The following is a 48,532-nucleotide window of genomic DNA, read 5'->3' on the forward strand; positions in this document are numbered from 1 at the left end:
GGCTTGCGATCCGGGCGCGATCATTGGATCCTCGACAAGCGGGTTCAAGCCGTCCGAACTTCAGGACGGAGCGCTGCGCCCCGAGCAGATCGTGGTGACGCACCCCTTCAACCCGGTTTACCTGCTACCTTTGATCGAGCTTGTACCAACGGACAAGAACCCGCCCGAGATGATCAAACAGGCCCAGGACCTGTTGAAATCGCTTGGGTTCTTCCCGTTGCATGTCCGAAAAGAGATCGATGCGCATATCGCCGACCGGTTCCTGGAAGCTGTCTGGCGCGAGGCGCTTTGGCTGGTCAAGGATGGCATCGCGACAACCGAAGAAATTGACGAGGCCATCCGTATGGGTTTCGGCATCCGCTGGGCGCAGATGGGTCTGTTCGAAACCTACCGCGTGGCCGGGGGCGAGGCGGGGATGCGGCATTTCATGGCGCAGTTCGGGCCTGCCTTGAAATGGCCTTGGACCAAGTTGATGGATGTTCCCGAGTTCACTGACGAACTGGTCGATTTGATCGCCAATCAATCTGACGCACAATCCGGGATGCATTCGATCCGAGAGCTGGAGCGCATTCGCGATAACAACCTTGTCGGTATGATGCGGGCCCTCAAGGCGCAGAATTACGGCGCGGGTGCGGTGCTGAACCAACATGATGCACGGTTGAAACCCGGAGCGCTGCCGACGCTGGGTCAAGCGGACCTGAGCCAGCCCATCCTGACCCTGTCGCGGGCTGTTCCTCTGGACTGGACGGATTACAACGGCCACATGAACGAAGCGAAATATCTGGAAGCCTTTGCCGCCGCCACCGATCGGTTCATGGAAATCATTGGATGCGATGCGGATTACATCGCCTCGGGTGGCAGCTATTTCACGGCGGAGAACCATATCCGTTATGTGGATGAAGCTCATGCTGGTGCCAAAATCGACGTGCGCACGCAGATGCTGTTGGGGCAGGGGAGGAAGCTGCACGTGTTCCACAGCATGTACGAGGGCGACAAGCTGCTGGCCACGGGCGAAAGTTTTCTGCTGCATGTCAGTCTGGAAACCCGTCGCCCCAGCCCGCCATCTGCTGAAATTGAGGTAGCTATGACGCGGGTTGCCGAGGCTCAGGCCGGGTTGCCTTACCCCGAAGGCGCAGGCGCGGCGATCAGGAAGCCTTCATGACGCGCCGGGTTCTGGTGACGGCTGGCGCGTCAGGCGTCGGCCGGGCCATGGCCGAGGCGTTTGACGCTGTTGGCTATGACGTCCGGGTCACGGATATCGATCAGGCGGCGTTGGATTCTTTGCCCGAACATTGGACCAGGCACCGAGCGGATGTTGCGGACGAGGCTGACATGCGCGCGGTATTTAACGCCATCAGGTCGACGGGCGGGTTGGATGTGCTCTGCGCCAATGCCGGTATTGCCGGCCCGACAAATGCTATTGAGGAAATTGATCTGGACGCGTGGCGTGCTTGTGTCGCGGTCAATCTGGACGGTGCTTTTCTGGCGGCAAAATATGCAGCGCCGCTGATGAAATCGGCGCGGGCGGGCAGTATAATTCTGACCTCGTCGACAGCCGGGCAGTATGGCTACCCGTTCCGTGCGCCCTATGCGTCGGCAAAATGGGCCGTCATTGGGTTGATGAAGACGCTGGCCATGGAGTTGGGGCCCTATGGCATTCGTGCCAATGCCATTTGTCCGGGCGCAGTTGAAGGCCCTCGGATGGAAGGCGTCCTGACCCGTGAAGCCGCAGCCAAGGGCATGACCCGTGACGAGGTCTATCAGGGCTATGCCTCTGGCACCTCAATGGGGCGCTTCGTCGAAGCGCAGGATGTCGCCAATATGGCAGTATTCCTTGCCTCGGATGCGGCACGTCTGGTTTCAGGTCAGGTGATCGCGGTGGATGGTCACACGGTCAACCCGGACCCGAAACTGTAACTCAGCCTTGGTTTGGACCACGGATCTGGCGGATGGTCCGACGGACCGCTTGCCAGTCCTGGGCCTCTTGCCGATTCCCGGCAGCTTCGCAGTCGCGCATTTTTTTCGCGGCTTCGGCCTCGGCTTGGTCTCCATGGGCGGCAAAAAGTGCACGTGCGTATTGAGCGGTTTGAATTGCGTCCATTCCTGTGCTCCTCCGTCTGTGTTCGGAATGCCTTATGGTTCGCGCCATAGTAAAATAGCACAGGTTGAGCGCTGCTGCATCACCCGTCGCGGGAAACCGCCGTTCTGAGGCAACGCAGGTGGTTTGGAAAATCCCGGGCGACCACTTCGGCCTCACGTACCAGCGTGTCGAAATGGCGTGAGAATGTCTCGATCCGATCCCGGTCGCGGAAGGCCATATAGTGACTTCCCGCGTAGAATACACAGAGTAGCGGGCCGAAAATCGTTACCGGTGCCGAATAAAGCCGTTTTGCGTCAAACAGATAGATGCGCATCCGCGGATAGAGCTGTTCGCACAGCGCCAACAGGTGATCGATCTGTTCCAGCCGAACCTCTGGGCTGAGATCTTGATAATACCCGGTGCCGTTTGCAAAGCTTTCGATTTCGAATAACGGCATGGCGATCTCATAGTCCGACTGGGCGCTGCGCATCCAAGTCAGACGATCCGCCGACGCGCCGATGGCTTGATCAGCGGTCCGGCCCAGATGCGGGGCGTATTCCCATTCCAGTATCGCACGCGTCTTGAGCATGTCGGGCAAGGTGGCCGGGACATAGCGGATTTTGTACCCGGCGGCCTCCTGATGCCACTCGAAGATACGTTCATCGACAAGGGCGCGGGGGGCCTCGGTAAAGGTCAGCGAGCTTGCCAGAAGCTCAGCCGCGCTTTCCGGCCTGTCGGAAAGGCTCAGCAACCAGTCGGCCGATACACCAAGCGCCGCTGCGCATCCGCCAACAACATGTGCGTTGGGCAACCGAGCACCATTATCTGTCAGCAATTGGGAAACGGTCGAGCGGTCAACGCCAATATAGCGCGCAAGGGCACTTTGGCTGACATGGCGCTCTTCCATCGCGCGGGCTAGGCGGAGACGAAACTGGGAGGCGCGATCGCGCTTGTCGATATTTCCCTGCATGTCATGATTTTTATCACTGTTGTTGAATTTTGTTAATCATATTCAGAATTTCCAATACTGGGGTCCGGATGTAACGCTTTTGAGTAAGAAAAAGGAACGGGGTTCGGAATGGAAACGCGGCGAAGATCAGTCGTGAAAGCAATCGTTTGGAATGCGATGGGGTTGGCGATCATGACAATGGTGGGCTTGTTGGCAACAGGCTCGGCCGCTGTAGGAGGGGCGCTGGCGTTGGTGAACACGGCCATCGGCCTGACGATGTACGTGATTTACGAAAGAATCTGGGCGAACATTTCGTGGGGACGAAATGGCTGATCCCACTGCACCCAAATCACCCGAATGGGGCACGTTATTCCTGATTGTCTTGTGTTATGCGGCATGGCTTGCCGGTTTGTTTTGGTTGGCGCTTGCATCCTTGTGGTTGGCAGTCCCGGCTCTGGGTGTCGTTGCGGCTCTGCATTCGTCACTGACGCATGAAGCCCTGCATGGGCACCCCTTTCGTGCCAAATGGCTGAACGAGACGTTGATGGCACTGCCGTTGACATTGGCCATTCCGTATAGCCGCTTTCGGGACCTGCATCTGGCGCATCATCAGGATGCCACCCTGACGGACCCTTATGACGACCCGGAATCGAATTATCTGGACCCGCATATCTGGTCGGGATTGCCGCGGCTGGCGCAGATGATCTTGAGCCTGAACAACACGCTGTTGGGGCGGATGGTGTTGGGTCCTGCTCTTGGTCAGGTTCTGTTTATGCGGGACGAATGGCGTGGATTTATGCGCGGGGACAAGGCGATCCTGCTAGGATGGGCTTTGCATTTGCCCGGTGCGGCGGCGGTGCTGTGGGTGGTTGCGCAATCGGCCATGCCGGCCTGGGCCTATCTGATCGCAGCCTATCTGGGGTTGTCGCTTTTGAAGATCCGCACGTTTCTTGAACATCGTGCACATGAAAAATCCCGCGCCCGCACGGTAATCATCGAAGATCGCGGACCTTTGGCTTTTCTTTTTCTGAACAATAACCTGCACGTCGTTCATCATATGAATCCGGCCGCTCCTTGGTATCGCCTACCTGCATTGTACCGGGACGGAAAGGACAGGTACTTGGCTTGCAATGAGGCTTATGTTTACCGGTCCTATACACAGATCTTCCGGCAGTATTTCGTTCGCGCAAAAGACCCTGTGCCACATCCTCTCTGGCCAAAGCCTTGATTTATCGACACAACGGGTGGCATGAGTCTCTGGATTCCTGTCACCATAGCCGCCGCCAGTTTTCAGACTGTGCGTTTCATGCTGCAAAAGTCCCTGGCCAGCGTGAAGCTGTCTGCTGCAGGTGCAACTTTTGCGCGGTTTGCCTATTCTATGCCGTTGGCCGTTATCGGGCTATGTGTTGCGTTGCAGATAACTGGGGCGAGCATGCCTCGGCTCAGCAGTTTGTTCTGGCTTTACGCGGTCATCGGCGGGACAGCGCAAATCCTTGCTACGATCTGCGTGGTGGCGCTGTTCAAACAACGCAATTTTGCCGTTGGAATTACCTTCAAGAAAACCGAAGTGATCCAGACCGCGATTGTTGGCTTTTTGATCCTGGGGGACAGTGTATCGCGCGGCGCATTGTTCGCGATCCTGTTGGGGTTGATGGCTGTGCTTTTGTTGTCAAAAACACCCGGAGGGGACGGACCCTGGTGGCGCCATCTGACCAATCGGGCTTCGCAATTGGGGCTTGGATCAGGTGTTTTGTTTGCGTTTTCCGCCGTCAGCTATCGTGGGGCTTCACTGCAACTGGGCGATATCGATGCGTGGTTCCGGGCGCTGGTAACACTGGCAGCGGTGGTGACATTCCAGTTTACCAGCATGGGAATATGGCTGCTGTGGCGCGACCGCGCAGAACTGCACGCAGTCTGGCAGACGCGGAATACCGGAGTGTTCGTCGGCCTGACCAGCCTCGGTGGCTCGTTTTGCTGGTTCTGGGCCTTCACCTTGCAGAATGCGGCTTACGTCAAAGCTCTGGGGCAGGTAGAGTTGATCTTTAGCCTCATGGCTTCGATCCTATTCTTCCGAGAAACGATCACCCGGCGCGAGATCGCCGGGATGATGTTGCTTGGGTTCTCGATTTTAGCGCTTGTGCTGGCAATCTAGCTGGCGCGACGTTCGTCAAAGCTAAGCGCGATGAAGCTGGGCAGGTGATCTCCCATGCCCACGACGGCCTGGCCGGTGCCTTCCTTGCGCCCACGACTGTGCCCCTTCGGCTCACGATATTTTTTACCTTCTTTCATGCTTTCGGGGGCCTTGGCCTTCTTCTCGGGCTTCGGCTGTTCGGGCTTGGGCTCTTCCTGAACCGGGTTGTCTATGCGCGGGATGTCTTTCTGGATCAGCTTTTCGATCGCAACCAGTGCTTTTTCGTCGCGTCCCGAGCAGATTGTGATGGCCTTGCCTTCGCGCCCGGCGCGACCGGTGCGGCCAATGCGGTGCACATAATCCTCGGGGTGGCTGGGGACGTCGAAGTTGAACACATGGCTGACAGCCGGAACATCCAGACCGCGTGCCGCCACGTCTGAGGCGACCAGCAGGCGCAAGGACCCGTCACGGAATCCATCCAATGTTTTCATCCGCTGCGACTGGTCCAGATCGCCATGGATGGCGGCGGCGTCGTAACCGTATTTCTTCAGCGACTTGGCGCAGATATCCACATCTGTCTTGCGGTTGCAGAAGATGATCGCGTTGGTGCATTTGTCACCTTCGGCATCGATCAGCGCGCGCAGAAGGCCGCGCTTGTTGCTGGCCTCGCGGTCACGGCGCCCACCTTTGAACATGACGACGCTCTGTTCGATGGTTTCGGATGCGGTGGCCTGGCGGGCCACTTCGATCCGGGCAGGGGCCGACAGGAACGTATCGGTGATCCGCTCGATCTCGGATGCCATTGTCGCTGAGAAGAACAGGGTCTGCCGGGTGAATGGTGTCAGTGAGAAGATGCGCTCGATATCGGGGATGAACCCCATATCCAGCATCCGGTCCGCCTCATCCACCACCATGATCTGAACACCGGTCAGCAACAGTTTGCCGCGCTCGAAATGATCCAGAAGACGGCCCGGCGTGGCGATCAGTACGTCGACGCCCCGGTCGATCAGGGCATCCTGTTCCTTGAAGCTGACGCCGCCGATCAACAGTGCTTTGGTCAGTTTCAGGTGCTTGGTGTAGGTGTCGAAGTTCTCCGCTACCTGCGCTGCCAGCTCACGCGTGGGGCATAAAACCAACGAACGTGGCATACGTGCACGTGCGCGACCGCGGGCCAACAGTGTGATCATCGGCAGAACAAAGCTGGCGGTTTTGCCAGTACCAGTCTGGGCAATGCCCAAAACATCGCGCCCTTCCAATGCGGGTGGAATCGCACCTGCCTGGATCGGAGTTGGGGTTTCGTATCCGGCTTCCTCAATGGCTTTGAGGACCTTCGGGTTCAGGTTCAGTTCGTTAAATTTTGTCATGTAAGTCCGGTTTAATGCGGACACTTGACCTGGCCCGCGCGTATAAGATGTGCCGGGCCCGGATGGCCATGCCCGTGATGCGGCATATCGGCTTGGACGCGGACATAACAAATACGTGGGTCGGGGTCAAATGAAGACCGCAGCATCTTGGTTTGATTGAAACAGGTTCGAGTTTTGCGCAACAATTCAGCAGCTTCCGGGAAAGTGTTTCGCCAGTTTCCCGTCCAGATTCAATGCGCGGTGGCGGATCAGCCCATTCTGCTCCAGCCGGGCGCGGACTTCTGGGTCAGCGCCGCTCATCTCGTTGAAGAACGCGCGCAGCCCATCCTCGCCGTGTTCGCATTCAATCCAGCTGAGCAATTCATTCTTGTTCAGCCCCCCCATCTCGCGCGGGGCATTCGGGGCCATACCAGCCTGATACGAGCCGCGATCCATGCGGAACGGATAATGTGCGATCCAGTGATCCCAGTCCGGCGCGTGGCGGTGGCATAGATCGACCTGAGCAAGCTCGTATTTGCACGGTAGCAATTTCCCGTTCTGAAACAGGTTGTGGATACGAAAACTCAGACGTTTCAATCCCGTGCGCACAAACAACTTGCCCTGTACATGGCTTAGGAACCCGCCAAGGACGAAAGCCCCATAGTTGGGATAAAGCATCTCAATCAACTCTGTACGGGCCGGGCTTTGTGGCACATGAGCCTTGTACAGGTCTTCACCGCCTGCCAGCGCCTCGATTGGGCGGACACGGGCGGCGTGAACCTTGTCCGGAATATCGCGCAACACATCCGAGATTGGGGTCGGCGACCACAGAAACTCGTCAACATCGATATGGACCAGCCAATCCAGGTGCGTGTCGCGATAGGTGTATGTCGCGTTGACCGATTGGCGAACTTGGTGCTTTTCCGGTCGCGTGCGTTTTAGCTTTTGCCAATAGGCGTCATCGCAAACCATTACGCAAACACCGGGATGTGCCTTCAGCGCCTCGAACGTGCGCTGGTTCGGTTCATCCAGATAGATATAGATGGTCTCGGCGCCCAGATCGAGGTGATGGGCCACGAACCGAAGGACATCTTCGGTCGGGCCCCTGACCATCGACACGACACCCCATGTGGTCATGTGCGCTGCGCGCGCACTTCGCGCATGCGTTTCAGGCGCCGAAAGATACCGCCGGGATCTCTGTTGAGCTCGGTCATCAAGTGATCGACCAGCGGCGCGATGGTGGTATCGCTTAGGGCCTTGGTCCAGACCGGAGCAATCAGATTGACATCCAGTCCGCCACTTCCAAGGGAAAACCCTTTCATCTGAAAGGGCAGCGGGACACTTCTCAAATTCTGGTGTTGAAACGGTGTTTCCGGGGTCAGCCCCGAAAAGCGCCTTTCGAACTCATATAGCTTCATCATGCCGAACAACATGCGCAAAGCGTGACCAACCTCGCGCTGAGTTGCAGTTTGACCGTGGTCCGCAAAGGTCTGAACCGACGAGACCAGCCATCGCAAATCAAGCGTGGACAGAAGGTGGTCCGACTGTTCGTCCCAAAGGCGACAAAACAGAAGCGGGGCGTGACGCGGGAAGGACCGCTTTCGCAAGTTCGAGATCAGCTGGGCATTCAGGAAGGCAAGTTCCGAGTTTCCGACAAATTCCCGCGCAATCTGAGCACGCTTGCGATCCCAACTTGTACTGGGCTTCGGCGGGGGCACAGTCGCACTTTCGGGCAATGTTCGACCGGCCAGTTCAATAAGGTCAATGTCAAGGTCAGGCAAAGAGGTGGTGCCGAACTGAAACGGGCTGCGCCGGTTCTCATACCTGTCCAGCATGTCTGGAAGACCGCCGAGGAAAGTCAGTTCATCCTTGTTCATGCGCGCAGAATTGCACAGGCTGACTCGGCTGTGCAATCAGTCAGTTGGATCACACCATCATCTCTTTGGTGGCGGTCAGATTCAGGGCGGGATAGTCCCGAACCACCCGGTCGATGTCCCATTGCAGCCGGGTCAGATAGACAATGTCGCCGTCATGGTCGTGCGCGATGTGCTGCTTGTTTGCATTCACAAACTTTTCGACCTCAGCCTTGTCACCGCTGACCCAGCGGGCCGAGGTGAACTGAGACGCCTCGAAACGCACAGGCAAGCCGTATTCCATCTCGATCCGGCTGGCGAGCACCTCGAATTGCAGCGCGCCGACGACACCCACGATAAAGCCTGACCCAATTGAAGGTTTGAACACCTTTGCCGCGCCTTCTTCGGCAAACTGCATTAGGGCCTTTTCCAGATGCTTGGCCTTCATCGGATCACCCGCACGGACGCCTTGCAGCAGTTCCGGCGCGAAAGAGGGGATGCCGGTGACGCGCAGCGCCTCACCTTCGGTCAGCGTGTCACCGATGCGCAGCTGGCCGTGGTTGGGAATGCCAATGATGTCTCCGGCCCAGGCCTCTTCAGCCAGTTCCCGGTCAGATGCCAGAAACAGCACTGGGTTTGAAATCGCCATCGGTTTCTTCGACCGCACATGGGTCAGTTTCATGCCGCGTTTGAAATGGCCTGATGCCATGCGGACAAATGCCACCCGGTCGCGATGCTTGGGGTCCATATTGGCCTGCACTTTGAAAACAAAGCCTGCGACCTTCTTTTCATCCGGCGAGATCTGGCGGGGTTCGGCTGATTGCACCTGCGGCTGTGGGCCATATGCGCCGATGCCTTCCATCAGTTCCTTGACGCCGAACGAGTTGATGGCCGAGCCGAACCAGATCGGGGTCATATGCCCTTCAAGCACCGCCTGCGGGTTCAGCGCGGGCAGCAACTCGCGCGCCATCTCAACCTCTTCCAGCAGCTTTTCCAGCAGATGCGCAGGAACATGTTCCGACAGTTTCGGGTCATCAAGCCCGTTAATTTCGATGCTCTCGGCCACCTTGTTGCGGTCGGCGCGGTCCATCAGCTCCAGCCGGTCACGCAGCATGTCGTAACAGCCGATAAAATCGCGACCCACGCCAATCGGCCACGCGGCGGGGGAGACGTCGATGGCCAGCATCTCTTGAATTTCGTCGATGATCTCGAACGTATCGCGGCTTTCTCGGTCCATCTTGTTACAAAATGTCAGGATCGGCAGATCGCGCAGGCGGCAGACCTCGAACAGCTTTTGCGTCTGGCTTTCGACACCCTTCGCGCCGTCGATCACCATCACGGCCGCATCCACGGCCGTCAGCGTGCGGTAGGTATCTTCCGAGAAATCGCTGTGGCCGGGCGTGTCCACCAGATTGAACCGGAAATTCCCGTAATCGAAAGACATTGCCGAGGCCGAGACCGAGATGCCGCGATCCTTCTCCATCTGCATGAAGTCCGAGCGTGTCCGCCGTGCCTCGCCCTTGGCGCGCACCTGACCAGCCATCTGAATGGCTCCCCCGTAAAGCAGGAACTTTTCCGTCAGCGTCGTCTTGCCCGCATCCGGGTGCGAGATGATGGCGAATGTCCGGCGACGGGCAATCTCGGGCGGCAGGGTAGGTTGGTTCGAGGTATCAAGCATGACCGCGCGTATAGGCGGGGAATCCTGCCGAAGCAAGACAAAGGGGCTGGTTCGAATCATAGGCTTGTGGCAATAAGAACATATAGTGAACAAATTGTGGAGAAGACCAATGGATTTGAAAGAGATTGCCAACGAGTTGGTGGCCGGCTGCCGCGAGGACCGCGCCAAGGAAAATCTTGAGAAATTGTATGCGTCAGACGCAGTTTCTGTTGAAGCGGTCGATTACTCAGGCATGGGGCGCGAAATACAGGGGCGTGATGCGATCCGAGGCAAACATGAATGGTGGGAAGGCGCCCACGAGGTTTCGGGCGCTTCGGTCAGCGATCCGTTTGTACACGGCGAAGACCGTTTTGCGGTGATTTTCGAAGTGCAGGGCAAGGTAAAGGAAACCGGCGAAGCCTTCGATATGCGTGAAGTGGGTGTCTATCACGTCGCAGATGGCAAGATCGTGCGGGAAGAGTTCTTCTACTGATCCCAAGCCATTTCTGGTCTTCCCTGTCTGGCCGATGCTAGACATGCGGCAATGACTGACAGGGAGGATCCGATGGATCTTGGCATAAAAGGAAAGCGCGCGCTGGTCTGTGCCAGCAGCAAAGGGCTGGGTTTGGGCTGTGCCGAGGCTTTGGCTGAGGCTGGCGTAAATCTTGTGATGAATGCGCGTGGTTCGGACGCTTTGGAGAGCGAGGCGGCACGCCTCAGGTCAGAGCATGGCGTCGAGGTACAAACAGTCGCTTGTGACGTGACGACTGCGGAAGGGCAGGCGAAGGTGATCGAAGCGGCGCAGGGCGTTGATATTCTTGTGACAAATGCCGGTGGACCGCCGCCGGGGTTATGGTCGGATTGGGAGCGTGATGATTTCATCAAGGCGCTGGATGCCAATATGTTGACCCCCATTGCGTTCATGAAAGCGCTGCTTCCCGGAATGATGGACAAAGGTTGGGGGCGGGTGGTGAACGTCACCTCACAATCCGTGCGCGCGCCAATTGCGGTGCTGGGGCTTTCGAATGCAGCCCGCACGGGTTTGACCGGATATGTCGCAGGAACTTCACGCCAGGTTGCACCGCATGGCGTGACCATCAACAACCTGCTGCCCGGCATTCACGCTACGGATCGTGCGGATGCGCTGGACAGCGGCGTGGCTTCCCAGCAAGGCATCTCGATCGAAGACGCACGCGCAAACCGTTCGGCAACCATTCCCGCGCGACGCTATGGAACACGGCAGGAATTCGGGGCTGCCTGCGCGTTCCTGTGCTCTCATCATGCGGGGTTCATCGTTGGTCAGAACATTCTACTGGATGGTGGCGCAACCAATTTGACGATGTGACCATGGCACAAGGGTTTTCGTTGAAAGATCAGATGTTCAACGCTGAGAAAGTAAATTATCTCAGCGGTTTGTTTTCCGATTCTCATGCAGAATTTGATGCCCCGGCATTCCGATCTGCGGTCATGTCGCGATTGCTGGAGTTAGAGCTGAAGGATCGGATCATCTGGATCGCCACATGCCTGCAACAGGCGGTACCCGGTGATTTGCCTGCTGTTGCCCCGACGATCCTGCGTGCCTTGCCTGCACCTTTGGACCCGACGAAGACGGATGACGACTTTGGCGATTTCATCTTTGCGCCGGTCGGTGAGTGGGTGGCGACCATAGGACTTGAGCATACCGATCTGGCATTGGACGTGATGGAGGAACTGACACAGAGGTTTTCCATGGAATGGGCAATCCGACCGTTCCTTAACCACGACCCGGACCGGGTATTGAGGCGGATGCAGGACTGGTGCTCTCATGACAGTTACCATGTGCGCAGGTTGGTCAGCGAAGGCACGCGCCCCCGATTGCCATGGGGGCAGGCGGTTGGATTGGGTTTGCAGGACCCGCTGCCGTTGCTGGACAATTTGCACATAGATGCGACGCGATATGTCACCCGGTCCGTATCCAATCACCTGAATGACATCACCAAGAAAGACCCGGATCTGGTATTGGATCGTCTGAAGGCGTGGCGCAACCAGGGTCATCAGACTCAGGACGAACTGGACTGGATGACGTCACACACCCTGCGCGGGCTTGTGAAAGCGGGGCATCCCGAAGCAATGAAGATGTTAGGCTATGACCCGGACGCGGACATCGAGGTCGCGGTCAACCTTAATTCGGAAGCTCAGATTGGTGACGCTCTGGCCTTTTCCGTCGCTTTGAAAGGGGTCGGAGAGCTGCAAGTTCTGGTTGACTATATCATTCATTTTCAAAGACCTGGCGGGAAAATCTCAGCCAAGGTGCACAAGTTGAAGCAGGCGGCTTTGAAGAACGGGAAACTGACGCTGGAAAAACGCCACAAGTTGAAGGGTGATGCCACAACGTTCAAGTTGGTTCCCGGCGCGCACCGGCTGGAGGTTCAGGTAAATGGCAAAATTCGTGCAGGCGTGGACTTCGACCTGCTTGGGTAAAACCGCGCGGGACCGCTCACGCTTTCGTCAAAAACGCCTTCCCCGGATTGCGAACCCCCGGCGGCTGCATTAGCTCGTACATGACCATTTGCGAGGGAAAAGCGCGATGAAACATGAATCGGTGCAGAACTATTATGGTGAAGTCCTGCAAAGCAGTGCTGACTTGCAGACCAATGCGTGCTGCACGCCTGACGACATGCCCGACCATGTCAAAAAGATCCTTTCAAAGATTCATGACGACGTTCTGTCTCGCTACTATGGCTGCGGTCTGATTGCCCCACTTGACCTTGAAGGCATGTCGATCCTAGATCTGGGGTGTGGGGCCGGGCGGGATGTATATGCCTTGTCCGTCATGGTCGGTAAGACGGGCCGGGTAGTGGGTGTCGACATGACGCCCGAACAACTGGACGTCGCCCGCGCGCATCAGGATTATCACGCCGAGGCATTTGGATATGCCCGCAGCAATGTGGAATTCCATCACGGCTATATAGAAAAACTGGATGAGCTTGATCTGGAACCCGGATCGTTCGATATCATCGTCTCGAACTGTGTCATCAACCTGGCCACGGATAAGAATGCGGTTCTGCGCGGCGCACATAGGTTGTTGAAAGAGGGCGGCGAGATGTATTTCTCGGATGTCTATGCAGACCGCCGTATTCCGCAGGCGATGGCCGAAGACGAAGTTCTTTATGGCGAGTGCCTGTCCGGCGCGCTTTATTGGAATGATTTCCTGTCAATGGCTCGAACGGCCGGTTTCGGCGACCCGCGCCGCGTGACACATCGTCCGCTGACGATCGAAAATCCCGTACTGGAAGAGCGTGTTGCGCCGTTGAAGTTCCTGTCCGCGACATACCGTCTGTTCAAACTACCTGCATTGGAACCGGCTTGTGAAGATTATGGGCAAGCCGTGATCTATAAGGGAACCGTGCCAAACGCACCGCATGAATTTGGTCTGGATGACCACCACGTTATAGAAGCCGGCAAGGTGTTTCCGGTTTGCGGCAATACCTGGATGATGCTGAAAGAAACGCGATTTGCCCGTCATTTTGACTTTATCGGCGATTTTTCGACCCATTATGGTATTTTCGAAGGCTGTGGTGGCGAAAGCCCGTTTGAAGCCATGGGTGCATCTGTCGCTTCTGGCGGGTGTTGCTGATCCCTTGCACCTGAGGGGCGGGGTTGCTATCCCCGCTCAAGCCCGATGGATTTGATCGGGAAAGGTAACGGGGTCCATCGGTGACAGGTAACGCAATTCCACCGCGTCTGGAAATTCGCAACATTATCCGTCGGTTTGAAGGCCGGGTTGTTGTGGATGATGTTTCACTGACCGTTCAGGCAGGCAAGGTGACCTGTCTGCTGGGGCCGTCGGGCTGCGGGAAATCCACTACGTTGCGCATGATCGCCGGGGTCGAAATGCAGGACTCGGGTGAGATTTATGTTGATGGCAAGCTGATCTGCGACACCGTCTTCCGGGTGCCTCCGGAACGGCGCGAGATCGGTCTGATGTTTCAGGACTTTGCGCTGTTCCCGCATCTGAGTGTGGCTAAAAATGTGGCCTTTGGTCTGAAGGGCAGTAAGGACGAAAAACGCGCCCGGGTCGAGGAGTTGTTGCAGAAGGTCGACCTGATGCGATTCATCGATGGTTTTCCGCATCAACTATCGGGTGGCGAGCAACAACGCGTGGCGTTGGCGCGTGCCCTGGCGCCGCGCCCGCGCATCATGCTGATGGACGAGCCCTTTTCGGGCCTCGATAACCGTTTACGTGATGGTATCCGTGACGAAACGCTGGCCATTCTCAAGGAAGAAGATGCCGCTGTACTGCTGGTCACGCACGAGCCGGAAGAAGCGATGCGCATGGCCGACGAGATCGCCCTGATGCGGCGTGGCAAGATCGTGCAACAGGGCGCGCCCTATAACGTCTATACGCGTCCCGCGGATAAGGCGGCGGTGGCATTTTTCAGTGATGTCAACGTTTTGCGGGCGCAAGTGAATGGCGCATTGGCGGATACGCCCTTTGGTCAGTTCCTGGCACCGGGCATACCGAATGGTACGGATGTCGAGATCGTCTTTCGCCCTCAGCACATCAAGCTGGACTTTGACCGCAACGGCAAGGGGCCATTGCCGACACCAACAGACGGTGTTGCGGCCCGTGGTGTCGTCGAACGCGCGCGATTTCTGGGAAATGAAAGCCTGGTAGAGTTTCGCATGGACTATGATGGCTCGATCCTCAGGGCTACGGTTCCAAACGTGTTTGTGCCCAGTCAGGGCCGGGTGATGTGGCTGACCATCCGCCGCGACAAGTGCTTCGTTTTCCCCGAAACAAGGCGCTGATCCATCGATTTCCACCCGAGTGGTGCGCGAAAACCTCAGATTGCGGGGCCGCGTCGCTTGCCGCAACGCAGGCCCGGGTCTATCAAGAGCCAAACGCGGGGGTAAATCGGGCACATGCGAATTCTTCTGACCAATGACGACGGGATCAATGCCCCGGGCTTGATCACGCTTGAGGCGATTGCAGCTGAACTGGCCGGACCGGATGGAGAGGTCTGGGTGGTCGCACCCGCGTTTGAACAGTCCGGGGTCGGACATTGCATCAGCTATACCCACCCGATGATGGTCGCCAAGCTGGGCGAGCGGCGCTTTGCAGCCGAAGGTTCACCTGCGGATTGTGTTTTGGCAGGGCTTCACGACGTTATGTTGGATACCCCTCCCGATCTGGTTCTATCGGGCGTGAACAGGGGCAATAACTCGGCTGAAAACACGTTGTATTCCGGTACGATCGGCGGCGCGATGGAAGCGGCATTGCAGGGCGTCCCAGCGATTGCCCTGTCGCAATATTTTGGCCCCCGCAACCTGGGCCTTGACGACCCGTTTGAGGCAGCCGCCCGGTATGGTGCAGATCTGGTGCGCCGGATTCTGGACGCAACTCCGGCAGAACAAGATGATTACCGGCTGTTCTACAACGTGAATTTCCCACCGGTTCCGGCAGACGATGTTCTGGGCACGCGGATTGCGGCGCAGGGGTTTCGGCGCGACACGCGTTTTTCGGTCGAACCGCACAGTTCACCTTCGGGACGGCGGTTCCTGTGGATCAAGGGTGGCTATCAGCACAATCCGACCGCACCCGGAACGGATGCGGCCGTCAATCTGGAAGGCTATATCTCGGTCACGCCGATGCGCGCTGACCTGACTGCGCATGACATGCTGGAGGCATTGAAGGCGGTCGAATGAGCGGACTGGACCCTGAAACCGTAATGCAATTCCTGTTTGCCCTGCGCAAACGGGGGGTCACGGATGCGCGCGTGCTGGCTGCGATGGAGCAGGTGGACCGCGGTCGCTTTGTCACCGGCCTGTTCGCAGGGCGCGCTTACGAGGACATGCCGTTGCCGATTTCCTGCGGTCAGACGATCAGTCAACCGTCGGTTGTAGGTCTGATGACGCAGGCCCTGAACGTTGGACCACGGGACACGGTGCTCGAGATTGGGACAGGTTCAGGTTATCAAGCGGCGATCCTGTCCAAACTGGCCCGCCGGGTCTATACAGTGGAACGCCACAGGCGGTTGGTGAGCGAAACAAGCAAGCTGTTTGCCGATCTGGGCCTGACGAATATCACTTCTATGTTGTCTGACGGGTCATTTGGCCTGCCGGAACAAGCCCCTTTTGACCGGATCATTGTCACAGCCGCAGCCGAGGATCCTCCGGGCCCGCTCTTGGCGCAGCTGAAAATCGGGGGTATTATGGTTCTACCCGTGGGCCAGTCGGACGCGGTGCAGCAGTTGATCAAAGTGACGCGCACCGAAAATGGTCTGGATTATGACGAATTAACGTCGGTCCGTTTCGTTCCCCTTCTGGAGGGGCTTGGAAAGGATGAGGCGTAATAGGCTTAAAGAATTGGTCGCCGGAACTCCGGGCAACAGGGGCAGGCGTTGAGGACAGAATTATGAGAGCAGTATCCAAATCAGCAATGCGCCGCTGTGCGACCGGGGTGGCCGCTCTGGCCATTTTGGCCGGGTGCGAGGGACCTCTGGATTATGACCTTCGTGGGCAGATCGGTGGATTTTCGACCACCAATGCAGCGCAATCCGCGACGGCATCCCGCCCGACACCGGACAGCCGGGGCGTCATTACCTATCCGAATTATCAGGTGGTCGTGGCGCGCCGCGGCGATACGGTGCGGGACGTGGCCGCGCGGGTTGGCCTGCCCGAGGGCGAGCTTTCGCGCTTCAACGGCCTTCAGACAACGGACACGCTGAGAGAGGGTGAGGTTCTTGCCCTGCCACGCACTGTCGGTGCTGGAAGCAGCGTGGACATCGCGTCGGTCGCCGGGTCTGCAATTGACCAAGTGCCGGCGTCGGGTTCGGTTCAGACCACAACCCTGGAACCCGCGAAACCGGCATCAACGCCTGCGCCGATTTCAACTGGGCCGGAGCCGGTCAGGCACAAGGTCAAGCGGGGTGAGACGGCCTATACAATCTCGCGCCTCTACCAGGTGCCGGTTGAATCTCTGGCGGAATGGAACGGGTTGGGATCAGATTTTACCGTGCGTGAAGGTCAATACTTGTTGATTCCGGTCAAGAACCAGCCCGCGCCCCGGCAAAATGCGGCTAGTGCCGCGCCCGTTTCCGCCACGGAGGTGACGGAACCGGGACAGGGATCACCGACGCCGACGCCACCCAGCGCCACGCAGCCCTTGCCGGACGAGAAAGTTGAGCCGTTGGCCGAGGCCCCCGACGTGACCGCCGAAGCGCCAACCAATACGCGCACATCCGCGCTGTCCCTGCCGGTTGGCGGCACTATCATTCGCGGTTATGACAAGGGCAAGAATGAGGGCATCGACATCGCTGCCGCTCCGGGTACGTCGGTCACAGCTGCCGAAGCCGGTACGGTCGCGGCGATCACCGCGGACGCGGATCAGGTGCCGATCATTGTGGTCAAGCACAACAACGATCTTCTGACTGTCTACGCAAATGTCGACAAGATCACTGTCAAGAAAGGCGATAAGGTACGCCGTGGCCAGAAGCTGGCGCAATTGCGGGGCGGCGACGATGCCTATGTGCATTTCGAAGTCCGCAAAGGGTTCGAGTCCGTGGACCCGGAACCCTATCTGAAGTGAGGCTGGATGGCCCGTACCGGGCCTGCCTTCGGCGAGAGTATTTCTGAAAAGATGAAGCCTGTCAGGCGTATGGGTCATAGTCGCTCAGGCGTTTTCCGGGTTCGTCGGCGAAGATTTCCGGAAGGGGTGAAACTGCTTCGATCAGGTCGATGCGAAAGACACGAAATCCATTGCGCAGCTCGCACCAGGCGGTAAGGGTCCAGACCCGCCCCCAGTATTCCATATGGAGCGGGCGGATGGTGCGTTCGGTCAAAACGCCGTCAATGCGGCGATAGGACAGGTGAAGTTTCTGACGTGATTTGATGGCTGCACGGATCGGGGCCATATGGGCAAGGCCCCTTGCGGCATCGGCAAATGGGTAGACCGCGAATTTCCAGCTATCCGCCTCGGCCAGGACCTGCGTTGGTAAAACAGCGTCGATCTTGTCGGCAAGCGATTGTGCGGCAGCCTTCAGGTCAGTATCCGCGGCCTCGGCCACGATGGCCATGCCAAGATTCAGCGCCTCAAGCTCGGCTGTAGTCAGGTTCAACGGGGGCAGGGTGATCTGCTCGCGCACCATGTAGCCGACACCGCGCTCGCCCTCGACCGGAACGCCCGAGGCAACAAGCGTATCCATGTCGCGATAGATGGTGCGAACCGACACCTCAAGCCGGTCCGCAATGTCCTGCGCGCGGTGCAGTTTTCCGTCGCGCAGGATCTGGATGATATCGAACAGGCGGTCAGTGCGGCGCATGACACGCCGTTCTGACCGCGTTTAGGCAGTCATGTTCCATAGTACTTTCTCGTGTCGCATCTGGATGCTATCCGGATTGATGACCGCCATCATGCCTGCTGCACATTCCTGTTGAGGAAACTGTGCGGCTGCGTCCTGTGCCGCCTTCAAATCGGTCCAGACAACATAATCGGTCCAGCGACCATCTTCGCCCTGGCTAAGCTGCCGATGGGCAAATCCCGGCGCGCTGCGCACAAAGGCCTCAGAGGCCTGACTGAGTTTCACGAACTCTTCCGGCGTGGTGCCATTGGCCAGGGTGAAGGTGACGATTTCAGCAACGTGGGTCATTTAATTCTCCATTGACCTTGTTTCGATGCCAAATCCCTAACGGATAGCAACTGACATAAACCTGTCAGTTGAGAATTGCGACCCCTTAGATTTCACGCGATTGATACAATTTTCGCCGGCAAATCGGAGCAGATCCCTTTTGAGACCAGCGATCGAGGCGTAAAGACTGAGTCAGATCATGTTCCCGGCGCGCAAACGTGCCGACGAAAAAGGAGAAAAGACATGCTCAACAATATCGGCCTTCCTGGCCTGCTGCTTATCGCCGTTGTGGTTCTGGTTCTGTTCGGGCGCGGCAAGATCAGTTCGCTAATGGGCGAAGTTGGCAAAGGCATCACCGCGTTCAAGAAGGGCGTAAAGGACGGTTCGGAAGAGCTGGAAAAGGACGCTTCTGAGCTGGCCAAGGACGTCACACCTGAAACCGAGAAAGACAAGGCGTAAGCGCGGATGTTTGATCTGGGCTGGACCGAGCTTCTGGTCATCGGCATCGTTGCCCTGATCGTTGTGGGGCCAAAGGACCTGCCGGTGCTGTTCCGCAATGTCGGACGTTTTGTCGGCAAGGCGCGCGGAATGGCGCGCGAGTTCAGCAGCGCCATGAACGAGGCCGCCGATCAGGCTGGGGTGAACGAGATCAAGAAAGGTCTCAACGCTGCCGTGAACCCTGTGGGATCGGCCATGGACGGTGTCAAGCAAGCCGCGCAGGAGATGGCGAAAAGCATCGATCCCACAAAGTTCGACCCTGAAAGCGAAACGGGTAAACTGGCGGCCGAGCGGGCCGAGCAGGCCAAAAAGGTTCAGGCGTCAGCCGCCCGTGCCACCGCCGAGCGCAAAGCCAAGGATGCAGCCGATGCGCTGGCCAAGGCAGAAGAGGCCGAAGCCGCGCTGAATACTGAAAGCAAGACATGAGCAAAACCGACGAGATTGACGATTCTTCGGCCCCGTTGATCGAACATCTGGCCGAACTGCGCACACGGCTGATCCACAGCGTTGTGGCGTTTCTGATCGGTATGATCATCTGTTTTTCGGTGGCGACGCCGATCTTCAATTTCCTGACCAATCCCCTGTGTGACGTTCTGGCCGAGCGCGGGCAGGATTGTGGCCTGATCTTCATCTCGCCACAGGAAGGGTTTTTTGTTGCAATCAAGGTTTCCCTCTTGGGTGGGTTCATTCTGGCATTTCCCTATATCGGGATGCAGATGTGGCGCTTTGTGGCACCGGGCCTCTACAAGTCCGAGAAAAACGCGTTCCTGCCATTCATGCTTGCTTCGCCCTTTATGTTCCTTCTGGGCGCAAGCTTTGCCTTCTACGTTGTCACGCCTCTGGCCTATGACTTTTTCCTCGGGTTCCAGCAATTCGGGGCTGAGGGTGAAGCCGTGGCCGATGGGGTCAGCGCGGCACCGCTGAGTGTGGTGTTTCAAGGCTCAGCCCAGGAATATCTGAACCTGACGATCAAATTCATCGTTGCCTTTGGATTATGTTTCCAGTTGCCGGTTCTCCTGACCCTTATGGGGAAGGCAGGACTGGTCAGTGCCGAGGGGCTGGGCGCTGTTCGGAAATATGCGGTGGTCGGCATTCTGGTTCTGGCCGCAGTCGTCACACCACCGGATGTCATTACGCAGATCATTCTGTTTGTGGTGGTGTACGGTCTGTACGAGATTTCGATCTTCCTGGTCGCGCGAGTTGAAAAGAAACGCGAGGACCAGTTGCGCGCTGACGGTTACTACGATGATGAAGCGGAAGCGGATGATGACCTGATGCAGGAGTTCGAAGACGACAAGTAAGTCTGCCGACGAAACCAAAAGGGCGCGCCATCCAATGGCGCGCCTTTTTCATTGGAAACTCTTGTTGTGCCAATTGGAACGTGCTTTGAACCCCTCAAGACAAAACCGGAGGCCCACATGGACGACCAAGCCCTGAACCGTATCGCCGAGGCGTTGGAACGCATGGCACCGGCTCCTTTGGTGGCGCCTGATTTTGCTGTTGCTCAAGCATTTGTGTGGCATGTCGAACCGGAACGACTGGAACCTGTTACGCATGTCAACCGGGTCGATCTGGATCTTCTAGTCGGCATCAATCGCTCTCGCGACACGTTGATGGACAATACGCGCCGGTTTGCAGCAGGGTACAAGGCAAATAACGCGCTGCTCTGGGGCGCGCGGGGGATGGGCAAGTCGAGCCTTGTAAAGGCCGTGCACGGCTCACTGAGCGCTGATTACGCCGACCTTAAACTGGTCGAATTGCAGCGCGAGGATATGGGAACGGTGGCGCGGTTGCTGAACCATCTGCGCGCAGCGCCCTACAGGTTCATATTGTTTTGCGATGACCTGTCGTTCAGCCACGATGACCAGCATTATAAATCTCTCAAGGCTGTTCTGGATGGTGGTATTGAAGGCAGGCCAGAGAATGTGGTCTTCTATGCCACTTCAAACCGTCGCCATCTGATGCCGCGGGATATGATCGAAAACGAACGCTCCAGCGCCATCAATCCTTCCGAGGCGGTCGAAGAAAAAGTCTCGCTGTCGGATCGCTTCGGCCTGTGGCTTGGGTTCCATCCCTGTGATCAGGACGAGTATCTTGCGATGATCGACCGCTATTGCGCCGCCTATGGCGTTTCAGTTGATGCACAGACCCTGCGCGCCGAGGCAATTGAGTGGCAAGCCACGCGCGGTTCGCGCTCTGGCCGTGTCGCTTGGCAATTCTTCGTCGATCTGGCCGGGCGCAACGACGTGCATATCGTCTGATCCCGGCTTCACCTGGCTGCAAATATCCCCGCCAGAGGCATGGCCCGTCAGGGCCATTTCCTAAAGAAGTGCCAGAATCCGTGCAGCTTCATCCTTGGTGCTGTTCAGAACGCTCCGGTCTTCCCCGGGATGAAACCGCGCGCGGACGGCCGTAGGCATCGGCGCGGGTTCGACAACCGAAACCCGCGGACCGGTGCGTTCGGTCTCGACGGCCCAGCTGCGGGCCAGAGCCATCTGCGCGGCCTTGGTGGCACCGTAGATGCCATAAAACTTCTCGCCAGCCTTCGGATCGTCAAAAAACACCGCATGGCCATTCTCGCCCAGAAGGGGTGAGACATAGGGAATCAGAACCGAGGTCGCGTTTGCATTTGTGTTGATCGCCTTGGCCCATTCCTTGGGGTCAACAAAATGCACCGGTGTCAGTGCTGATGTGTGGATGGCTGTGTGCATCCACAGGTCGACCTTACCCCAACGGTCATGGATGCCACGACACAGGGTCGCCATGGCGTTTGGATCGGTGATGTCCATGGGGGCCAGAGTGGCTGACCCGCCCTTCGCCTTGATTCGGTCGTCCAGCTCTTCCAGCCCGCCGGTGGTTCGGGCGACGGCGACGATATGGTATTCAGGTGCCAACGCTTCGGCCAGCGCAGCGCCCAACCCGCGAGAGGCCCCGGTGATAAGGGCGATTTTTGTCTGATCGGTCATGGCTGCGGTTTGAACCCCTGCGCGAGGGGCGTCAAGTCGCGATTAGCTGCCGGGAATGGCGATCCGCTTGGTCTGGCCGCTTTGTCGCAGCATGATTCCCTGTTCATCAATTGCAACTACCATGCCCGAGGCGACACGGCTTCCGGGTTCAACCTCTTTCACGCGGCCCGATGACAGGCGTACCAAGGCGTGCAGATCGGTTTTGGGCCCGAACACACCCAGGACAGAAACAGAGTTCTTGTTTAACGCGCCCTGCTGCGTGGCCGCGCTTTTGACATTGGTGTTTGACATGGTCCGTGGCCCGGCGTGAGTTCCGAACCCCTTATTTGTGTGAGTGGTTGCCGTCCGATAACAAAACGATCAGGTAAGCAAAAGACCCTCACAGACACGACGCTTCACGACGTAGCGACCCTTTTGTTAGCCCTTGTGATCGTGCAAGATTCACCGCCGGGTTGTGGCAGATTTCCACTCATCGGCGGAACAGTTTAGATGCGAGCCATACTTAACAGGGCTGTCCTATCTGTATGTCGAACGGTTTGATTCGTTGTTTGAACAGAATCCAGGCGTGCCATAAATGGGTGGGGTCTTTCAGCCTGAGGCGAGTTTGGCCGCATTCCAGGACCCGCCCTGAACCTGCATATCCGCGCGTTTCTGGCTGACACGGCTGCTGTTTTCCAGACTGTCCAGGTAATCCGCGCTGACGCTGCCGGTAATGTAATTGCCGTCAAAGCAGGAGCAATCAAATCCTTGGATGTCCGGGTTGCCTTCCTGGGCGGCCCAGATCAGGTCCTCCAAATGCTGATAGAACAGCGCATCGGCGCCCAGCTCTTCACGGATCTCTTCGATCTCTTTGCCATTTGCGATCAGCTCGGCCTTGGTCGGCATGTCGATGCCATACACATTGGGGTATTTGACAGGCGGCGAGGCGCTGGCCACATAAACCTTCTTTGCCCCAGCGTCGCGGCACATCTGAACGATCTTTTTGATGGTGTTGCCCCGCACGATGGAATCGTCGATCAACAGAACGCTGTGACCTTCGAATTCCAGCGGAACGGCATTCAGCTTGCGGCGCACGGATTTCTGTCGCTCGGCCTGACCCGGCATGATGAAGGTACGCCCGACATAGCGGTTCTTCACCAACCCCTCGCGATAGGGGATGCCGGTGATTTTAGCCGCTTCCAGTGCCACGGGGCGGGCGCTGTCGGGTACGGGAATGATCCGGTCGATTTCCAGGCCCGAGTCCTGAATTTGTTTCGCCAGCGTCTGTCCCATGCGCATCTGGGTTTTATAAACCGAGACTCCGTCCAGCAGTGAATCCGGACGTGCCAGATACACATACTCGAAGATACAGGGCGTCAGCTTGCCTTCGACCGCCTGAAACTCGTGCATGTTGCCTTTCAGGTCGATCAGGATGGCCTCGCCCGGGCGCAGATCGCGCAGCTTCTCAAAACTGTTGATGCCAAAGGCCACGTCTTCCGAAGCAAAGGCATAATCGTCCCCCTGACCGTCGACATTGCGCTTTGCGACCGACAGGGGCCGAATGCCATATGGGTCGCGGAACGCCAGCATGCCAACACCAGCCACCAGACAGATTACCGAGTAGGCACCTTGAACCCGCTCCATCGTCATCTTCACACCGGCAAAGATGTTTCGGATCGGATCCGAATTGCCGTTCACCTTGATGGCGTCAGCCACTTTGTCGGCCAGCACGTTCAGCAGGATTTCCGAATCCGATGTGGTGCGCAGGTGGCGACTATATTTCCCGGTCACTTTCTCGCGCTGTTCCGCTGTGTTGGTGATGTTGCCGTTGTGAACAAGATAGATACCGTAGGGTGCGTTCACGAAGAAAGGTTGCGCTTCGGCCGCGCTGAGTGATCCGGCCGTGGGATAACGAACATGACCCATGCCGATATGACCCAGAAGGGTTTCAGCATCCTGGGCGTTGAACACGTCCTTGACCAACCCATTGGCTTTCTTTTCCCGGAAGAATTCGCCGTTGTAGGTCACGATCCCGGAGGCATCCTGACCCCGGTGCTGCAACATCAGCAACCCGTCATAGATCTCAGCAAAGACATCATGTGTCCGGCTTGCGATTCCTAAAATCCCACACATTTAAGGGGCTCCAACTTCTATGACGATTTCATTCGAGGATTGACCGCAGTTCGGCACCGGACTTTCTGCATCTTCAGCGCGGAAATGTTCGCTACGCAGGAACAAGACGCCGTTAGGGCGACCATCACTGCGATCAGCGCGCATTCATACAGAAAGTACAAGATCGGTGGCTCCGATTCCGTGGCGGGTTGGCCCCCACATAATGCCTATTGGCGTGGCTGTCATCAAAGGATCACAATAGCCAAATGCCGCAGGCCAAGTTTGCGCATGTCGATGTAGAAAAACGAAGATGGTGACATGCGCAAACATATGTGCTGTCATGCATTTGATTGCATACATAACTGCTAAATCTCGGCACCTCGGGGGGACCTGAATGTGGCAACATAAACCTCCTCACAAGAACCAGGAACGGATCAGGCAGCGGTGCCATCGGTGCAGGGGATTGGGGCGCGCGTCGTGCCAGATCTGTAACGGAGCAGGCGAGGTCGCCAAAAGCAGAGATATCTTTGGAAAACCGGTTTTCAGTCGATGTGACGGATGCTTTGGCTTGAAAACAATCCGCTGCACCGTGTGCGGTGGAGAGGGGTTTGTCTGATCTGCAACAAAAAAGCCCGGCAGCGCCGGGCTTTCATGAATTGGTGAACTGCCTATCAGCCGTTGGAAGGCGCAGTTGTTGCCGGTTCAGCGTTTCCTGCCGTGCAACTGGCGACCAGCTGTTCATACTGAGTCGTAACCCAGCCCAAAGCCGCCTCGGGGTTTTGTTCCTCAATCTGGCCGCTGAACTGTTCAAACACCTTGGCCGACCGGCTTTCATCAACAATTGTGTAAGACTGGCCGGTCATGACGGTGTCGTAAACGAAGAATGCAATCGCAACCAGAAGGATGCCACGAGCGATGCCGAAGAACAGCCCCAAAGCCTGATCCAGGCCGCCAAGGGCCGAACGCTGAACCAGCGATGAAAACAGCGGTGTGAAGATACTGACCACGATCAGCGCCACCGCAAAGACCGCTGCAAACCCGGTGATCACAGACAATTCACAACTGTCACGCAAGAAATCTCCGACGACCGGGATTTCCTTGACCAGAGGTACAGCCTGCGGGGCGAAGATGAACGCCAGAACGGCCGCCGCAACCCAACCCGCGATGGCCAGAACTTCGCGCATGAAACCACGCGAGTAGGCCAGCAAGCCTGACAGCACGATGATCAGGGCAACTACCCCGTCGATTATTGTAAAACCTTCCATGGCCCTCGCCTGTTCTTTTTCTGCCCCTCAAGGCGCGACTTTAACCTGCTCCGAAGGTTTCGCCAACAAACCCCACCAAATCAGAGGGTCGGGTGAGTGTCAGACCTGCCACAGTACCGGTTTTGCCACCTGCCGGAGCTATTGCCGCTGTGAAACCAAGTTTTTGTGCTTCTTTCAACCTGTTTTCTGTCTGCGGAGCCGGTCTAAGTGCCCCTGACAGCGAGATTTCCCCGAAAACGACGGTGTCTGCGGGCAGGGCTGTGTCTTCGCGTGCGCTCAGCAATGCAGCAGCCACGGCCAGATCGGCGGCGGGTTCACTGACTTTCAACCCACCGGCCACGTTCAGATAGACGTCGAGACCCGCAAAAGGAATGCCGCAACGCGCTTCAAGAACGGCAAGGATCATCGCCAACCGCCCGCTGTCCCATCCCACCACTGTCCGGCGCGGCTGTGAATGGGGGGACGGGGCGACAAGGGCCTGCAATTCGACCAGAACGGGCCGTGTGCCCTCAATCCCGGCAAAGACGGCAGAGCCTGGGCTGGGCGTACCGCGTTCCGACAGGAACAAGGCCGAGGGGTTGGTGACCTGCGCGAGCCCTTTGCCCGTCATCTCGAACACGCCAATTTCGTCGGCGGGACCAAAGCGGTTCTTGACCGCCCGCAAAATACGAAACTGATGGCCGCGCTCGCCCTCGAAATACAGAACCGTATCGACCATGTGTTCGACAACACGGGGGCCCGCAATCTGGCCATCCTTGGTCACGTGTCCGACCATGATGATCGACACGCCGTGCCGTTTCGCAAAGGCGGTCAACTCATGAGCAGCCGCCCGGACTTGCGACACGGACCCCGGCGCGCTGTCGACATTGTCGGCCCACATGGTCTGGATCGAGTCGATGATCGCCAGACCGGGTTTTTCGGCTTCAAGCGTGGTGAGAATGTCGCGTAGGTTGGTTTCGGCTGCAAGTTGCACCGGCGCGTTCTCCAGCCCAAGGCGGCGCGCCCGCATGCGAACCTGAGCACTGGCTTCTTCGCCCGAGATATAGATCGTCTTGACGCCGGCACGGGCAAATCGGGCAGCAGCTTGCAGCAACAGGGTGGATTTACCGATGCCGGGGTCGCCGCCCACCAACAGGGCAGATGCAGGAACAAGCCCGCCACCAAGCACTCGGTCCAGCTCTTCCACTCCGCAGAGCGTGCGGGGCGGCGGGGTTTCCTCGGTCGACAGGTCGGTGAGCGTCATCGACCGCCCGCGTTTCGAGCCCAGTGATTTCTTGGCTGGGCCTGCCGACAGCGGTACGTCCTGTATGATCGAGTTCCACTCGCCGCACCCGTCGCAGCGGCCCGACCAGCGGGAATGGGATGCGCCGCAGGCGGAGCAGGAGAAGGTTGGTTTTGCCATGACGTCTTGGTGCCCGAGGACGGGCGGTTCTTCAAGCCCTTGCAGGGCTTTCCTCGTCGTCAGCGCCCTATGTCTGGGCGATGGTTTTGCATTGGCGTTCGGTGAGAATGCCCAAAGCGATGGAGGCAAGGATGCAGGCGGTGAACAGGTAAAGACCCCATGCGGTCTCAACAGTGGCGTAAGAAATGCCTTTGGCCAGCGTGATGTATAGCGCGATCAGGAAGATATCCGCCATCGCCAGCTTGCCAAGGATGTTGAGCGCAGGCTGCACCCGGGCATCCAGCAGGTTCCATTGGATCAGGGCGGTGCCGATGGTTTTGATGTAGGGCGCGAAAAGGGCGAAGATGGTGACGATCAGCGCGAGGAAAACGTCAGATTTCCACAGGGACTGGAGGCCGGTGATGACGCTGATTTCGCTGAGACCAAAGATCGGCAGAAACCCTGCGCGCATCAGCGGGGCGAACCACGCGATGGGGTAGAGGATCAGGAGCGAGAGGGTGGCGAGGCGGAGGGGCAAATCTACATGCCAATTACAAACAGAAGAAGTGTGAACGCGAGGCTGCCGCAGTCATACTCAAGCATACTGCCGGTCCAGCGCTTTTGGAAGTTATGTCTGGTTTTGATAGCCAACACAAAAAACGAGATTCCGACGACTATATTCGCAACGGGATTCTGTAGCTTATTCATCAGATACCACAGCAAGAAAATCGTGGCGGCCAGGAATGCCCAGGTAAGAACACTTATTAGTAGAGAACCGTCCTTTGTCGCCTCGGCATGACGAGCTTCGGCGCCCCAGCCAAACTTCTGTCGTCTGAACGAAGCGACCGCGTCCGAGTACCTCTCGCGTGTGCCGGATGATGACATGAGACCGGGAAGGACACCGGAAGAAGCAAATCCAACTCCAGCACGATAATAGATGCCAAGTTCTTTGACAGGTAAAGACAATTCAGCGATTGAGACGACGCCGGTCACCGCACCGCCTCAATCGGCCCCTCAGCGCTCCCGCTGATAAACTGCTCCACATAGGGATCACCCGAGGCATCCATCTGGCTGACCGGGCCGGTCCACTGAATGACGCCTCCGTGCAGCATCGCCACGTTGTCGGCAATTGCGCGGACGGAACTCATGTCGTGGGTGATGGTCATCGCGGTGGCGCCCATCTCTGTCACGATTTCGCGGATCAGGTCGTTGATGACGCCGGACATAATCGGGTCGAGACCCGTGGTGGGTTCATCAAAAAAGATGATCTCGGGCTCGGCGGCGATGGCGCGGGCAAGGCCCACGCGTTTTTGCATGCCACCTGACAGTTCTGCCGGAAAGCGGTCCGCCACGTCCGATTTCAGGCCCACGCGGCGCAGTTTTTCGATTGCGATCTCGCGCGCTTCTTCGGTGGGGCGTTTCAGGGATCCACGCAGCAGGCGGAAGGCGACGTTCTGCCAGACGGTCAGCGAGTCGAACAGCGCACCGCCCTGAAACAGCATGCCAAACCGCGCCAGAAACGCGTCGCGGTCGCCTTTGGACGCGTCTTTGCCGTCGACATAGATCATGCCGTTGTCGGGTTTGATCAGACCCAGGATACATTTCAGGGCAACAGATTTCCCGGTGCCCGAGCCGCCGATGATGACCATCGAGGTTCCTTTGGGAATCTCAAGATTCATTCCACGCAATACGTGGTTGTCACCAAAGGCTTTTTCTACGTTCTCCATCCGGATCATAGTGAGAAAAACACCCCTGTGAGAACAAAGTTTGCGGCGAGGATCAACACGGCTGCGGCCTCGACCGACCCTTTGGTTGCGCGACCGACACCCTGTGCGCCGCGGCCCGAGTTCATGCCGTAATAGCAACCCATGATAGCCGCGATCACGCCAAAGGCCGCGCCTTTGACCAGAGACGATACAATGTCGCGCATCTCAAGGAAATCGACGGTGTTTTTCAGATACGCCGCCGGGTTGAAGCCCAGGTTCTGCGTGGCGACAGTGTACCCGCCCGCAATCCCGATAACGTCACCTACGGCGACCAGCGCAGGCACGGTGATCAGCGCGGCCAGCACACGCGGAGAAGTAAGGTATTTCATCGGATGAGTGGAGAGCGTGACCAGAGCGTCAATCTGTTCGGTCACTTTCATCGTGGCGATCTCGGCCGCGATGGACGAGGTCACGCGCGCGGCGATCATCAGGCCGACCAGCACCGGGCCAAGTTCTCGCACCATGCCGATGGCGACAATCTGGGGCACGACGGCTTCGGCGTTGAACCGCGCACCGCCCGCATAGATTTGCAAGGCCAGCGCGCCGCCGGTGAAAATGGCGGTCAGGCCGACGACGGGCAGGGACAACCAGCCGATATTCAGCAGGGCCATCCCGAATTCACGCGGATAGAAAGGCGGGCGCAAGATGTGCGACACTGCATCAAGCGCGAACAGGGCCACCCGGCCAAAGGCCGCAAGCAGGCCCAGCACGGTGCGGCCCAGCCCCCCCAGCGCGCTGATTGGGTTCATTCGACGTAGCCCCGCGAATAGCGATTGCCCATTGATGTCAGGATTTCATAGCCGATCGTACCAGCGGCCTCGGCCAGATCATCAACGGTTTGATGACCGTTGAGAATGCGCAGACGCTCCGGGTCTTTCGGCAGGTCTGTGACGTCCACGGTGATCAGGTCCATCGAGATACGTCCAACAACCGGGCAGGGTTGGTCGCCCGCAAATGTGTCGATGCCGCCGCCAATGGCGCGATGCAGGCCATCTGCATAGCCGGCAGCAACAGTGGCGATCCGGGATGGCCGTCGCGCCACCCAGGTGTTTCCGTAACCCACGGTCTCACCCACGGCCAACCTGCGCACCTGAATGACGGGAAGGTCAACGGTTACGACCGGTTTTGCACCGGCAAAGGGCATGCCACCGTAAAGGCCGATGCCTGGGCGACAGAAATCGAAATGAAACTCAGGCCCCAAAAGCATCCCGCCCGTCGCTGCCAGAGAGCGCGGCGCGGCGACCCCATCAGTCATCTCGCGGAAGGTTTTCAGTTGTTGCTGGTTCATCGGATGGTCCGGCTCGTCCGAGCAGGCCAGATGGGACATGATGAGCGCCGGGTTCAAGGCTTCGGCTTTGGAGCGCAACTCTGCCCAGTCGGCAGGTTCAAGACCAAGCCGGTTCATGCCGCTGTCCAGTTGGATACCAAATGGGTGGTCGGGCAGGGCTTCTGTGTGGCGTTGAAACTGTTCCGGCGAGTTGATCAGCGGTATCAGGTCGTTGCCGCGCAGCAGATCGGCATCGCCCTCCATATGTCCAGAAAAAACGAAAATCATCGGGCCGGGGCCAACTGCCTCGCGAACGGTTGTGCCTTCTTCTGCGGCAGCTACGAAAAACTTGCGAACGCCTTCTTCTGCCAACGTGTCGCTGACAGGTCCTGAGCCCAGCCCATAGGCATCCGCCTTGACAACGGCACCGGTTTCGACCCCGGTTTTCGCGTCGAGTGCCCGCCAGTTTCTGGCGAGTGCCTGAAGATTGATCGTCAAACGTGCAGTACTCATGGGACTGTTCATGACATTGCGCCGTCCAAGGTCAAGAGGGAAAGGGCTTTTTCCGCGACAGATTGCACCCATCAAACGACAGATACGGCGGAAAACACCCAAAAAAGCAGGCATTTTGGCGACTTACTGCTGTGTTAAGCGGTTTTCAGGATTGTCTTCACATAGGTGTTAAAGTGATCTTGTGAACAAGATCGTCCCATCGCGGCAATAAACGGTGCTGCGGCATATGCCGAGGAAATCATGGATTTTTATACCGATCAAACGCCAGACCAGTCCGAAACAGCCCGGTTTTTCGCAGAAGTTTTTTCGGCGTCGGAAAGCCCGGACGAGGGGGCTGTTATCGAAGCTTTCGTGCAAGAGTTGATCGATACCACCCCACCACAGGATCTGATGGTGTGCACCGCGCGACGCGATCAGGTGTTGCTCGGCTGTGCCATCTTTTCCCGAATGCTGTTTCCACAGGATGCGCGCCGGGTTTTTATCCTGTCGCCAATGGCTGTCAGAACAGACAAGCAAAAAGCCGGGATTGGACAGGCTTTGATCGCGTTTGGTCTGGATTGCCTGCGGACAACAGGCGTGAACGTGGCGCTCACCTACGGTGATCCCGCTTACTATCGAAAAACAGGTTTTGAACAGATTTCTGAGGCCACTGCACAACCGCCGCTGAAGCTGAGCCATCCGCATGGCTGGCTGGGGCAGTCGCTGGATGGTCAGGCGCTTGCGCCACTTAGCGGCCCGTCGCTATGCGTGTCTGCGTTGAACAATCCGACGCTTTGGTGAGTGCGGAGTTCAATCTGTCAGAAAACAGGCGGGCGGACCCATTCTCGGTTCGAGCGCTAGATCCTGAATGGCGCGAAAGGTTCAGAGAACCTTTTTTGCTTTGCCAGCAATCAAATGAAGGTCAGGAAAACCCAGGCAAGGCTGTCCTTTCGCGATCAATAACCTTCGATTTCACCACCCTGCTGCCAGGGTTTGACAAGATTGCCGAACCGGGTGAATTGCGCCTCGAATGACAACTCGACCGTGCCGATTGGACCGTGGCGCTGTTTGCCAACGATAATCTCGGCCTTGCCATGAAGCCGTTCCATGGCCTGCTTCCATTCTTCCATCTTCTCAAGCTCGTGATCGCCGGGTTTTTCACGTTCCTTGTAGTATTCTTCGCGGAACACGAACATCACGACATCGGCGTCCTGTTCGATCGAGCCTGATTCACGCAGGTCAGACAGCTGTGGACGTTTGTCGTCGCGGTTTTCGACCTGACGGGAAAGCTGCGACAGGGCAATCACCGGAATGTTCAGTTCTTTGGCGATTGCTTTCATGCCCATCGAAATCTCGGCAATCTCGTTAACCCGATTGTCGGACATGCCGCGACACAGTTGCAGATAGTCGATCACCAGCAGGTCCAGCCCATGCGTGCGTTTCAACCGGCGCGCGCGGGCGGCAAGCTGAGAAATCGGAAGGGCGGGCGTGTCGTCGATAAAAAGCGGGCAGGCTTCAAGTTCTTTGGCCGCATCCACGAAACGGCGGAATTCGGCCTCGGTCATGTCGCCCTGACGGATTTTGTGGCTGGAGATTTCGGACGCCTCAGCCAGAACGCGCCCGGCCAGCTGTTCGGCGCTCATCTCAAGTGAGAAAAAGCCGACGACCCCGCCGTCAATCGCGCCTTCGGAACCATCCGGTTTCAGACCGCGTTTGTACGCTTTAGCCACGTTGAAGGCCACGTTGGTCGCCAGCGAGGTTTTCCCCATCGACGGACGACCCGCGAGAATGATCAGGTCCGAGGGGTGAAGACCACCCAGTTGTTTGTCGAGATCGACCAGACCGGTCGAGATTCCAGCCATGCCGCCACCGCGCTGGTAGGCTTCGTTGGTAACATTGACGGCTTCTGTGACCGCCTTGAGGAAGGACTGGAACCCCTGTTCGGTCTGGCCCTGCTCGGAAAGCTGATAAAGCTGTTGCTCGGCCTCGACGATTTGTTCTTTTGGTTCGCTGGCTACATCAACCCGCGCGGCCTTGTCGGAGATGTCGCGGCCCAAGCGGATCAACTCGCGCCGGATGGCGAGGTCATAGATCATCTGGGCGTAATCATGTACCGCAAAGGCGCTGATCGAAGCGCCGGCCAGTTTGACAAGATAGGCGGGCCCGCCCAATTCCTTCAGGCCCTCATCCTCAGCCATGAAGGATTTCAACGTCACAGGCGAGGCCAGCGTGTTCTTTGCAATGCGTGCAGCGGCGACCTCATAAATGCGGGCATGAACCGGGTCATAGAAATGCTCGGACCCAATGATCGAAGCGACCCGGTCGTAAAGGTCGTTGTTCGTCAGAATGGCACCCAGAAGCTGCTGTTCAGCCTCAATGGAATGCGGCATGGTTTCAGCGTTCTGGATCTTTGCCGCTGCCTGCTCGATACTGCTGATCTCGTTCATTGCTGTTCTCTTGCCCCTTGGACAGAGGCCATAACGCAGCGCCCTGAGTCGGCGCAAATTGTATGTTTTCTGGGGATAGCCTGTGCATATCTTCCCGCCCCATCATATTGCAGGATGGGGCAGGGTCTCGTCAACATGTTGTGGATGGAGCGTTGGGCTTACTCGTAATGTTTCTGAATGAGAAACGGTTTGCGCAACGTCAGTCTTTGTTCGCGTCCTGCCAGCCACGCGGGTCGTTCAAAAACGCCTCGACCCCGTCAAGTGTTTCCTGATCAAAGGCTTTTTGCGCCTTAGCCTCGGCCAGAACATCCCACCACGTGCAAAGGTGATGCAGCTTCACACCATGGTCGCTCAGCGTCTTCTCGGTTTCGGGGAAGATACCGTAGTAAAAGATCACAGCCGTATGCCCGCAGGTGGCACCGGTCTCGCGGATTGCATCGACGAAGGACAGTTTCGAACCACCATCGGTGGTCAGGTCCTCGACCAGCAACACGCGTTCGCCTTCGCTCATTGCGCCTTCAATACGCGCGTTGCGCCCATAACCTTTGGGCTTCTTGCGCACATAGGTCATCGGCAGCGCCATACGTTCGGCCACCATCGCGGCAAAGGGGATGCCCGCAGTTTCGCCGCCCGCTATGTTGTCAAAGGCTTCAAAACCCGCGTCCCGCATTACCGTGACGGTCAGAAAATCCATCAGCGTGGAACGAATGCGCGGGTAGGAGATCAGCTTGCGGCAATCGATATAGGTCGGGCTGGGAAGGCCACTCGCCAGCGTGAACGGCTCGCGCGCGTTGAAGTGGACAGCCTTGATCTCCAGCAGCATCCGGGCCGTCAGGCGAGCGATTTCAGTGCTATCGGGAAAAGAACTGGGGATCATGGCAGGACCTCGGCGATGAAATGATGTTTCGGGCTGATAGCCCGACCCTTGGCCCGGAGTCGAGAGCTGTTGGAACAAAAGAAAAGCGGACCCCCCTAAGGTCCGCTGTTTCCCGGGCATTCAGCTATGCGAACACCATTGTCGCTGCGTTACCCTTGCCCGAACATGTTGACCCACCGGATCAGCATTGGCGCCAGACAAATCAGCAATAGGACAGGCATCATGCATATGGCCATCACGGCAGACATCTGCACAGGCAGACGGTTTGCCTTCTCCTGGGCGCGAAGCTCTCGGTCAAGCCGCATGTCAGTGGCGAACCGGCGTAATGACGCGGATATGCTGGTTCCGTACTGGTTGGATTGCAAAAAGGCGTTCGCGAACGAATTCATCTCGTCGATACCGACCCGGTTCGCCATATCCAGAAAGGCGGCCTGACGTTCTTTGCCTGCCTGCAACTCCAGTTGAAGAACCGAAAACTCCTGCGAGATTTCCGGAGCTGCTTTGGCCAATTCATGCGAGACCCGGATCATCGCCGCGTCAAAGCCCAGCCCGGCCTCGATAGCGACTTGCAACAGGTCGAGCGCGTTTGGCAGGCTGTGTTCGATGGCCCGGCGGCGTTTCTTTATTCGACGTCGCAACCACAGTGCCGGGCCATAAAAGCCCATGACCATCAGTGCCGTCACGACCTGCATTGTGTTAACCCACGTAACACCCTGCAAAAGGTCGGCGATCCCTAACTGAACTTGCGTTTCGATTGGCAAAGCCATGGTTGCTACGAACGCGGCAGGCAACACAAACCCCAGGACGACCCGAAAGGTATAATATGTGCGAATGGCGTGCTTCTGCCGAATTCCGGCTTGTTTCAAAAGCTTGCCGATCTTGGAGCGTTCGCGTTTTGACGACGGGACAAAGGCCTTCAGCAACCCGTGCGGGTCGCTGTTGTCACCCTGGATAAGGTCAAAATCCTGCCCATGCCCTTGTGATACCGTCCCAACGCGCATGCGGCGTGCTGCCGTGTTTTCACTGGCCGTAAATCCGGAAAGGCCCATGACGACAAAAAAAACACTAAGGGCGATTCCGACCAACAGGATCAACTGCGGTGTGACGCGCGGATCGTTTAGAATGTCCTGAAGAATATCCATATCCCAATTCCCTTTAGAATCTGAATTTAACCAGTCGCTTCAGGATGAAACCCTGGGCAACTGTCAGGCCAATGATCACCTGGGCGAAATACGGAAACAGCGGATCGCTGCGTACGTCGCCGTAAAATGTTGGCGAGGAGACCTCGATCGAAAGATAAATGATGACCGGCAAAATTGTGAGGATAAGGCTGCTCAGGCGACCTTCGGCAGAGATTGCCTTGATCTTCTTTTGCATCGTGTGCCGGTCCCGGATGGTCTGGGACAGAATGCTTAGAACGCGAGACAGGTTGCCGCCGGTTCCATGCTGAATGCCGATACTTACGGCAAGGTATTTTGCATCCTCTGTTCCGACCCGTTGCGCAAAGTCGTGAAAGGCGGTCGCGACGTCATCACCATAGTTGATCTGGTCTTTGATGATGCCAAACTCTGACCCGATCGGATCCGGCAGATCCGAGGCAACGTTTCCAACCGTCACCGCGACGGGGTGGCCCACTTTCAGCCCCCGGGCCATCAGGTCTAACGCGTCAGGCAGTTGTTTCGTCAGTTTCTTCGCGCGGGCGTCTTTCACGGCGACCAGCAGGATGATCGGGCTGATGAGGCCGAAAACTGCGCTCAGAATTACCGCCATTTCCAGGGCAAGGAACCGGGAGGCCCCGAAAAAGATCATCAAAACCAGAAGGGAGACGGCGAGAACCACCCAAATCGGGTTGACCGCCAAACCAGCTTGCACAAGCAGACGGCGAAACCGCGTAATCAGCCCGGCTTTTTCACCAGCAGCCAGCATCGCCGGATCGCGGAGCAGCTGCAACACCTGATCCGTCGAAGCCCCGTTCTGGATCAGTTTCATACGGCGGTTTCTGGCCTCGCCATGCGTTTCCTTGCGCGCCAGAAGCTGGTGAACGCCTTCGTAGGCGAGCAGAATTCCCAGAAAAATCGAAATATAGATCAGGATGTTCAGTGTATTGGGCTGAAAGTCAATCATGATGCCGTTGCCCCGTGAATAAACATGTTGGTGTCCACATCAACACCAGCCGCTACCAGCTGGTCGAAGCATTTTGGCCGTATTCCGGTTGGCAGGAATTCTCCCAGAACGTCGCCATTCTCAGACTTGCCACAGCGTTTGAAGACAAAGATGTCCTGCATCGTGATCGTGTCGTCTTCCATGCCCGTGATTTCGGAAATACTGACGACCCTGCGTGTCCCGTCGCTCAGACGGCTGAGTTGCAGGACGATCTGAATGGCCGAGGCGATTTGAGACCGGATGGTTCTGACGGGCAAATCCGCCCCCAGCATCGTCACCATCTGTTCGACCCGGCTGAGTGCATCGCGGGCCGAGTTCGCATGTACGGTCGTCATGGAGCCGTCATGTCCTGTATTCATGGCCTGAAGCATGTCAAAGCATTCGGCACCACGGACTTCGCCGACAATAATTCGGTCAGGCCGCATCCTGAGTGCGTTGCGCACCAGATCCCGCTGCGTAATCACCCCTTGACCTTCCGAGTTGGGGGGACGGGTTTCCAAGCGAACGACATGGCTTTGCTGTAACTGAAGTTCGGCCGCATCTTCGATTGTCACGATACGCTGCTTGCCGTCGATAAAGGATGAAACGGCGTTCAGCATTGTTGTCTTGCCGGAACCGGTACCGCCCGAAATCAGAATGTTCAGCCTGGCTTCGACCAGTGCCGCCAGTAGCTTGGCTGCCTGTTCGTTCATGCTGTCCCGTTGGACCAGCTTGTCGATGGTCAGGGGATTGCGCGAGAATTTGCGGATCGACAACGCCGGTCCATCAACTGAACACGGGCGAATAATCGCGTTGACCCGGCTTCCGTCCTCCAGACGCGCATCGACCCATGGCTGGGATTCATCGATACGACGGCCGACCCGGCTGACGATTTTGTCAATGATCCGAAGCAGATGGCGTTCGTCGCGAAAGCGCACGGACGATTGCTCGAGCAGGCCAAAGCGTTCCACGTAGACCTGATCATAAGAGTTGACGAGAATGTCGTTGATGGTCGGGTCTTCCAGAAGAGGTTCCAGAGGGCCCAGACCCATCACTTCGTGAATGAGTTCATCAACAAGGGCTGTAAATGCCTCGGACCGTAAATGAAGGCGTTCGGCCTCGATCAGCCCGGTAACCAGTGCAGCGATCTGACGTTTCAGTTCGGATCGTTCGACCTTGTCGATCACGGACAGGTTCAGACGGTCGAGAAGCTCGCTGTGCAGGCGACTTTTAAGCTCCAGATGCGCTTGCAGGTCAACGTCCACCGGTTCTGGTGTTGCCTTGGATTTTGGTACCTCGATTGGCCGTTCCAGAACCAACACATTCGACTTGGACGCGGCCCGGCGTGATTTGTACTCGTTAAACACGGCGATCTCCCATTATACAGTTTTTTGTGCGGCTGGCCGGGTGCCTTCGGACATGGACGCAGCCAGTTTCGTCAGGGCCTTGCCAAGGTCCGAATGCGGCTTCATGTCTACAATCGGTCGTCCCAGATCGACCGCGTTTCGCGCAATCGTGGGATTGTCCGGCAGCCAGTGCTTCAGTTTCGTTTCCAGCACCTTTTCAGCCTCGCGAACATGTGCAGGTTTGATCAACGTCTTCCGCTCGCGGTTCACGACAACCTCGACCGGCAGGGCCATGTTCGCCTCGCGATAGAAATCGATCAGGCGCCGGGTCTGGCGAACGCATGGAACCGTGGTGTCAGTTACCAGCGCCAGTTGGTTCGCGCGTTTGAAAATGGGTTCGACCCATTCCACAACGGCACAGGGCAGGTCGATGACAACATAATCGTACCGGCGCTGAAGCAGGTCGAGCATCCCTTCGATCAAGCCCGGTCGTATGGACTGAAGCGGAACCAACGGCGCGGGCGCGCACAACACATCAATACCGAGCGCGTGGTTCTGAAGGATCGACGTCAGGAAATGATCATCCGGCTCTTCCTGATTTTCGATGAGTTGGAGGCATCCCCCGTTATCTTCAAGATCGAGAAACACGTTCGCGTTTCCGAATTGCAGATCAAAATCCAGAAGCGCGACGCGGTTTTTCACCTTTTTCCTCAGGAAGGATCCATTCCCGCCCACCAGCGAGCAGGCAAGGTTTACCGCGACCGTTGACGCTCCGATCCCACCGCGGGATTTTGCAACCGGAATGACGGTGCCAAGGGCAGAGGGACCATTTTGAATGAATCCCTGCGGAAGTGATCGGGAGGAGATTTTTTCTGCTACCGCAGCTTTCAGCCCATCCTCATCAATGGACAGGGGCAGAACTTCGTCGATGCCGATTTTCCGCAACTCGCGGGCGACCGAGATCGAAACGTCATTCTGCGTCAGCGCGACAAATAAGGTGTCATCTTGCCGATGGGTCAGGAGGTCTTTGACGGCCAGAACCTCGCCCGCGTCGCAGGGGTCGATTTCGAAAATAACCAGGTCATGCTTGAATGCCAGATTGCGCGCCGTACCGTTCAACGCTTTGAACGAACCCGCATTCTCGGAGATTTCGTTGTTTTGACCGGCGGGAAAGGCATTGGCGACCACCTGAGCGACGGTTTCGCTTTCAGATACAAGCATGACGGAATGTGAATTGAGACTAGAAACGTTCTTAACCATTAACCTGACTCTCCTGATGCTAGGTCTTCGGCAGGCAGCGAAACGCTGAAATTGGAAAACCCGGCTGTTGAAGGAATTGTGCTGCTGGTCGCGCCTGCGGCGTTTGCAAGCGCGGCCAGCGGCGACACGAACTGAAAATCATTCAGGTTCAGCTCAACCGTGACCATGGGTGTGTAAGGGCCACCCAGGAAGCCCAGATTAGAATTGAAATCATAGGAAAACTGCAAGGCGTCAATCGTCGTGCCGGGGGGCAGCAACGGGTTGATGCGCCCCCAGATTTCAGATGCTGTGGTGTTGGCGGCGTCACCCACACAAGGTGGCGTTACCGGGTCGGCACATACGCCAGCCGACGCACTGCATGGGGTGCCAAAGCGAGGGGACAACGCGGATGTTCCCCGCGTGTGGGTTTGTGGCACACCCGGACACGCCGCAGGGCGCACCACAGCGATGCGCGCCGCCAGCTGTGCCGCCTTCTGCGCGTTCACTCCGCTGTATGATAGCCGACCAAAGTCCAGCAATGCCAGGAACAGGAAGGAAAACAGGGACACCACCACGGCAAATTCAACAAGAACCCCACCATTTTGGTCGCGCAGCACCTTGTCCGCGACCTGGCGCCAGGTGGCGCGATTATTCCGCAACCATGTCATTGGCCAAATATCCGCGATGTGTCAGCGACGTCGGTGGTTATCGATGACGCACCGCTGCCGAAAAGCTTCAGAATGCCCCCTAGCGGAAACTGAACGGTGATATTGGCGCTTACCTGACCGACAGGCGCCGGGTTCATACGATACGTACCGGACACGCAGGTCAGGCTGGGCGTTACCGAGTTGACCGTTATGCTGGGCGGAAACAGGCTGTTGCCGTGAATGTCACGCTCGACAATCCCTTTCAGAGTTGTGCTGAGCCCCGCGACTGTTCCGCCAGACGAACAGATATCCGAGGGCGTGACGCGCGACATGTATCGGCTGGCATCCCGGACCCCGGCAATGACCGACTGGTACGACCACATAAGGCGTGCGGATTCCAGGGTTACTGCCAACAGCAGCAGCATAATCGGCATGACAAGGCCAAACTCGACAAGGATCGCACCATCTTCGTTTTTGGCGAAGCGTTTGAAAGGGGATCTGAGGCGAATACACATGAACACTCTGCCCCTATCGATACAACTGTACGACGTCGCGAAAGATGCCGCCGAACCCGTTGCCGCCGCTGCCAACACCGGTCACATCGGGGAAACCGACGACCTCTCCGTGGATGTCGAAACTGGGGGGCGAGCCGCCGTCATCACCCACCGGTTCAGTCAGGAACACGGCAACAAATTTTGTGACTGGAACTCCGGTAGTCGAACCGGAAACCGGGTTTTGCGCGCAATCAACACCAGCAGCCGTAACAACGCGCCGCGCCGGGTCTTCGGACATCTGGCTGGAACACATCGGGCGTCCGGTTTCAGCAAGCGAAGGGTCCAGAATGGAGTTTGCGTTCGGCGGCGCGTGAGGGTTTGTATTTCCGTAGGCTATTTCCCTCAAATACATTCCGTACCGCGTCCCGGCGAAAACGGTATCCGACCCGGACAGCGCGGGCAGATGCGAGTCGCTGCCTATGCCGTCGGCAATCCCATCTGCCAGATCGTGGTTTCGATTAAGGTATCCGGTTCGATCCCAGTTGCCGTCGCCGAAACGGTTGTTTCCGCCGCATGTGCCCGCAGTCATGCACAGGTCGCGCCCCAGACCAGTTGTATCAGGGGTCGTCTGTTCATTTCCCTGAATGCAAGCGCCGCCACCGTTGCTTTCAATCCCCTTGATCACATTTGGTGCGGGCGCGAAATCGATGTTGTTTTTCTCACCGTTGAGAACCGAGCGGTAGATGTCAAAGCGGACGTTGAATGCAGCATTGGTAATGCCGTTTTTCTGGCCGGGTTCGGTGTTCAGACCATTGGTCAGAACACATTGGGTGATCTGGCTTTGCGCCGCGATCAGACAGGCCAGTTTATTGCCCCCTTCGTCGGCACACACACCCGAGCTGTCTTGGAAATTCGCCAGATCAATAAAGCCGAAGTTACCCGGTCCCCAGGCCGTTCCGTTGCCGCCGCTGCGCAACAGGATCTGGTCGCCCACAGTCAAAGTGGATTCCCAATTCGGGGGCAGGCAGAACATCAGGGGTGAGATATCGCACGCCGCTTTCGAGTATCCGGCCACTGCCTCGGCTGAAACGCTGGCAGCAGAAAACCCAGCCCCACCAAGCATTTTGTCCAGCGCCGAAGCCAGGCTCATCGTCAGGGATTTGGGTGTCAACACGACTTGCGCGAACCTGGCCTTCCGTGGATCAGTTGTAATATCTGCGCCAAGCGGGGTCAGATCCGATGCCGGAAGCGCCGAGTGAAACAAGAGGGTATAATCCGACGATCCTGAAAGCGTGGTTGCCCCGTTCGCGAAGGTCTGGCTGTCGCTGACAAGATTTGCTGCTGCATTTGTGGCGCGTGTAATCGCGTCTGGTTGGCCGTCCAACTCTCCCGCTGCGGCCAAAGCCACGTTGTCGGCAAATGACTGCAGCTCTGCATGTGTCGAATTCAACCGGCCAACGTCCAGCGTGATCGCAAAGAACCCGAGGAATGCGACCAAAGCTGTGCCCCACAGGATCGCGACGGTGCCGTTCTCCTCTTGGGCGAATGCGGATATGATTGCATGTGCTCGCATGGCTGAACTTATTGACCAGGTGTCTGACTGACTGTGATTGGGCGAATGCGGGGTTTGACGCGCGGCATCGCGGACGCCGGCGCAAGGTGCGCATCTTTTGGGGTATCAGGTTGCAATTTGGCGGCGGGCGCGGCTTCTGTTTCCTGTTCCGCTTCTTCCTGTTGCCGCTGGATGGTCACAACCTCGGTCTCGGTTCCCCGGCGCAGCTTTACAGTGGGTTGAATATCAACCTTTTCTGCAGGTCCTTCCTCCTGCAGCAGATCGCGCAGGCGAACCATCTCCATGGGCTCATCCTCGACGCTGTCCAGGGTGCGCAGTGTAAGGCTCAGGGTTCCGGCCTTTTGAGCCAGGGCCAGACGTTGACCTTGCTGCGGGGTCACTTCCACTGTGATCGTGCGGGCGACCTCAGGCTGATCGCTTAATTCTTCCGACTGCTGGTCTACGCCAATGACGCGAATATTCTGCAAGATGGTGACCGCGCGCAGGTCCTGCTTGGCACCTTGGGTCAAGACGATATCAACGTGATCGCCCGGGGTAACAAAACCGCCCACGGCCGTTACAGCATCGACCTCGATTGCCATGGCGCGTGTGTTTTCCCCCAACTTTTGAACTAGGGTGACTTTTTCACCAAAGTTCGAAACCTTGGAAAGAAGCATTACTTCGCCGGGATAGAACCGGCCCTTGGCGCGCCGCAGCTGACGGCGATTGTTTGGAACAAGTACATCAATATCCGTGAAAACTCCGGCCGGGAGCGCCTCGCGCGGCCAGGGATGAATTGTGACGTCGTGCGCTTCGATCGTTTGACCAAAAGCGATTTCTGATCGGGCCACATAGATCTCAACCAGATCGGCATCTGGCGAGACACCGGCAGTGCTTGTCTTAAACTGAATGTGATCTTTCGCCAGGTAAACGGAACCGGACGCTATCGCAATTCCAAACAGTGTAGAAATGATTGGCCTGATACGCATCACTCTCTCCAACAATTACGTTCTGAAATATGGAACTTCGGTCGTCTTGCTTTCGCGAAATTCCTGGCGGTGAACTCTGCGCCGCAACAGTGGCACGGCGGCGCAGAGTTCAGTATTTTGGTAAGTGTGTTTGGGTCAGCAGGTCGCGCTACCCAGAGCAGCGCATGCACCAGTCACGTTTGTGTTGGTGGTGGTGCCCAGGTACGAGAATGCGCCAACTGCAATCGACGCCACGACCAAAAGAGCCAGGCCATATTCGACAATTGCTGCACCGCTTTCATTCTTAACAAACTTCTTCATGAATTTAGTCATTATTTCCCCCAAATAGGTTAGACGTTTTCAGCGCTCCATATTCTTGAGCGCAAGCCAGGCGAAAATGCATTAGCTCGGGAATCAGAATAGAATCGCAGGAGATGCGTGACCTCCTTCAAAGGTAACTGAAATACAATCAAAGATTGAAAGATTTTAAAGTAATAACTTCTATGGGAGATTACTTTTAACCCTGCATTAACAACCTATTAACATACGGCGAATCGCCTTTTTTCGAAACAATGAATTGAGTCGGGTCGCAATTGTGAGCAGGATGGTTGTTGATTTTTACTGAACGGTCAGGCAATCGCGGATTGGTCCCGTGCCGATTGTTGGTGATATGGTTCATAAAAACACATTAAAAACAGATAGATAAAGTTTTGTAGTAGTATTTGTTTGAAAACTTTCCGCGCAGACAAGCCAGATAATTCCGGTTGCTGTGGCTGCGTAAGGGGCACAAGTTAGTTGTTGTAATCCGAACCTGTTTGTTTGGTCGGTCTGTTTGGTTGAATGGTTAATTGTTATGAGTGTTAGTTTTTTAAAGAGCGCTCAGGCGAGGGAGAGTCTGGACTTTGTAGTGGAGTGGACTCAGGCCCTGTGCGGTAATGGCTCCTTGTCTCGATCCGTAAATTGTTTAATGCGCCTGGTAAATGCTGATGCGGTTCTAATAGTCAGAACGCAGAAAAAAGGTTGGAAGGCAAAGCACATTGCGCGCTGTTGTGTTCAGCTGGGAAAAATCTGGCCTTCACAGCCGCAAACGCAGGCCGAACTGGTTATTGGGGAGTGTATATCAACTGCAAGAGCGGGTTCAGTCTGGAAACTATCAGACCTGGTGTTTTCCGACGCATCACCAATGTCCCATTATCGGCCTCAAAAGCCTGAAGGGCTGGTGGAGGTTATCCTGATTCCGCTGGACGTAGCCGGGGCGCAGGTCGATTACATCGAGCTTCATTACAGTATTCGCCCGCAGACCTTTGAACTTGATCTGATAAGTGCGCTGGCTCCAACACTTTCATCTGGCTGGAGTAAACGCTTACCCGGAACGGTTGCTGCCAATTCCGAAGTTCTTCGGGGTCACCGGTCCAGATACGACAGCAACAATCGCTTCGTTCCAATCCTTGATCCAAATAACCCAGCCGAACTCAGCAGATGCGAGTTTCGGGTATGTGCGATGATGAAAGAGGGAATGACAGTGAAGACAATCTCGGAGACTTTGTCCATTGGCCCGACGACGGTTCGTTCGCACTTAAGTTCCATATTTTCCAAGACAGGGGCAACGAGCCAGATCGAGCTTTTGCATCTGTTAAACCGAAGCGTTGATGCTGACAGGGGTTTTGCTCAGATTGCGGGTTAGCGAACCGAATGGATTGCTACCAGGACGGTCTGAAGACCTTTCCTTGATCTTTTTTGGATCTATCCGCCGTCATGGTCTCGCCTTTTGTCGTGCCACGCCGGTCGAATAACTGCTGAACTGTGTCGTAATTTCGTCGGCTGTTTTGTAAGTTTCTTTTTTTCGGCCGCAATTTTGCCCTCTATTGCGGTGTAGGGAATCTGACTCGTTCGCTTTGACGATCTGCCACTTTCGTGCGGGGAAACAACCCTACGGAGTAGGGGGAGTTCGCCTGATTTTTCTGTTCGTCCCACTTGATCGCAGATACAATAGAAGGAATTATTCTTTTTTGTTAACGGCTTAGTCTTTGTTCATGATTTCGCGACAACATTAACATAATGTGAACAATGTATTCTCTGAGTGTTCAACTGGTTCGGGGCATACTAATCGCACAGGCCGGGCAAACCACGTCCGGTTGAATGGAAGGGGAACAGCATGATCAAGACTGCTATTGAGGTTGCGCCGTATGCATGTGCGACAATGCAACCCCATAATCCCGTCATGAATGGCGAAGTTTCAAGCAATACAAATTCGAGCAGCAGTCGCTTCCCTCCTATCGAAAATGCACTGACAGAAATCGTAAATAACAAGCGACTTGAAGAGGCGAACCGGGACTTCTGAAGATCAGAACGTCCGATAGATTTCCAGATCAACATGATCAGGGAACGATAAAGCCCGCTCCGAATTGGAGCGGGCTATATTTTTTCTCAGTAACCTTTGCCAACTTGCGTAGGGCATGCGCGCAATACAACCTGGCGGTCAGGATCTTTACGAGAAAGTCGGGCCAGCCAAACGGCTGGTAATCACTTAGCTGGCCCGGTCTTTTGCCCACTTCATAAGAATGAAGGCAAAAGCTGTTAGCTATCCAGTCCGAGCATTGCCTTTACAGCAGCCTCGACCTCGTCGGTGACGGGTTTGTTCGCAGCGTCTTCCAATGCCGCGCGCTCATCGAGTGACTGCTGCTCAACGGCGTCAGTCAGGTCTTCGACGTCTTGCACGGCTTCCTCATATTCCAAGGCTGCCTGTTTTTCGGCATTCAGGCTGTCAGCGGTATCTTTGGAAGCCTGCAGATCATCGTTTGCGTCCTGAAGAGCGTCCTCGATATCAGGATCGGTGCCTCCCGCGTCTGCCAGCTGCTGTTCGAGATCATCGACGATGTCCTGCTTTTCCTGAACATCGGCCAGCGCTTCCTCAAGGTCGTCATTGATTTCGGCGCTGGAGCGATCCGGCGGGGTCATATCATCCAGAAGGTCTTGTTTTTCGGCAAGTTCAGCTCGGATGCTGTCGCCAGCCAGAACCGTATCGCGATAGGTTGCAATGCGACCGACGCGCGAATTCGGTGCAGCGTTCTGAAGGGCCTTCTCACTTGCGTTGGCTGCGTTCAGTGCACCCAGTTCTGAAGGGTGGACACCCAGTGCGGCAGCCAGTTTATTCCCCTTCTTATGGGAATCGGTCAGGTCCGTTTCCTCGACCTGAACCTTGGATTTTGTCGCGTGCGCGGCCGGTGCGGTCTTGGTCTGAGTTTTCTTGGACTTCTTACCGGTAAACAGCTCTTTCAAAGAGAACGATTTTCCCTTCGAGGATTTTGACTTCGAACCCTTTGCGCCAGAGGTTGTGCGCCCCGACTTACCGGCGGATTTTGAACCACCACTTTTGGTCGCCCCATTACCACCGCCGTTGCCTTTGCCATTTCCGGCGTTGTCGCTGTTTCCATTACCGCCGCCGTTTCCTTTACCGCCACCATTGCCTCCACCGTTGCCATTGCCGTCTTTGGCGTAGGCCACATCTGGAAGGGCAACTGCCGCCACGATAGCAGTGGAGCCCAACATTGCGATTGCGAGAGCGGAGGCCTTCAGCACGCCGGTCAAATTGGTTATCATAGCGATCCTCGTAGGTCGAACGCGAGTTTCATTTGGGCCGGCAGAGTATTTCGCGGTCAGCACACACGAAAAACCGCTAGCCGGAATCAATATCTGACAGGTGCTATCTAAACCGATCATCATTGAACCCACGCCAAACTGGTCGTTCATCGCCAGTTCATGTTGAAATCGGTAGATTGTTAAGGTGGTTGCGCAGTAAAGAGTGCCGAAGATGAAGAAGCTCTTGACCATCTTGTTTCTTGTTGCCGTTCTCCAGCCCGGAGAAGGCGATGCAGCCGTTCGTGAGCTGAAGCAGGCGGAGCTGCGCAAAGCGACAACCACTGGCAACGCTATCCGTCTTCAGGACGTCATCAAAGGCGTCGAGCAGGTCTTTGGCGGAACGCCCATTGATGCGCGTGCTTTTCAGGCCGACAAAGTTTACTACCGCGTGCTGGTCAAAAAACCGAACGGGAAGATTGTTAGTGTTATTGTAAACGCAAAAACCGGCGTCGTCGTTTCCAACAGGTCCACGATCGGCAAACAAATCACAGAAGCGGCGAAATCTGCGCCCGGAAACTCGGCCAATGCGAAATCTCAAGGCAAGTCTTCTGCCAACGCAAACGGGGGTCAAAGCGGCAACCGTGGGAACAGCGGTGGCGGTCACGGCAATTCTGGCGGCAATGGTGGAGGCAATTCCGGAGGTAACGGTGGCGGCAATTCCGGAGGCAACGGTGGTGGCAACTCTGGTGGAAATGGCGGCGGCAATTCTGGCGGAAACGGTGGTGGTAAAAAGTAATGGTTAAACTGCCATACGCACGCCTATAATTCCTAAGTATGAGAGTCTTACTGGCAGAAGACGAACCGCACCTTTGCGAGCAGATCAAGAAACTGTTGAACGCTGAAGGTCGGGTCGTAGACATTGTGAACAGCGGCCTGGAAGCTTTGCATCTGGGCGCAACAGAACCTTATGACATGATCATCCTCGATATTGGATTGCCGGAACGTGATGGCATTTCAGTTCTACGGGAATGGCGCAGTGCGGGTATCAAGACACCTGTGCTGATCCTCACGGCCCGCGATGGCTGGAGCGAAAGGGTCGACGGGTTGGACGCAGGCGCGGACGACTACATGACCAAGCCGTTCCATATGCCCGAACTGGCAGCGCGGGTCCGTGCCATCCTGCGGCGGCAGAGCGGCCAGTTGAATCCCGTCGTTGAAATGGGAAATGTTGTGCTGGATACCCGCAACGGGCGTGTGACGGCGGATGGCGTGCCCATCGACCTGACCGCCCAGGAGCTGGCTGTTCTCACGTATCTGGCCCATAATATTGGGCGTATGATCTCAAGGACCGAACTGTCAGAGCATATCTACGAATACGATGGAGACAGGGACTCGAACACCATCGCCGTCTTCATAACCCGTCTGCGCAAAAAACTTGGCCCTGATCTGATCACAACGATTAGGGGCCGCGGATATATGATCGACTCTGCCTGATGTTATCCCTGCGTCAACGGGCTCTACTGGGGGGGATCACGTCGGGTGCCCTTTCAGTGGGTGTCGGTACGCTGGCCGTGTTCTCGTTCATTAATGCTCGCGTTTCAGACAGGTTTGATACCGCACTACTTGATCGTCACACGCAACTGGTCGTTGGGTTGAGCGTTACGACCCATGATCCGGATGCGCTGCGGGATCTGATGTTCGATCCAGCCTATGGCACACCGTATTCCGGCAGATACTGGCAAGTCAGCAACAGCGAAGGCGAGATCTTTACGTCGGCTTCCCTGTTCGACGAAGTCATTGCCGAACCCCCCGGTAACCCTGATGTAACGACGCTTTGGAACACGCCCGGTCCGGAAAGCGAAGCTTTACGAGGAGCCTTTCAGAAAATTACTTATGAGGATGGTACGGTCTGGGGGGTAAGCGTTGCCGAAAGTCAGGCCCAGCTTGTCGCGGAACGTCGCGCTGCACAACAAAACCTGCTTCCGGTTTTTGCGCTGGTCGGTCTGATCGGTGTCGTTGGATCGCTACTGCTGACGTCAATCATCCTGACGCCACTCAGAAAGCTGCGGTCGGATGTGGCGCACCGTTGGGAACGGGACGAAGACCTTAGACCAGGCGATTATCCAGAAGAGGTGTCTCCTCTGGTCGAGGATTTGAACCAGCTCTTGCGCCGAAATCGGGAAATCGTATCAGGATCACGTCGTCAGGCGGCAGATTTGGCTCATGCCCTGAAAACACCTACTGCGATCATGCGCAATGAACTGGTGCTGTTGTCCGAAGCGGGAGGTTCTACGGATACTGCTGTGGAAGCTCTCGACCGTATTGACGCGCAACTGGGCCGGTCTTTGGCCAGAATGCGGGCGCTGAACACTGCAGATTTGACCCATTCTCGTACTGATCTGTCTCATTCGATTGATCGACTGGCGCGGCTGTTCACGACCATGGCCGAGCGCGATGGAAAGTCATTGAAAATTGAGCGCGACCCGGGTCTTTGGGTGCGTATGGACGCGCAGGATATCGAAGAAGTTTTGGGCAACCTGCTGGATAACGCAGTCAAATGGTGCAAACACAAGGTCCGTTTGACGGCTAAGAGGACCCAGAACGGGATCGAAGTTGTGATTGACGATGATGGCCCGGGAATTCCTCAGGACGCTCACCGCGAGGCGCTACGTTCCGGGGGAAGGCTGGATACTTCTGTCTCGGGCAGCGGCCTTGGGCTGGCTATAGCGGTTGATCTGCTGAAGGCTTATGACTGCCGGATTGAACTGGGGGCATCCGGTTTTCTAGGCGGTTTGGAATGCCGGATCGTTATACCAAAAGGAACCAACGCGCATTCTGCATCAGGATGATTTTTTGCCCTGAAGGTTCAGGGTGGTTTGGGTGTGTCGTAAGT

The 48,532-nt window shown here is 56.7% G+C and carries 53 protein-coding genes; 23 read left to right on the forward strand and 30 right to left on the reverse strand.

All coding sequences use genetic code 11. The features are described 5' to 3' along the window. Nucleotides 1-1,162: carnitine 3-dehydrogenase (locus tag AC2FLZ_RS12585; RefSeq protein WP_496882230.1), on the forward strand; the 1,162-nt coding region annotated here is incomplete at its 5' end. Further along, on the forward strand, nucleotides 1,159-1,917 hold the full coding sequence (locus tag AC2FLZ_RS12590) for an SDR family oxidoreductase (protein WP_480624475.1): 759 nt from the start codon (nucleotides 1,159-1,161) through the stop codon (nucleotides 1,915-1,917). The genes AC2FLZ_RS12585 and AC2FLZ_RS12590, both read left to right, overlap by 4 nt. A 1-nt stretch (nucleotide 1,918) precedes the next feature. Here the strand turns inward: AC2FLZ_RS12590 and AC2FLZ_RS12595 are convergent, their stop codons facing one another. Both AC2FLZ_RS12595 and AC2FLZ_RS12600 read right to left on the reverse strand, forming a co-directional pair. Further along, nucleotides 1,919-2,101, reverse strand: coding sequence for a hypothetical protein (locus tag AC2FLZ_RS12595; RefSeq protein ID WP_480493037.1), 183 nt, complete (start codon nucleotides 2,099-2,101; stop codon nucleotides 1,919-1,921). A gap of 79 nt (nucleotides 2,102-2,180) precedes the next feature. Beyond that, a complete protein-coding gene (locus AC2FLZ_RS12600; RefSeq protein ID WP_496714814.1) occupies nucleotides 2,181-3,050 on the reverse strand; it encodes a helix-turn-helix domain-containing protein in 870 nt (289 codons plus the stop codon). 108 nt (nucleotides 3,051-3,158) lie between these two features. Between AC2FLZ_RS12600 and AC2FLZ_RS12605 the strand changes: the two genes are divergently transcribed. From AC2FLZ_RS12605 to AC2FLZ_RS12615, 3 genes are read left to right on the forward strand one after another with little or no spacing between them, the layout of a single operon-like run. Beyond that, entirely contained in the window at nucleotides 3,159-3,362 is a 204-nt protein-coding gene (locus AC2FLZ_RS12605; protein ID WP_267366130.1) for a DUF2061 domain-containing protein, read from the forward strand. Next, complete coding sequence (locus tag AC2FLZ_RS12610; RefSeq protein ID WP_480553713.1) at nucleotides 3,355-4,257, forward strand: fatty acid desaturase; 903 nt, start codon at nucleotides 3,355-3,357, stop codon at nucleotides 4,255-4,257. Before AC2FLZ_RS12605 ends, AC2FLZ_RS12610 begins: the two co-directional genes overlap by 8 nt. 21 nt (nucleotides 4,258-4,278) lie before the next feature. Beyond that, nucleotides 4,279-5,181: an EamA family transporter gene (locus AC2FLZ_RS12615; protein WP_480517307.1), complete on the forward strand. Its 903-nt coding sequence runs from the start codon at nucleotides 4,279-4,281 to the stop codon at nucleotides 5,179-5,181. Here the strand turns inward: AC2FLZ_RS12615 and AC2FLZ_RS12620 are convergent. The 4 genes from AC2FLZ_RS12620 to AC2FLZ_RS12635 all read right to left on the reverse strand — a co-directional run bounded on the left by AC2FLZ_RS12620 (nucleotide 5,178) and on the right by AC2FLZ_RS12635 (nucleotide 10,034). Beyond that, nucleotides 5,178-6,524, reverse strand: coding sequence for a DEAD/DEAH box helicase (locus AC2FLZ_RS12620; protein WP_480517305.1), 1,347 nt, complete (start codon nucleotides 6,522-6,524; stop codon nucleotides 5,178-5,180). The genes AC2FLZ_RS12615 and AC2FLZ_RS12620 overlap by 4 nt on opposite strands. Nucleotides 6,525-6,710: 186 nt before the next feature. Then, nucleotides 6,711-7,640, reverse strand: a complete 930-nt coding sequence (locus AC2FLZ_RS12625; protein WP_496882231.1) for a glycosyltransferase family 2 protein — start codon at nucleotides 7,638-7,640, stop codon at nucleotides 6,711-6,713. Continuing rightward, a complete protein-coding gene (locus AC2FLZ_RS12630; protein WP_496808743.1) occupies nucleotides 7,637-8,380 on the reverse strand; it encodes a hypothetical protein in 744 nt (247 codons plus the stop codon). The genes AC2FLZ_RS12625 and AC2FLZ_RS12630 overlap by 4 nt, the downstream gene beginning before the upstream one ends. Before the next feature lie 49 nt (nucleotides 8,381-8,429). Continuing rightward, nucleotides 8,430-10,034 carry a peptide chain release factor 3 gene (locus tag AC2FLZ_RS12635; protein ID WP_480493041.1) on the reverse strand — a complete coding sequence of 535 codons (1,605 nt, stop codon included), beginning with the start codon at nucleotides 10,032-10,034 and terminating at the stop codon, nucleotides 8,430-8,432. Between the two features lie 109 nt (nucleotides 10,035-10,143). Here AC2FLZ_RS12635 and AC2FLZ_RS12640 point away from each other — a divergent pair, with 109 nt between their 5' ends. The 8 genes from AC2FLZ_RS12640 (at nucleotide 10,144) to AC2FLZ_RS12675 (ending at nucleotide 17,583) form a co-directional block, all read left to right on the forward strand. After that, on the forward strand, nucleotides 10,144-10,506 hold the full coding sequence (locus AC2FLZ_RS12640) for a SnoaL-like domain-containing protein (protein WP_267366520.1): 363 nt from the start codon (nucleotides 10,144-10,146) through the stop codon (nucleotides 10,504-10,506). Nucleotides 10,507-10,578: 72 nt separating this feature from the next. Then, the gene (locus AC2FLZ_RS12645; protein WP_496882243.1) at nucleotides 10,579-11,358 is read left to right on the forward strand and encodes an SDR family oxidoreductase; all 780 of its coding nucleotides are present in this window, start codon (nucleotides 10,579-10,581) and stop codon (nucleotides 11,356-11,358) included. 2 nt (nucleotides 11,359-11,360) lie between these two features. Next, on the forward strand, nucleotides 11,361-12,473 hold the full coding sequence (locus tag AC2FLZ_RS12650) for a YhaZ family DNA alkylation repair protein (RefSeq protein WP_496882232.1): 1,113 nt from the start codon (nucleotides 11,361-11,363) through the stop codon (nucleotides 12,471-12,473). A 106-nt stretch (nucleotides 12,474-12,579) separates the two neighbouring features. Beyond that, a complete protein-coding gene (locus AC2FLZ_RS12655; RefSeq protein ID WP_496882233.1) occupies nucleotides 12,580-13,629 on the forward strand; it encodes a methyltransferase domain-containing protein in 1,050 nt (349 codons plus the stop codon). Between the two features lie 107 nt (nucleotides 13,630-13,736). Next, nucleotides 13,737-14,804 carry an ABC transporter ATP-binding protein gene (locus tag AC2FLZ_RS12660; protein WP_496882244.1) on the forward strand — a complete coding sequence of 356 codons (1,068 nt, stop codon included), beginning with the start codon at nucleotides 13,737-13,739 and terminating at the stop codon, nucleotides 14,802-14,804. 114 nt (nucleotides 14,805-14,918) lie between these two features. Then, entirely contained in the window at nucleotides 14,919-15,701 is a 783-nt protein-coding gene (gene surE / locus AC2FLZ_RS12665; RefSeq protein WP_480473150.1) for a 5'/3'-nucleotidase SurE, read from the forward strand. Beyond that, on the forward strand, nucleotides 15,698-16,348 hold the full coding sequence (locus tag AC2FLZ_RS12670; protein ID WP_480517287.1) for a protein-L-isoaspartate(D-aspartate) O-methyltransferase: 651 nt from the start codon (nucleotides 15,698-15,700) through the stop codon (nucleotides 16,346-16,348). The genes surE and AC2FLZ_RS12670 overlap by 4 nt, the downstream gene beginning before the upstream one ends. Nucleotides 16,349-16,410: 62 nt before the next feature. After that, nucleotides 16,411-17,583, forward strand: a complete 1,173-nt coding sequence (locus AC2FLZ_RS12675) for a peptidoglycan DD-metalloendopeptidase family protein (protein WP_496882234.1) — start codon at nucleotides 16,411-16,413, stop codon at nucleotides 17,581-17,583. A 61-nt stretch (nucleotides 17,584-17,644) separates the two neighbouring features. Here the strand turns inward: AC2FLZ_RS12675 and AC2FLZ_RS12680 are convergent, their stop codons facing one another. Together AC2FLZ_RS12680 and AC2FLZ_RS12685 are read right to left on the reverse strand one after the other, a co-directional pair. Continuing rightward, nucleotides 17,645-18,316 carry a helix-turn-helix transcriptional regulator gene (locus AC2FLZ_RS12680; RefSeq protein ID WP_480553706.1) on the reverse strand — a complete coding sequence of 224 codons (672 nt, stop codon included), beginning with the start codon at nucleotides 18,314-18,316 and terminating at the stop codon, nucleotides 17,645-17,647. Between the two features lie 21 nt (nucleotides 18,317-18,337). Further along, nucleotides 18,338-18,643 carry a hypothetical protein gene (locus AC2FLZ_RS12685; protein WP_209503726.1) on the reverse strand — a complete coding sequence of 102 codons (306 nt, stop codon included), beginning with the start codon at nucleotides 18,641-18,643 and terminating at the stop codon, nucleotides 18,338-18,340. A gap of 222 nt (nucleotides 18,644-18,865) precedes the next feature. Here AC2FLZ_RS12685 and AC2FLZ_RS12690 point away from each other — a divergent pair, with 222 nt between their 5' ends. The 4 genes from AC2FLZ_RS12690 (at nucleotide 18,866) to AC2FLZ_RS12705 (ending at nucleotide 21,381) form a co-directional block, all read left to right on the forward strand. Further along, nucleotides 18,866-19,081: a twin-arginine translocase TatA/TatE family subunit gene (locus AC2FLZ_RS12690; protein WP_209503727.1), complete on the forward strand. Its 216-nt coding sequence runs from the start codon at nucleotides 18,866-18,868 to the stop codon at nucleotides 19,079-19,081. A 6-nt stretch (nucleotides 19,082-19,087) separates the two neighbouring features. Then, entirely contained in the window at nucleotides 19,088-19,546 is a 459-nt protein-coding gene (gene tatB / locus AC2FLZ_RS12695) for a Sec-independent protein translocase protein TatB (RefSeq protein WP_480553705.1), read from the forward strand. After that, nucleotides 19,543-20,421: a twin-arginine translocase subunit TatC gene (gene tatC, locus AC2FLZ_RS12700; protein ID WP_480473140.1), complete on the forward strand. Its 879-nt coding sequence runs from the start codon at nucleotides 19,543-19,545 to the stop codon at nucleotides 20,419-20,421. The genes tatB and tatC overlap by 4 nt, the downstream gene beginning before the upstream one ends. Before the next feature lie 117 nt (nucleotides 20,422-20,538). Continuing rightward, nucleotides 20,539-21,381, forward strand: a complete 843-nt coding sequence (locus AC2FLZ_RS12705; RefSeq protein WP_496714821.1) for an ATP-binding protein — start codon at nucleotides 20,539-20,541, stop codon at nucleotides 21,379-21,381. A gap of 60 nt (nucleotides 21,382-21,441) precedes the next feature. On the opposite strand, the gene AC2FLZ_RS12710 is transcribed toward AC2FLZ_RS12705, so the two are convergent. The 10 genes from AC2FLZ_RS12710 to alr form a co-directional block, all read right to left on the reverse strand. Continuing rightward, nucleotides 21,442-22,086 (reverse strand): SDR family NAD(P)-dependent oxidoreductase, encoded by a 645-nt coding sequence (locus AC2FLZ_RS12710; RefSeq protein WP_480517279.1) that lies wholly within the window; start codon nucleotides 22,084-22,086, stop codon nucleotides 21,442-21,444. 42 nt (nucleotides 22,087-22,128) lie between these two features. Then, nucleotides 22,129-22,377, reverse strand: coding sequence for a hypothetical protein (locus tag AC2FLZ_RS12715; RefSeq protein ID WP_480473134.1), 249 nt, complete (start codon nucleotides 22,375-22,377; stop codon nucleotides 22,129-22,131). A gap of 297 nt (nucleotides 22,378-22,674) precedes the next feature. Beyond that, complete coding sequence (gene purF, locus AC2FLZ_RS12720; protein WP_480603412.1) at nucleotides 22,675-24,198, reverse strand: amidophosphoribosyltransferase; 1,524 nt, start codon at nucleotides 24,196-24,198, stop codon at nucleotides 22,675-22,677. Between the two features lie 650 nt (nucleotides 24,199-24,848). Beyond that, a complete protein-coding gene (locus tag AC2FLZ_RS12725) occupies nucleotides 24,849-25,442 on the reverse strand; it encodes a CvpA family protein (RefSeq protein ID WP_267364181.1) in 594 nt (197 codons plus the stop codon). Nucleotides 25,443-25,482: 40 nt separating this feature from the next. Further along, the gene (radA, locus tag AC2FLZ_RS12730) at nucleotides 25,483-26,844 is read right to left on the reverse strand and encodes a DNA repair protein RadA (protein WP_480473130.1); all 1,362 of its coding nucleotides are present in this window, start codon (nucleotides 26,842-26,844) and stop codon (nucleotides 25,483-25,485) included. 67 nt (nucleotides 26,845-26,911) lie between these two features. Further along, nucleotides 26,912-27,361: a paraquat-inducible protein A gene (locus tag AC2FLZ_RS12735; protein ID WP_480603414.1), complete on the reverse strand. Its 450-nt coding sequence runs from the start codon at nucleotides 27,359-27,361 to the stop codon at nucleotides 26,912-26,914. A gap of 2 nt (nucleotides 27,362-27,363) precedes the next feature. Further along, nucleotides 27,364-27,816 (reverse strand): hypothetical protein, encoded by a 453-nt coding sequence (locus AC2FLZ_RS12740; RefSeq protein WP_496882235.1) that lies wholly within the window; start codon nucleotides 27,814-27,816, stop codon nucleotides 27,364-27,366. Next, nucleotides 27,813-28,559, reverse strand: a complete 747-nt coding sequence (locus tag AC2FLZ_RS12745; RefSeq protein WP_480603418.1) for an ABC transporter ATP-binding protein — start codon at nucleotides 28,557-28,559, stop codon at nucleotides 27,813-27,815. Before AC2FLZ_RS12745 ends, AC2FLZ_RS12740 begins: the two co-directional genes overlap by 4 nt. Further along, entirely contained in the window at nucleotides 28,556-29,338 is a 783-nt protein-coding gene (locus AC2FLZ_RS12750; RefSeq protein ID WP_480473122.1) for an MlaE family ABC transporter permease, read from the reverse strand. Before AC2FLZ_RS12750 ends, AC2FLZ_RS12745 begins: the two co-directional genes overlap by 4 nt. Then, the gene (gene alr, locus AC2FLZ_RS12755) at nucleotides 29,335-30,369 is read right to left on the reverse strand and encodes an alanine racemase (RefSeq protein ID WP_496882236.1); all 1,035 of its coding nucleotides are present in this window, start codon (nucleotides 30,367-30,369) and stop codon (nucleotides 29,335-29,337) included. The genes AC2FLZ_RS12750 and alr overlap by 4 nt, the downstream gene beginning before the upstream one ends. Before the next feature lie 240 nt (nucleotides 30,370-30,609). On the opposite strand from alr, the gene AC2FLZ_RS12760 reads away from it, so the two are divergent. Further along, nucleotides 30,610-31,149, forward strand: coding sequence for a GNAT family N-acetyltransferase (locus AC2FLZ_RS12760; RefSeq protein ID WP_496882237.1), 540 nt, complete (start codon nucleotides 30,610-30,612; stop codon nucleotides 31,147-31,149). A 155-nt stretch (nucleotides 31,150-31,304) separates the two neighbouring features. Here the strand turns inward: AC2FLZ_RS12760 and AC2FLZ_RS12765 are convergent, their stop codons facing one another. The 11 genes from AC2FLZ_RS12765 to AC2FLZ_RS12815 all read right to left on the reverse strand — a co-directional run bounded on the left by AC2FLZ_RS12765 (nucleotide 31,305) and on the right by AC2FLZ_RS12815 (nucleotide 42,393). Next, nucleotides 31,305-32,795: a replicative DNA helicase gene (locus tag AC2FLZ_RS12765; RefSeq protein ID WP_480473116.1), complete on the reverse strand. Its 1,491-nt coding sequence runs from the start codon at nucleotides 32,793-32,795 to the stop codon at nucleotides 31,305-31,307. Between the two features lie 199 nt (nucleotides 32,796-32,994). After that, nucleotides 32,995-33,672 carry an orotate phosphoribosyltransferase gene (locus tag AC2FLZ_RS12770; protein ID WP_480473114.1) on the reverse strand — a complete coding sequence of 226 codons (678 nt, stop codon included), beginning with the start codon at nucleotides 33,670-33,672 and terminating at the stop codon, nucleotides 32,995-32,997. Between the two features lie 149 nt (nucleotides 33,673-33,821). After that, nucleotides 33,822-34,814 (reverse strand): type II secretion system F family protein, encoded by a 993-nt coding sequence (locus AC2FLZ_RS12775; RefSeq protein ID WP_480553700.1) that lies wholly within the window; start codon nucleotides 34,812-34,814, stop codon nucleotides 33,822-33,824. A 13-nt stretch (nucleotides 34,815-34,827) separates the two neighbouring features. Next, nucleotides 34,828-35,796: a type II secretion system F family protein gene (locus AC2FLZ_RS12780; RefSeq protein WP_496882238.1), complete on the reverse strand. Its 969-nt coding sequence runs from the start codon at nucleotides 35,794-35,796 to the stop codon at nucleotides 34,828-34,830. Further along, nucleotides 35,793-37,181, reverse strand: coding sequence for a TadA family conjugal transfer-associated ATPase (locus AC2FLZ_RS12785; protein ID WP_496882239.1), 1,389 nt, complete (start codon nucleotides 37,179-37,181; stop codon nucleotides 35,793-35,795). Before AC2FLZ_RS12785 ends, AC2FLZ_RS12780 begins: the two co-directional genes overlap by 4 nt. A 12-nt stretch (nucleotides 37,182-37,193) precedes the next feature. Then, nucleotides 37,194-38,381 (reverse strand): CpaE/TadZ family protein, encoded by a 1,188-nt coding sequence (locus tag AC2FLZ_RS12790; RefSeq protein WP_496882240.1) that lies wholly within the window; start codon nucleotides 38,379-38,381, stop codon nucleotides 37,194-37,196. Between the two features lie 38 nt (nucleotides 38,382-38,419). Next, complete coding sequence (locus AC2FLZ_RS12795) at nucleotides 38,420-39,067, reverse strand: TadE/TadG family type IV pilus assembly protein (RefSeq protein ID WP_480553699.1); 648 nt, start codon at nucleotides 39,065-39,067, stop codon at nucleotides 38,420-38,422. Continuing rightward, complete coding sequence (locus AC2FLZ_RS12800) at nucleotides 39,064-39,561, reverse strand: TadE/TadG family type IV pilus assembly protein (RefSeq protein WP_480473102.1); 498 nt, start codon at nucleotides 39,559-39,561, stop codon at nucleotides 39,064-39,066. The genes AC2FLZ_RS12795 and AC2FLZ_RS12800 overlap by 4 nt, the downstream gene beginning before the upstream one ends. A gap of 13 nt (nucleotides 39,562-39,574) precedes the next feature. Beyond that, nucleotides 39,575-41,113, reverse strand: coding sequence for a pilus assembly protein TadG-related protein (locus AC2FLZ_RS12805; RefSeq protein ID WP_480493051.1), 1,539 nt, complete (start codon nucleotides 41,111-41,113; stop codon nucleotides 39,575-39,577). Nucleotides 41,114-41,121: 8 nt separating this feature from the next. Then, complete coding sequence (gene cpaB, locus AC2FLZ_RS12810) at nucleotides 41,122-42,081, reverse strand: Flp pilus assembly protein CpaB (RefSeq protein ID WP_480517255.1); 960 nt, start codon at nucleotides 42,079-42,081, stop codon at nucleotides 41,122-41,124. 135 nt (nucleotides 42,082-42,216) lie between these two features. Continuing rightward, nucleotides 42,217-42,393 carry a Flp family type IVb pilin gene (locus AC2FLZ_RS12815; RefSeq protein WP_209503749.1) on the reverse strand — a complete coding sequence of 59 codons (177 nt, stop codon included), beginning with the start codon at nucleotides 42,391-42,393 and terminating at the stop codon, nucleotides 42,217-42,219. 634 nt (nucleotides 42,394-43,027) lie between these two features. On the opposite strand from AC2FLZ_RS12815, the gene AC2FLZ_RS12820 reads away from it, so the two are divergent. Together AC2FLZ_RS12820 and AC2FLZ_RS12825 are read left to right on the forward strand one after the other, a co-directional pair. Continuing rightward, nucleotides 43,028-43,744, forward strand: coding sequence for a helix-turn-helix transcriptional regulator (locus AC2FLZ_RS12820; protein ID WP_480517253.1), 717 nt, complete (start codon nucleotides 43,028-43,030; stop codon nucleotides 43,742-43,744). Between the two features lie 471 nt (nucleotides 43,745-44,215). Further along, nucleotides 44,216-44,401 (forward strand): hypothetical protein, encoded by a 186-nt coding sequence (locus AC2FLZ_RS12825; protein WP_480473092.1) that lies wholly within the window; start codon nucleotides 44,216-44,218, stop codon nucleotides 44,399-44,401. Between the two features lie 236 nt (nucleotides 44,402-44,637). Here the strand turns inward: AC2FLZ_RS12825 and AC2FLZ_RS12830 are convergent, their stop codons facing one another. Continuing rightward, complete coding sequence (locus tag AC2FLZ_RS12830) at nucleotides 44,638-45,891, reverse strand: hypothetical protein (RefSeq protein WP_496882241.1); 1,254 nt, start codon at nucleotides 45,889-45,891, stop codon at nucleotides 44,638-44,640. Here AC2FLZ_RS12830 and AC2FLZ_RS12835 point away from each other — a divergent pair. The 3 genes from AC2FLZ_RS12835 to AC2FLZ_RS12845 are packed head-to-tail and all read left to right on the forward strand — an operon-like array spanning nucleotide 45,872 to nucleotide 48,488. Then, on the forward strand, nucleotides 45,872-46,435 hold the full coding sequence (locus AC2FLZ_RS12835) for a PepSY domain-containing protein (RefSeq protein WP_480553691.1): 564 nt from the start codon (nucleotides 45,872-45,874) through the stop codon (nucleotides 46,433-46,435). The two genes, AC2FLZ_RS12830 and AC2FLZ_RS12835, sit on opposite strands and share 20 nt — an antisense overlap. Nucleotides 46,436-46,473: 38 nt before the next feature. Continuing rightward, nucleotides 46,474-47,133, forward strand: coding sequence for a response regulator transcription factor (locus tag AC2FLZ_RS12840; protein ID WP_480473086.1), 660 nt, complete (start codon nucleotides 46,474-46,476; stop codon nucleotides 47,131-47,133). Next, nucleotides 47,133-48,488, forward strand: coding sequence for an ATP-binding protein (locus tag AC2FLZ_RS12845; protein WP_496882242.1), 1,356 nt, complete (start codon nucleotides 47,133-47,135; stop codon nucleotides 48,486-48,488). The genes AC2FLZ_RS12840 and AC2FLZ_RS12845 overlap by 1 nt, the downstream gene beginning before the upstream one ends. Nucleotides 48,489-48,532 lie beyond the last annotated feature (44 nt).

The organism is Ruegeria sp. YKSF131, from assembly GCF_059612645.1.

Excerpts from the sequence above, each read along its gene's own strand:
- AC2FLZ_RS12590 (WP_480624475.1), top strand. The coding sequence starts at position 1,159 with ATGACGCGCCGGGTTCTGGTGACGGCTGGCGCGTCAGGCGTCGGCCGG.
- AC2FLZ_RS12595 (WP_480493037.1), bottom strand. The coding sequence starts at position 2,101 with ATGGACGCAATTCAAACCGCTCAATACGCACGTGCACTTTTTGCCGCC.
- AC2FLZ_RS12600 (WP_496714814.1), bottom strand. The coding sequence starts at position 3,050 with ATGCAGGGAAATATCGACAAGCGCGATCGCGCCTCCCAGTTTCGTCTC.
- AC2FLZ_RS12605 (WP_267366130.1), top strand. The coding sequence starts at position 3,159 with ATGGAAACGCGGCGAAGATCAGTCGTGAAAGCAATCGTTTGGAATGCG.
- AC2FLZ_RS12610 (WP_480553713.1), top strand. The coding sequence starts at position 3,355 with ATGGCTGATCCCACTGCACCCAAATCACCCGAATGGGGCACGTTATTC.
- AC2FLZ_RS12615 (WP_480517307.1), top strand. The coding sequence starts at position 4,279 with ATGAGTCTCTGGATTCCTGTCACCATAGCCGCCGCCAGTTTTCAGACT.
- AC2FLZ_RS12620 (WP_480517305.1), bottom strand. The coding sequence starts at position 6,524 with ATGACAAAATTTAACGAACTGAACCTGAACCCGAAGGTCCTCAAAGCC.
- AC2FLZ_RS12625 (WP_496882231.1), bottom strand. The coding sequence starts at position 7,640 with ATGACCACATGGGGTGTCGTGTCGATGGTCAGGGGCCCGACCGAAGAT.
- AC2FLZ_RS12630 (WP_496808743.1), bottom strand. The coding sequence starts at position 8,380 with ATGAACAAGGATGAACTGACTTTCCTCGGCGGTCTTCCAGACATGCTG.
- AC2FLZ_RS12635 (WP_480493041.1), bottom strand. The coding sequence starts at position 10,034 with ATGCTTGATACCTCGAACCAACCTACCCTGCCGCCCGAGATTGCCCGT.
- AC2FLZ_RS12640 (WP_267366520.1), top strand. The coding sequence starts at position 10,144 with ATGGATTTGAAAGAGATTGCCAACGAGTTGGTGGCCGGCTGCCGCGAG.
- AC2FLZ_RS12645 (WP_496882243.1), top strand. The coding sequence starts at position 10,579 with ATGGATCTTGGCATAAAAGGAAAGCGCGCGCTGGTCTGTGCCAGCAGC.
- AC2FLZ_RS12650 (WP_496882232.1), top strand. The coding sequence starts at position 11,361 with ATGGCACAAGGGTTTTCGTTGAAAGATCAGATGTTCAACGCTGAGAAA.
- AC2FLZ_RS12655 (WP_496882233.1), top strand. The coding sequence starts at position 12,580 with ATGAAACATGAATCGGTGCAGAACTATTATGGTGAAGTCCTGCAAAGC.
- surE (WP_480473150.1), top strand. The coding sequence starts at position 14,919 with ATGCGAATTCTTCTGACCAATGACGACGGGATCAATGCCCCGGGCTTG.
- AC2FLZ_RS12670 (WP_480517287.1), top strand. The coding sequence starts at position 15,698 with ATGAGCGGACTGGACCCTGAAACCGTAATGCAATTCCTGTTTGCCCTG.
- AC2FLZ_RS12675 (WP_496882234.1), top strand. The coding sequence starts at position 16,411 with ATGAGAGCAGTATCCAAATCAGCAATGCGCCGCTGTGCGACCGGGGTG.
- AC2FLZ_RS12680 (WP_480553706.1), bottom strand. The coding sequence starts at position 18,316 with ATGCGCCGCACTGACCGCCTGTTCGATATCATCCAGATCCTGCGCGAC.
- AC2FLZ_RS12685 (WP_209503726.1), bottom strand. The coding sequence starts at position 18,643 with ATGACCCACGTTGCTGAAATCGTCACCTTCACCCTGGCCAATGGCACC.
- AC2FLZ_RS12690 (WP_209503727.1), top strand. The coding sequence starts at position 18,866 with ATGCTCAACAATATCGGCCTTCCTGGCCTGCTGCTTATCGCCGTTGTG.
- tatB (WP_480553705.1), top strand. The coding sequence starts at position 19,088 with ATGTTTGATCTGGGCTGGACCGAGCTTCTGGTCATCGGCATCGTTGCC.
- tatC (WP_480473140.1), top strand. The coding sequence starts at position 19,543 with ATGAGCAAAACCGACGAGATTGACGATTCTTCGGCCCCGTTGATCGAA.
- AC2FLZ_RS12705 (WP_496714821.1), top strand. The coding sequence starts at position 20,539 with ATGGACGACCAAGCCCTGAACCGTATCGCCGAGGCGTTGGAACGCATG.
- AC2FLZ_RS12710 (WP_480517279.1), bottom strand. The coding sequence starts at position 22,086 with ATGACCGATCAGACAAAAATCGCCCTTATCACCGGGGCCTCTCGCGGG.
- AC2FLZ_RS12715 (WP_480473134.1), bottom strand. The coding sequence starts at position 22,377 with ATGTCAAACACCAATGTCAAAAGCGCGGCCACGCAGCAGGGCGCGTTA.
- purF (WP_480603412.1), bottom strand. The coding sequence starts at position 24,198 with ATGTGTGGGATTTTAGGAATCGCAAGCCGGACACATGATGTCTTTGCT.
- AC2FLZ_RS12725 (WP_267364181.1), bottom strand. The coding sequence starts at position 25,442 with ATGGAAGGTTTTACAATAATCGACGGGGTAGTTGCCCTGATCATCGTG.
- radA (WP_480473130.1), bottom strand. The coding sequence starts at position 26,844 with ATGGCAAAACCAACCTTCTCCTGCTCCGCCTGCGGCGCATCCCATTCC.
- AC2FLZ_RS12745 (WP_480603418.1), bottom strand. The coding sequence starts at position 28,559 with ATGATCCGGATGGAGAACGTAGAAAAAGCCTTTGGTGACAACCACGTA.
- AC2FLZ_RS12750 (WP_480473122.1), bottom strand. The coding sequence starts at position 29,338 with ATGAACCCAATCAGCGCGCTGGGGGGGCTGGGCCGCACCGTGCTGGGC.
- alr (WP_496882236.1), bottom strand. The coding sequence starts at position 30,369 with ATGAGTACTGCACGTTTGACGATCAATCTTCAGGCACTCGCCAGAAAC.
- AC2FLZ_RS12760 (WP_496882237.1), top strand. The coding sequence starts at position 30,610 with ATGGATTTTTATACCGATCAAACGCCAGACCAGTCCGAAACAGCCCGG.
- AC2FLZ_RS12765 (WP_480473116.1), bottom strand. The coding sequence starts at position 32,795 with ATGAACGAGATCAGCAGTATCGAGCAGGCAGCGGCAAAGATCCAGAAC.
- AC2FLZ_RS12770 (WP_480473114.1), bottom strand. The coding sequence starts at position 33,672 with ATGATCCCCAGTTCTTTTCCCGATAGCACTGAAATCGCTCGCCTGACG.
- AC2FLZ_RS12775 (WP_480553700.1), bottom strand. The coding sequence starts at position 34,814 with ATGGATATTCTTCAGGACATTCTAAACGATCCGCGCGTCACACCGCAG.
- AC2FLZ_RS12780 (WP_496882238.1), bottom strand. The coding sequence starts at position 35,796 with ATGATTGACTTTCAGCCCAATACACTGAACATCCTGATCTATATTTCG.
- AC2FLZ_RS12790 (WP_496882240.1), bottom strand. The coding sequence starts at position 38,381 with ATGCTTGTATCTGAAAGCGAAACCGTCGCTCAGGTGGTCGCCAATGCC.
- AC2FLZ_RS12795 (WP_480553699.1), bottom strand. The coding sequence starts at position 39,067 with ATGACATGGTTGCGGAATAATCGCGCCACCTGGCGCCAGGTCGCGGAC.
- AC2FLZ_RS12800 (WP_480473102.1), bottom strand. The coding sequence starts at position 39,561 with ATGTGTATTCGCCTCAGATCCCCTTTCAAACGCTTCGCCAAAAACGAA.
- AC2FLZ_RS12805 (WP_480493051.1), bottom strand. The coding sequence starts at position 41,113 with ATGCGAGCACATGCAATCATATCCGCATTCGCCCAAGAGGAGAACGGC.
- cpaB (WP_480517255.1), bottom strand. The coding sequence starts at position 42,081 with ATGCGTATCAGGCCAATCATTTCTACACTGTTTGGAATTGCGATAGCG.
- AC2FLZ_RS12815 (WP_209503749.1), bottom strand. The coding sequence starts at position 42,393 with ATGACTAAATTCATGAAGAAGTTTGTTAAGAATGAAAGCGGTGCAGCA.
- AC2FLZ_RS12820 (WP_480517253.1), top strand. The coding sequence starts at position 43,028 with ATGCGCCTGGTAAATGCTGATGCGGTTCTAATAGTCAGAACGCAGAAA.
- AC2FLZ_RS12825 (WP_480473092.1), top strand. The coding sequence starts at position 44,216 with ATGATCAAGACTGCTATTGAGGTTGCGCCGTATGCATGTGCGACAATG.
- AC2FLZ_RS12835 (WP_480553691.1), top strand. The coding sequence starts at position 45,872 with ATGAAGAAGCTCTTGACCATCTTGTTTCTTGTTGCCGTTCTCCAGCCC.
- AC2FLZ_RS12830 (WP_496882241.1), bottom strand. The coding sequence starts at position 45,891 with ATGGTCAAGAGCTTCTTCATCTTCGGCACTCTTTACTGCGCAACCACC.
- AC2FLZ_RS12840 (WP_480473086.1), top strand. The coding sequence starts at position 46,474 with ATGAGAGTCTTACTGGCAGAAGACGAACCGCACCTTTGCGAGCAGATC.
- AC2FLZ_RS12845 (WP_496882242.1), top strand. The coding sequence starts at position 47,133 with ATGTTATCCCTGCGTCAACGGGCTCTACTGGGGGGGATCACGTCGGGT.